General features: G+C 71.7%; 59 protein-coding genes. 36 read left to right on the top strand and 23 right to left on the bottom strand.

Going from position 1 to position 55,595, the window contains the following annotated elements; translation table 11 throughout:
* Positions 1-713: 713 nt before the first annotated feature.
* The 4 genes from IE118_RS29195 (at position 714) to IE118_RS29180 (ending at position 4,003) form a co-directional block, all read left to right on the top strand.
* Positions 714-1,661, top strand: a complete 948-nt coding sequence (locus IE118_RS29195; protein WP_373298426.1) for a C40 family peptidase — start codon at positions 714-716, stop codon at positions 1,659-1,661.
* Between the two features lie 212 nt (positions 1,662-1,873).
* Positions 1,874-2,566, top strand: a complete 693-nt coding sequence (locus IE118_RS29190) for a phosphatase PAP2 family protein (RefSeq protein ID WP_189561079.1) — start codon at positions 1,874-1,876, stop codon at positions 2,564-2,566.
* 309 nt (positions 2,567-2,875) lie between these two features.
* Entirely contained in the window at positions 2,876-3,727 is an 852-nt protein-coding gene (locus IE118_RS29185) for an SCO4651 family lipoprotein (protein WP_189561078.1), read from the top strand.
* Positions 3,728-3,823: 96 nt separating this feature from the next.
* On the top strand, positions 3,824-4,003 hold the full coding sequence (locus IE118_RS29180) for a hypothetical protein (protein WP_189561077.1): 180 nt from the start codon (positions 3,824-3,826) through the stop codon (positions 4,001-4,003).
* Between the two features lie 28 nt (positions 4,004-4,031).
* Here the strand turns inward: IE118_RS29180 and IE118_RS29175 are convergent, their stop codons facing one another.
* Positions 4,032-4,382: a metal-sensitive transcriptional regulator gene (locus IE118_RS29175; protein WP_229846977.1), complete on the bottom strand. Its 351-nt coding sequence runs from the start codon at positions 4,380-4,382 to the stop codon at positions 4,032-4,034.
* A gap of 239 nt (positions 4,383-4,621) precedes the next feature.
* Here IE118_RS29175 and IE118_RS29170 point away from each other — a divergent pair, with 239 nt between their 5' ends.
* Positions 4,622-5,242, top strand: coding sequence for a DUF47 domain-containing protein (locus tag IE118_RS29170; protein WP_037930976.1), 621 nt, complete (start codon positions 4,622-4,624; stop codon positions 5,240-5,242).
* Positions 5,243-5,249: 7 nt separating this feature from the next.
* Complete coding sequence (locus IE118_RS29165) at positions 5,250-6,248, top strand: inorganic phosphate transporter (protein WP_189561076.1); 999 nt, start codon at positions 5,250-5,252, stop codon at positions 6,246-6,248.
* Between the two features lie 118 nt (positions 6,249-6,366).
* Here the strand turns inward: IE118_RS29165 and pstB are convergent, their stop codons facing one another.
* The 10 genes from pstB to IE118_RS29115 all read right to left on the bottom strand — a co-directional run bounded on the left by pstB (position 6,367) and on the right by IE118_RS29115 (position 17,210).
* Entirely contained in the window at positions 6,367-7,143 is a 777-nt protein-coding gene (gene pstB, locus IE118_RS29160) for a phosphate ABC transporter ATP-binding protein PstB (protein WP_189561075.1), read from the bottom strand.
* A 34-nt stretch (positions 7,144-7,177) separates the two neighbouring features.
* Positions 7,178-8,239, bottom strand: coding sequence for a phosphate ABC transporter permease PstA (gene pstA, locus IE118_RS29155; RefSeq protein WP_189561074.1), 1,062 nt, complete (start codon positions 8,237-8,239; stop codon positions 7,178-7,180).
* Positions 8,236-9,243 (bottom strand): phosphate ABC transporter permease subunit PstC, encoded by a 1,008-nt coding sequence (pstC, locus tag IE118_RS29150; RefSeq protein ID WP_189561073.1) that lies wholly within the window; start codon positions 9,241-9,243, stop codon positions 8,236-8,238. Before pstC ends, pstA begins: the two co-directional genes overlap by 4 nt.
* A gap of 133 nt (positions 9,244-9,376) precedes the next feature.
* Positions 9,377-10,507, bottom strand: a complete 1,131-nt coding sequence (gene pstS, locus IE118_RS29145; protein WP_189561072.1) for a phosphate ABC transporter substrate-binding protein PstS — start codon at positions 10,505-10,507, stop codon at positions 9,377-9,379.
* A 224-nt stretch (positions 10,508-10,731) separates the two neighbouring features.
* Positions 10,732-11,166, bottom strand: a complete 435-nt coding sequence (locus IE118_RS29140; RefSeq protein WP_189561071.1) for an NUDIX hydrolase — start codon at positions 11,164-11,166, stop codon at positions 10,732-10,734.
* Positions 11,167-11,177: 11 nt separating this feature from the next.
* Positions 11,178-12,368, bottom strand: coding sequence for a CHAD domain-containing protein (locus tag IE118_RS29135; RefSeq protein ID WP_189561070.1), 1,191 nt, complete (start codon positions 12,366-12,368; stop codon positions 11,178-11,180).
* Positions 12,349-14,715 carry an RNA degradosome polyphosphate kinase gene (locus IE118_RS29130; RefSeq protein WP_189561069.1) on the bottom strand — a complete coding sequence of 789 codons (2,367 nt, stop codon included), beginning with the start codon at positions 14,713-14,715 and terminating at the stop codon, positions 12,349-12,351. Before IE118_RS29130 ends, IE118_RS29135 begins: the two co-directional genes overlap by 20 nt.
* Before the next feature lie 187 nt (positions 14,716-14,902).
* Positions 14,903-15,901 carry an ABC-2 membrane transporter-related protein gene (locus tag IE118_RS29125; RefSeq protein ID WP_229846976.1) on the bottom strand — a complete coding sequence of 333 codons (999 nt, stop codon included), beginning with the start codon at positions 15,899-15,901 and terminating at the stop codon, positions 14,903-14,905.
* Positions 15,898-16,788 (bottom strand): ABC transporter ATP-binding protein, encoded by an 891-nt coding sequence (locus IE118_RS29120; protein WP_189561068.1) that lies wholly within the window; start codon positions 16,786-16,788, stop codon positions 15,898-15,900. The genes IE118_RS29125 and IE118_RS29120 overlap by 4 nt, the downstream gene beginning before the upstream one ends.
* On the bottom strand, positions 16,785-17,210 hold the full coding sequence (locus IE118_RS29115; protein WP_189561067.1) for a GntR family transcriptional regulator: 426 nt from the start codon (positions 17,208-17,210) through the stop codon (positions 16,785-16,787). The genes IE118_RS29120 and IE118_RS29115 overlap by 4 nt, the downstream gene beginning before the upstream one ends.
* 120 nt (positions 17,211-17,330) lie before the next feature.
* Between IE118_RS29115 and IE118_RS29110 the strand changes: the two genes are divergently transcribed.
* The 5 genes from IE118_RS29110 to IE118_RS29090 all read left to right on the top strand — a co-directional run bounded on the left by IE118_RS29110 (position 17,331) and on the right by IE118_RS29090 (position 22,090).
* A complete protein-coding gene (locus IE118_RS29110) occupies positions 17,331-17,882 on the top strand; it encodes an RNA polymerase sigma factor (RefSeq protein ID WP_189561066.1) in 552 nt (183 codons plus the stop codon).
* Entirely contained in the window at positions 17,879-18,733 is an 855-nt protein-coding gene (locus tag IE118_RS29105; protein ID WP_189561065.1) for a cupin domain-containing protein, read from the top strand. The genes IE118_RS29110 and IE118_RS29105 overlap by 4 nt, the downstream gene beginning before the upstream one ends.
* A gap of 264 nt (positions 18,734-18,997) precedes the next feature.
* The gene (locus IE118_RS29100; RefSeq protein ID WP_189561064.1) at positions 18,998-19,858 is read left to right on the top strand and encodes an ABC transporter ATP-binding protein; all 861 of its coding nucleotides are present in this window, start codon (positions 18,998-19,000) and stop codon (positions 19,856-19,858) included.
* The gene (locus tag IE118_RS29095) at positions 19,855-21,378 is read left to right on the top strand and encodes an ABC transporter permease (RefSeq protein ID WP_189561063.1); all 1,524 of its coding nucleotides are present in this window, start codon (positions 19,855-19,857) and stop codon (positions 21,376-21,378) included. The genes IE118_RS29100 and IE118_RS29095 overlap by 4 nt, the downstream gene beginning before the upstream one ends.
* 28 nt (positions 21,379-21,406) lie before the next feature.
* Positions 21,407-22,090: an ABC transporter gene (locus IE118_RS29090; protein WP_308431853.1), complete on the top strand. Its 684-nt coding sequence runs from the start codon at positions 21,407-21,409 to the stop codon at positions 22,088-22,090.
* Here the strand turns inward: IE118_RS29090 and mshD are convergent.
* On the bottom strand, positions 22,068-23,027 hold the full coding sequence (mshD, locus tag IE118_RS29085; protein ID WP_189561062.1) for a mycothiol synthase: 960 nt from the start codon (positions 23,025-23,027) through the stop codon (positions 22,068-22,070). The genes IE118_RS29090 and mshD overlap by 23 nt on opposite strands.
* 158 nt (positions 23,028-23,185) lie before the next feature.
* On the opposite strand from mshD, the gene IE118_RS29080 reads away from it, so the two are divergent.
* On the top strand, positions 23,186-25,012 hold the full coding sequence (locus IE118_RS29080; protein ID WP_189561061.1) for a bifunctional metallophosphatase/5'-nucleotidase: 1,827 nt from the start codon (positions 23,186-23,188) through the stop codon (positions 25,010-25,012).
* A gap of 70 nt (positions 25,013-25,082) precedes the next feature.
* Here the strand turns inward: IE118_RS29080 and IE118_RS29075 are convergent, their stop codons facing one another.
* Positions 25,083-25,262, bottom strand: coding sequence for a DUF1737 domain-containing protein (locus IE118_RS29075; protein WP_189561060.1), 180 nt, complete (start codon positions 25,260-25,262; stop codon positions 25,083-25,085).
* 432 nt (positions 25,263-25,694) lie between these two features.
* Between IE118_RS29075 and IE118_RS29070 the strand changes: the two genes are divergently transcribed.
* The 4 genes from IE118_RS29070 (at position 25,695) to IE118_RS29055 (ending at position 30,937) form a co-directional block, all read left to right on the top strand.
* Complete coding sequence (locus tag IE118_RS29070; protein WP_189561059.1) at positions 25,695-26,081, top strand: DUF6507 family protein; 387 nt, start codon at positions 25,695-25,697, stop codon at positions 26,079-26,081.
* Positions 26,078-28,636, top strand: coding sequence for a hypothetical protein (locus tag IE118_RS29065; protein WP_189561058.1), 2,559 nt, complete (start codon positions 26,078-26,080; stop codon positions 28,634-28,636). Before IE118_RS29070 ends, IE118_RS29065 begins: the two co-directional genes overlap by 4 nt.
* Positions 28,637-28,746: 110 nt before the next feature.
* Complete coding sequence (locus IE118_RS29060; RefSeq protein WP_189561057.1) at positions 28,747-29,493, top strand: immunity 49 family protein; 747 nt, start codon at positions 28,747-28,749, stop codon at positions 29,491-29,493.
* A 64-nt stretch (positions 29,494-29,557) separates the two neighbouring features.
* Positions 29,558-30,937, top strand: a complete 1,380-nt coding sequence (locus IE118_RS29055; RefSeq protein ID WP_189561056.1) for a DUF6177 family protein — start codon at positions 29,558-29,560, stop codon at positions 30,935-30,937.
* Here the strand turns inward: IE118_RS29055 and IE118_RS29050 are convergent.
* The 6 genes from IE118_RS29050 to IE118_RS29025 form a co-directional block, all read right to left on the bottom strand.
* A complete protein-coding gene (locus tag IE118_RS29050) occupies positions 30,897-32,960 on the bottom strand; it encodes a pectinesterase family protein (RefSeq protein ID WP_189561055.1) in 2,064 nt (687 codons plus the stop codon). The genes IE118_RS29055 and IE118_RS29050 overlap by 41 nt on opposite strands.
* Positions 32,961-33,035: 75 nt before the next feature.
* A complete protein-coding gene (locus tag IE118_RS29045) occupies positions 33,036-34,493 on the bottom strand; it encodes a sensor histidine kinase (protein ID WP_189561054.1) in 1,458 nt (485 codons plus the stop codon).
* A complete protein-coding gene (locus IE118_RS29040) occupies positions 34,490-35,218 on the bottom strand; it encodes a response regulator transcription factor (RefSeq protein WP_189561053.1) in 729 nt (242 codons plus the stop codon). The genes IE118_RS29045 and IE118_RS29040 overlap by 4 nt, the downstream gene beginning before the upstream one ends.
* Positions 35,219-35,308: 90 nt before the next feature.
* Entirely contained in the window at positions 35,309-36,322 is a 1,014-nt protein-coding gene (locus tag IE118_RS29035) for a S1C family serine protease (RefSeq protein ID WP_189561052.1), read from the bottom strand.
* Between the two features lie 112 nt (positions 36,323-36,434).
* Entirely contained in the window at positions 36,435-37,457 is a 1,023-nt protein-coding gene (locus IE118_RS29030; protein ID WP_189561051.1) for a LacI family DNA-binding transcriptional regulator, read from the bottom strand.
* A gap of 107 nt (positions 37,458-37,564) precedes the next feature.
* Positions 37,565-38,344 (bottom strand): winged helix-turn-helix transcriptional regulator, encoded by a 780-nt coding sequence (locus tag IE118_RS29025; protein ID WP_189561050.1) that lies wholly within the window; start codon positions 38,342-38,344, stop codon positions 37,565-37,567.
* A 248-nt stretch (positions 38,345-38,592) separates the two neighbouring features.
* Here IE118_RS29025 and IE118_RS29020 point away from each other — a divergent pair, with 248 nt between their 5' ends.
* The 9 genes from IE118_RS29020 (at position 38,593) to IE118_RS28985 (ending at position 44,206) form a co-directional block, all read left to right on the top strand.
* Positions 38,593-39,438: an alpha/beta hydrolase gene (locus IE118_RS29020; RefSeq protein ID WP_189561049.1), complete on the top strand. Its 846-nt coding sequence runs from the start codon at positions 38,593-38,595 to the stop codon at positions 39,436-39,438.
* A 48-nt stretch (positions 39,439-39,486) separates the two neighbouring features.
* Complete coding sequence (locus IE118_RS29015; protein WP_189561048.1) at positions 39,487-39,747, top strand: MoaD/ThiS family protein; 261 nt, start codon at positions 39,487-39,489, stop codon at positions 39,745-39,747.
* A complete protein-coding gene (locus tag IE118_RS29010; protein ID WP_189561047.1) occupies positions 39,744-40,925 on the top strand; it encodes a hypothetical protein in 1,182 nt (393 codons plus the stop codon). The genes IE118_RS29015 and IE118_RS29010 overlap by 4 nt, the downstream gene beginning before the upstream one ends.
* 177 nt (positions 40,926-41,102) lie before the next feature.
* The gene (locus IE118_RS29005) at positions 41,103-41,843 is read left to right on the top strand and encodes an LmeA family phospholipid-binding protein (RefSeq protein ID WP_189561046.1); all 741 of its coding nucleotides are present in this window, start codon (positions 41,103-41,105) and stop codon (positions 41,841-41,843) included.
* Between the two features lie 206 nt (positions 41,844-42,049).
* On the top strand, positions 42,050-42,157 hold the full coding sequence (locus tag IE118_RS34775; protein ID WP_351803474.1) for a putative leader peptide: 108 nt from the start codon (positions 42,050-42,052) through the stop codon (positions 42,155-42,157).
* Between the two features lie 121 nt (positions 42,158-42,278).
* The gene (locus IE118_RS29000; RefSeq protein ID WP_189561045.1) at positions 42,279-43,124 is read left to right on the top strand and encodes a sulfurtransferase; all 846 of its coding nucleotides are present in this window, start codon (positions 42,279-42,281) and stop codon (positions 43,122-43,124) included.
* A 41-nt stretch (positions 43,125-43,165) separates the two neighbouring features.
* A complete protein-coding gene (locus IE118_RS28995) occupies positions 43,166-43,453 on the top strand; it encodes a DUF1416 domain-containing protein (RefSeq protein WP_018527919.1) in 288 nt (95 codons plus the stop codon).
* 95 nt (positions 43,454-43,548) lie between these two features.
* Entirely contained in the window at positions 43,549-43,809 is a 261-nt protein-coding gene (locus IE118_RS28990; protein WP_189561044.1) for a DUF3099 domain-containing protein, read from the top strand.
* 10 nt (positions 43,810-43,819) lie between these two features.
* Positions 43,820-44,206 carry a VOC family protein gene (locus IE118_RS28985; protein WP_189561043.1) on the top strand — a complete coding sequence of 129 codons (387 nt, stop codon included), beginning with the start codon at positions 43,820-43,822 and terminating at the stop codon, positions 44,204-44,206.
* On the opposite strand, the gene IE118_RS28980 is transcribed toward IE118_RS28985, so the two are convergent.
* Positions 44,200-44,562 (bottom strand): DsrE family protein, encoded by a 363-nt coding sequence (locus IE118_RS28980; RefSeq protein ID WP_189561042.1) that lies wholly within the window; start codon positions 44,560-44,562, stop codon positions 44,200-44,202. The two genes, IE118_RS28985 and IE118_RS28980, sit on opposite strands and share 7 nt — an antisense overlap.
* Positions 44,563-44,661: 99 nt before the next feature.
* Here IE118_RS28980 and IE118_RS28975 point away from each other — a divergent pair, with 99 nt between their 5' ends.
* The 6 genes from IE118_RS28975 (at position 44,662) to ygfZ (ending at position 49,340) form a co-directional block, all read left to right on the top strand.
* Entirely contained in the window at positions 44,662-45,462 is an 801-nt protein-coding gene (locus IE118_RS28975) for a hypothetical protein (RefSeq protein WP_229846975.1), read from the top strand.
* Positions 45,459-46,253, top strand: a complete 795-nt coding sequence (locus IE118_RS28970; protein ID WP_189561040.1) for a hypothetical protein — start codon at positions 45,459-45,461, stop codon at positions 46,251-46,253. Before IE118_RS28975 ends, IE118_RS28970 begins: the two co-directional genes overlap by 4 nt.
* Positions 46,250-47,083 (top strand): hypothetical protein, encoded by an 834-nt coding sequence (locus tag IE118_RS28965; protein WP_189561039.1) that lies wholly within the window; start codon positions 46,250-46,252, stop codon positions 47,081-47,083. The genes IE118_RS28970 and IE118_RS28965 overlap by 4 nt, the downstream gene beginning before the upstream one ends.
* Positions 47,084-47,307: 224 nt before the next feature.
* The gene (locus tag IE118_RS28960) at positions 47,308-47,883 is read left to right on the top strand and encodes a heme-binding beta-barrel domain-containing protein (protein ID WP_189561038.1); all 576 of its coding nucleotides are present in this window, start codon (positions 47,308-47,310) and stop codon (positions 47,881-47,883) included.
* A gap of 44 nt (positions 47,884-47,927) precedes the next feature.
* Positions 47,928-48,365: a Fur family transcriptional regulator gene (locus IE118_RS28955; protein ID WP_189561037.1), complete on the top strand. Its 438-nt coding sequence runs from the start codon at positions 47,928-47,930 to the stop codon at positions 48,363-48,365.
* Between the two features lie 9 nt (positions 48,366-48,374).
* The gene (gene ygfZ, locus IE118_RS28950) at positions 48,375-49,340 is read left to right on the top strand and encodes a CAF17-like 4Fe-4S cluster assembly/insertion protein YgfZ (protein ID WP_189561036.1); all 966 of its coding nucleotides are present in this window, start codon (positions 48,375-48,377) and stop codon (positions 49,338-49,340) included.
* A gap of 57 nt (positions 49,341-49,397) precedes the next feature.
* On the opposite strand, the gene dtd is transcribed toward ygfZ, so the two are convergent.
* On the bottom strand, positions 49,398-49,823 hold the full coding sequence (gene dtd, locus IE118_RS28945) for a D-aminoacyl-tRNA deacylase (protein WP_189561035.1): 426 nt from the start codon (positions 49,821-49,823) through the stop codon (positions 49,398-49,400).
* 177 nt (positions 49,824-50,000) lie between these two features.
* Between dtd and IE118_RS28940 the strand changes: the two genes are divergently transcribed.
* The gene (locus tag IE118_RS28940; RefSeq protein ID WP_189561034.1) at positions 50,001-50,633 is read left to right on the top strand and encodes an RsiG family protein; all 633 of its coding nucleotides are present in this window, start codon (positions 50,001-50,003) and stop codon (positions 50,631-50,633) included.
* 70 nt (positions 50,634-50,703) lie between these two features.
* Positions 50,704-51,960 (top strand): GNAT family N-acetyltransferase, encoded by a 1,257-nt coding sequence (locus IE118_RS28935; protein ID WP_189561033.1) that lies wholly within the window; start codon positions 50,704-50,706, stop codon positions 51,958-51,960.
* A 170-nt stretch (positions 51,961-52,130) separates the two neighbouring features.
* Here the strand turns inward: IE118_RS28935 and IE118_RS28930 are convergent, their stop codons facing one another.
* The gene (locus tag IE118_RS28930; RefSeq protein ID WP_189561032.1) at positions 52,131-52,316 is read right to left on the bottom strand and encodes a hypothetical protein; all 186 of its coding nucleotides are present in this window, start codon (positions 52,314-52,316) and stop codon (positions 52,131-52,133) included.
* 178 nt (positions 52,317-52,494) lie between these two features.
* On the opposite strand from IE118_RS28930, the gene IE118_RS28925 reads away from it, so the two are divergent.
* Positions 52,495-53,403: a winged helix-turn-helix domain-containing protein gene (locus IE118_RS28925; protein ID WP_189561031.1), complete on the top strand. Its 909-nt coding sequence runs from the start codon at positions 52,495-52,497 to the stop codon at positions 53,401-53,403.
* Between the two features lie 36 nt (positions 53,404-53,439).
* Here the strand turns inward: IE118_RS28925 and IE118_RS28920 are convergent, their stop codons facing one another.
* Positions 53,440-53,628, bottom strand: coding sequence for a hypothetical protein (locus IE118_RS28920; RefSeq protein WP_189561030.1), 189 nt, complete (start codon positions 53,626-53,628; stop codon positions 53,440-53,442).
* A gap of 132 nt (positions 53,629-53,760) precedes the next feature.
* Here IE118_RS28920 and IE118_RS28915 point away from each other — a divergent pair, with 132 nt between their 5' ends.
* Together IE118_RS28915 and IE118_RS28910 are read left to right on the top strand one after the other, a co-directional pair.
* On the top strand, positions 53,761-54,639 hold the full coding sequence (locus IE118_RS28915; RefSeq protein ID WP_189561029.1) for a GntR family transcriptional regulator: 879 nt from the start codon (positions 53,761-53,763) through the stop codon (positions 54,637-54,639).
* Positions 54,639-55,412 carry an HAD family hydrolase gene (locus IE118_RS28910; protein ID WP_373303240.1) on the top strand — a complete coding sequence of 258 codons (774 nt, stop codon included), beginning with the start codon at positions 54,639-54,641 and terminating at the stop codon, positions 55,410-55,412. Before IE118_RS28915 ends, IE118_RS28910 begins: the two co-directional genes overlap by 1 nt.
* Positions 55,413-55,595: the final 183 nt, after the last annotated feature.

Raw genomic sequence — 55,595 nt, 5'->3', positions numbered from 1 at the left:
GTTCAGGCCTCATTGTCACCGACGATGGCGCCTTCGTATGTCGACTTGGCGTCATCAGTTGGCGGGTTTCGTAGGAATAGCTTGCCACCGGCGCGCGCCGGACCCCGGCAGGGGCGCGTTCCGGAGAGTGAAGAGTCGTATCGTCACTCTGTGTATCACGGTGTGTCACGCCGGGCAACGAGGCTGGTCACCGGGATTTCTGACAGGTGTTCGGGTGACTGTGCGCAGGGTTCTGGGCCACGAAGTGATCGAACTCACCGGCCCGGACTCCTCGTACGAAGGCGTCCGAGCGGGGGCGGTCGGTACTTCGCCAGTTGGGCCTCGGAGTCGAGGAAGGCGGGGCCGTGGGATTGGTCGAGATGGACGGTGCCGAGCGGCGGGACGGGGCCGGTGGAGTAGTGGAAGGACTGACCCGAGCCGGGCAGGACCCCGGCTCGAAGGTGAGCACTCGCACGGCGATGTGCTCCCGCTCGCTCATGTCCAGCGGAACGGGCGCGTCGCTGTTCGGGGGCCCGAGGGGGCTTCGGGCGGAAAGGTGCTGTGGGCGGAGTGCGGCTGACCGTGCATTTCGTCGTACGGGATCACCCCGCCGGACACCTGACGCCCTTACACTGTCGGGCGGCGGTGGACTGCCGGACGGTGAGGGGTGGTTGACGGTGCGTAAGGTCTGGGTCGGAGCGACCCTCGCCGTCAGCTCCGTGCTCGCCTTCGTGATGCTGCTGGTCGTCGGGGTGTACGTGATCGCCGGGAACGTCGTGAACGGCGTGGGCGGCGGGGCGGCCAAGACGCTCGCCAAGGGCAGCGTGCCGGCGGCGTACCAGCAGCTCGTCGCGACGTGGGGCAACCTCTGCCCCGCCATCAACCCGGCCCTGCTCGCCGCCCAGCTCTACCAGGAGAGCGGCTTCAACCCGAAGGCGCAGAGCCACGCGGCGGCGCAGGGCATCGCCCAGTTCATCCCCGGCACCTGGGCCACGCACGGCATCGACGGTGACGGTGACGGGGACCGGGACGTGTGGGACCCGAAGGACGCGATTCCCTCCGCGGCGACGTACGACTGCGCCCTCGCCGGCTACGTGAAGGACGTCGGCGGGGATCTGACCGAAAACATGCTCGCCTCGTACAACGCGGGGGCGTACGCGGTCATCAAGTACGGGGGCGTGCCGCCGTACAAGGAGACCCAGAACTACGTGAAGCGCATCCGGGCGCTGGAGCAGAGCTTCGCCGCGCCGGTCGGACGGGTCGACCCCTCGAAGCAGGCCGCCGGCGCCATCGCCTACGCGCAGAAGAAGCTCGGCACGCTCTACCTCTGGGGCGGGAACGGCACTCCTGAGCAGGGAGGACGTTTCGACTGCTCGGGGCTGACGAAGGCGGCGTACGAGAGTGTGGGGATCACGCTGCCGCGCGTGGCGAACGACCAGTACAACGCGGGTCCGCATCCCGAGCGGGACGAACTGCTCCCCGGTGATCTGGTGTTCTTCTCGGACGACCTCACCAATTCACGGGCCATCCGGCATGTGGGCATTTATGTCGGCGGCGGGTACATGATCGACGCACCCAGGACGGGTGCCGTGATCCGATTCGACCCGATCGACACTCCTGACTACTTTGGTGCCACCCGTGTCACCGAAGATGGCGCGAAAGCACTCCCCACAACGGTGTGAGCGCCGCGTTGACCCTCCCCCTGAGCTGCGGAGATGCATCTCTCTTCGATAACGTCTGCGTGATCATTCGGTGGAGCGTGGAACGTATCAGCGGGGGTCGTGCGTTCCTGTTGTCGTAGCCGAGCCGATGAGCGGGTCTACGGACCACGGGGGTGGTTTGGACGGCGTGCGCACCGCACGCCGGGAGATATGGACGAAGGGGCCGCAGCACCATGGCTGGACTCGCCGATTCCGGGTCGAACCCCGACGTCGACCTGCTCTATGACATCAACGGCCTCGCCAAGGACGCGCCGCCGTGGTTCGACCACGTGATGGAGTTCGTGGGCGAGTTCGGCATCCTGTTCGCCCTGCTGGGGATGCTGACGTGGTGCTGGTGGGGCGTCAGACGGCGGGGCGGCGAGGACGCGGCCGCCACCGTGGCGGCCCTGGTGTGGGCCCCGCTCGCGGCGGGCGTCGCGGTCCTGGTGAACGTGCCGATACGCGGGTTCGTCGAGCGGCCCAGACCCTTCAACGACCACGAGGGACTCGAGGTCCTGGTGGCCGGCAAGACCGACTACTCGTTCGTCAGCGACCACGCGACGCTCTGCATGGCCCTGGCGGTGGGACTGTTCCTGGCCAACCGGCGGCTCGGGATCTTCGCCCTGGTGCTCGGACTGATCGGCGGGTTCATCCGCGTCTACATGGGTGTGCACTACCCGACGGACGTCGTGGGCGGACTCGCGCTCGGCACGGCCGTCGCGCTGCTGCTCTCGCCGCTCGCCATGGCCCTGCTGACGCCGCTGATGCGGGCGATCGAGCGGTCGCCGCGCGGCGGATGGCTGATCAAGGCACGCGGGCCCGTGGCCCGGACGACCCAGGAGGAGAACCGGCCCTCCGAGCCCGGGCGGCGCGACCTGGCGGCCTGAGCCGGCGCCCGGGCCCGCCCATGGGCCGGGGGACGGCTCGCGGTCACTCGGGGGTGTGGTTCCTGGCGTCCGTGCGGGCCAGGCTCCTCGCTCTTCTCGCGGGGCCGCGCCAGCCGCAGGTGCAGGAGGCGACGCAGAAGGGCCCCCGCTCCGAGGTGGTTGTCCGGTGTTCCTCAACGGTTGCCGCGACGTCCTGCTCTTCCACCTGACCACCGTACCGCTCCGGATGTGTGCGCGTGACGGCCTCGACCACCGGTCGTTAACCGGGGGAAAGACGGCCCGTGTCGGACGGAGCGGGGGTAGGCGGCCATGGCAGGACGAGCACCGCGGCGCCGGTGGACCGGTGGTTCCGCCGTCGCTCTCGGAGCCGCCGGGTGCCTGGCGCTCGGTGCCCTCGCGGGGTGCGGCAGCAGCGGGGCCGCCACCGGCGGCCCGACCGGCGGCCCGGCGGCGGCGAAGGTCGTGCGGGAGGCGGCGGACGCGCTCGTCGCGGCGGGCAGCTCCAAGGCGCGCACCTCGCTGGAGATGGCGACCGGCGGTACCCGGGTCACCATCAGGGGCGAGGGGGTCTACGACTACCGCAACCGGCTCGGCCGGCTGAAAGTGCTGCTGCCGCAGGACCCGGCCGGCGACACCGTGCGGCGGCCGATCACCGAGCTGCTCGCCCCCGGGGCCCTGTTCATGAAGAACCGGGGAGCCGGAGTGCCCGCCGACAAGTGGGTGAGGGTGGACACCGGGACCCTGTCCGACGGGAACCTCGTCACCGGCGGCGCCACCGACCCGTTCACCGCCGCCGAGGTGCTGCGCGGCACGCGGTCCCTGACGTTCGTCGGGCGGACCGAGGTCGCCGGGACGAAGGTGCGCCACTTCCGGGGGACCGCCGATCTGGAGGAAGCCTCGCGGGTGGCCTCGCCGGCCAACCGGAGCCCGCTGGGCGCGGCGGCGAAAGGGTTCGCCACCGCGCGGGTGCCGTTCGACGTGTACCTCGACGACCAGGGGCGGATCCGCAAGGTCCGGCACCGGTTCAGCTTCGTCAACGGCCGCCGGGCCGAGCCCGTCGCCGTCGCCTCGACGACCCTGCTGTACGACTTCGGGGTCCCCGCCGACGTACGCCTCCCGGAAGCCGGTGACATCTACGCCGGCCGGATCGCCGAGCAGTGAACGGCCCGGAGTGACCGGCGGGAACTAGCCCTTCCGTGCCATGCGCGGTGCGTAGGGCGCTGCCTACCCTAGGAAGTCGGTGACGACGGAGAAGAGGTGAGGCGCGTGGCTCCGCTCGGGGGCGTGACGGTGCAGGACCACGTGGCGCTCGCCGAGATCGAACTGTGCGGGGAGCTGATCATCGCCGCCTCCGCCGCCGAGGACCGGCTCAGCCTGGAGAGCATCGACCAGGTGCTGCGGGTCGGCGAGACCCGCACCGAGCCGGGCGACGGCTGACGACGGCTGAGGACCGCTGAGGACGGGGTCAGGTCCGCAGCATGCGGGCGATGGCCTGAGTGGCCTCCTTGACCTTCGCGTCGATCTCGTCCCCGCCCTTGACGGCCGCGTCCGCGACGCAGTGGCGCAGGTGCTCCTCCAGCAGCTGCAGCGCGAACGACTGCAGGGCCTTGGTGGAGGCGGACACCTGGGTGAGTATGTCGATGCAGTAGACGTCCTCGTCGACCATGCGCTGGAGCCCGCGGATCTGGCCCTCGATACGGCGCAGCCGCTTCAGGTGTTCCTGCTTCTGCTCGTGATAGCCGTGAATGCCCCGGTCGTGATCGGTCACGATCCCGGGAGTGGAGGCCGCGTCCGCGCCGGTTTCAGTGGTCGTCATCGCGTCCTCCTGAAATGATGATGGCCGAGATATACCCCTGGTGGGTATATGGTACCGAACTTTGCTGGGTATAGGCCTGATGGCCAATGACAAGCGCTGCGGCCGGGTACGGGCCTCGGACCGCCCCCGTGCTCATCACTGTGCCTGATGGGCGACACTGGAGGGCGGCCCGTTACACGTGGCCGGATGATGCGCCTAGCATCAGCCTGACCGAAACCGATGCATACCGAGGACCCCACGTGCGCTTTCGTCTGACCCCCAGGGAGACGAGCTTCTACGACATGTTTGCCGCGTCCGCGGACAACATCGTCACGGGCTCCAAGCTCCTGATGGAACTGCTCGGGGCGGACACCTCCGCCCGGGCCGAGATCGCAGAGCGTATGCGGGCCGCGGAACACGCCGGTGACGACGCCACACACGCGATCTTCCACCAGTTGAACTCCTCGTTCATCACGCCCTTCGACCGCGAGGACATCTACGCCCTCGCGTCGTCCCTCGACGACATCATGGACTTCATGGAGGAGGCCGTCGACCTCGTCGTCCTCTACAACGTCGAGGAACTGCCGAAAGGCGTCGAGCAGCAGATCGAGGTGCTGGCGCGGGCCGCGGAGCTCACCGCGGAGGCCATGCCGCACCTGCGCACCATGGAGAACCTCACCGAGTACTGGATCGAGGTCAACCGTCTGGAGAACCAGGCCGACCAGATCCACCGCAAGCTGCTGGCCCACCTCTTCAACGGCAAGTACGACGCCATCGAGGTGCTGAAGCTCAAGCAGATCGTGGACGTACTGGAGGAGGCGGCGGACGCCTTCGAGCACGTGGCGAACACGGTGGAGACCATCGCCGTCAAGGAGTCCTGAGCTCTTCATGGACACCTTCGCACTGGTCGTGACCATCGGGGTCGCGCTCTTCTTCACGTACACGAACGGATTCCACGACTCGGCGAACGCGATCGCCACGTCCGTCTCCACGCGCGCGCTGACACCTCGGGTCGCGCTCGCGATGGCGGCCGTGATGAACCTCGCCGGCGCCTTCATGGGGTCGGGGGTCGCCAAGACCGTCAGCGAGGGGGTGATCCAGACACCCGAGGGGTCCACCGGGATGGGGATCCTCTTCGCCGCGCTGGTCGGGGCGATCGTCTGGAACCTCATCACCTGGTACTTCGGGCTGCCCTCGTCCTCCTCCCACGCGCTGTTCGGCGGCATGGTGGGCGCGGCGCTCGCCGGTGGCACGACGGTGTACTGGAGCGGAGTGCTCGACAAGATCGTCATTCCGATGTTCGTGTCGCCGGTCGTGGGACTGCTCGCCGGTTACCTGGTGATGACCGCGATCATGTGGATCTTCCGGCGGGCGAACCCGCACAAGGCGAAGCGGGGCTTCCGTATCGCGCAGACGGTGTCCGCGGCGGGTATGGCGCTCGGGCACGGTCTGCAGGACGCGCAGAAGACGATGGGCATCGTGGTGATGGCGCTGGTCATCGCGGATGTCGAGGACTACGGCGATCCGATCCCGGTGTGGGTGAAGATCGCTTGCGCGGTGATGCTGTCCGCCGGCACGTACGCGGGTGGCTGGCGCATCATGCGGACGCTGGGGCGGAAGATCATCGAGCTGGATCCGCCGCAGGGGTTCGCGGCGGAGACGACGGGTGCGTCGATCATGTTCGGGTCGGCGTTCCTGTTCCACGCGCCGATCTCCACCACGCATGTGATCACTTCGGCGATCATGGGGGTGGGGGCGACGAAGCGGGTCAACGCCGTGCGGTGGGGGGTGGCCAAGAACATCGTTCTCGGCTGGTTCATCACCATGCCTGCGGCGGGGGCGGTCGCCGCGTTGTCCTACGGGGTCGTGTACCTGGTGTTCCTGTAGCGGGGCCGCCCCGGCTGACTGCCCGCGGAGAGCGAGAGACGTGGAAGGGCCCGCCCCCCTCGGGGGGCGGGCCCTTTGCCTCGCGGTGGCACCGCCATGCAGCACCGCGAGGGGACTGTCAGCCGAAGCGGCCGGAGATGTAGTCCTCCGTGGCCTGCACCGACGGGTTGGAGAAGATGCGCTCCGTGTCGTCGATCTCGATCAGCTTGCCGGGCTGGCCGACCGCCGCGAGGTTGAAGAACGCGGTGCGGTCGGAGACGCGGGCCGCCTGCTGCATGTTGTGTGTCACGATGACGATCGTGAACTGCTCCTTCAGCTCACCGATCAGGTCCTCGATGGCGAGGGTGGAGATCGGGTCCAGGGCGGAGCAGGGCTCGTCCATCAGCAGCACGTTCGGCTCGACGGCGATGGCGCGGGCGATGCACAGCCGCTGCTGCTGACCGCCGGAGAGGCCCGAGCCGGGCTTGTTGAGGCGGTCCTTCACCTCGTTCCAGAGGTTGGCGCCGCGCAGCGACTTCTCCACGACGTCGTCCAGCTCGGACTTCTTGTACTTGCCGTTCAGCCGCAGGCCCGCCGCCACGTTGTCGTACACCGACATGGTGGGGAAGGGGTTCGGGCGCTGGAAGACCATGCCGACCTCGCGCCGCACGGCCACCGGGTCGATGCCGGCGCCGTACAAGTTCTCGTCGTCGAGCATGACCTTGCCGTCGACCCGGCCGCCGGGGGTCACCTCGTGCATGCGGTTGAGGGTGCGCAGGAAGGTGGACTTGCCGCAGCCGGAGGGGCCGATGAAGGCCGTCACGGAGCGGGGCTCCACGGTCATCGAGATGTCCTCGATGGCGAGGAAGGAGCCGTAGTAGGCGTTGAGACCGCTGACGTCGATGCGCTTGGCCATGGGTATCACTTCTTCTTTCGGTTCGGGGGAGGCCTCAGCGACCGGTCTTCGGGGCCTTCCAGCGGGCGATGCCGCGGGCCACCAGGTTGAGGATCATGATGAACGCGATCAGCGTCAGGGCCGCCGCCCAGGCACGGTCGTAGGCCGCGCCGGAGCCGCCGCTGTTGGCGTACTGGAGGTAGATGTACATCGGCAGCGACGCCTGCGGGTCCTGGAACGGGTTGGTGTTGATGAAGTTCGTGACCCAGACCAGCAGCAGGACGGGGGCGGTCTCACCGGTGATGCGGGCGATCGCGAGCATCACGCCGGTGGTGATGCCGCCGATGGAGGTCGGCAGGACCACCTTCAGGATGGTGCGCCACTTCGGCACGCCGAGGGCGAGGGACGCCTCGCGCAGCTCGTTCGGGACGAGCTTGAGCATCTCCTCCGTGGAGCGGACGACCACCGGGATCATCAGGATGGACAGGGCCATCGAGCCGGCGAAGCCGGACGGGCCCATGTCCAGCATCAGGATCCACACACTGAGGACGAACAGACCGGCGACGATGGACGGGATGCCCGTCATGACGTCGACGAAGAAGGTGACGGCCTTGGCGAGCCGGCCGCGGCCGTACTCGACGAGGTAGATGGCGGTGAGCACACCGATCGGCACGGAGATCAGGGTGGCGAGGCCGACCTGCTCCAGGGTGCCGACGATGGCGTGGTAGATGCCGCCGCCCGGCTCGGTGTCGGCGACCACGCCCATCGAGTGGGTGAGGAAGTAGCCGTCGAGGACCTTCACGCCGCGCTTGACCGTCTCCCAGATGAGGGAGATCAGCGGGACGAGGGCCATCAGGAAGGCGACCCACACCAGGCTGGTCGCGGTGCGGTCCTTGGCCTGACGGCGGCCCTCGACCTTCGCCGAGACCGCGTACGAGCCGACGACGAAGAGCACGGCCGCGATGAGCGCCCACTGGATGTCGCTGTCCAGGCCGGCCGCGGTGCTGATGCCGAGGCCCAGGACGACCGAGCCCGCGGCGACCGCCCAGCCGAACCACTTCGGCAGCGTCGCGCCGCGCAGCGAACTCGGCTTCGGGGTGAGGGTTGCGTGGCTCATGCGTTGGCCCCCGAGTACTCCTTGCGGCGGGCGATGATCAGCCGGGCCGCGCCGTTGACCAGCAGCGTGATGACGAACAGGACGAGACCGGAGGCGATCAGGGCGTCCCGGCCCATCTCGGTGGCCTCGTTGAACTTGCTGGCGATGTTCTGGGCGAAGGTGCCGCCGCCGGTGTCGAGCAGGCTGGCGTTGATGTCGAAGCTGGAGGAGAGCACCATGGCCACGGCCATCGTCTCGCCGAGCGCGCGGCCGAGGCCCAGCATCGAGGCGGAGATGACACCGGAGCGGCCGAAGGGCAGCACCGACATGCGGATGACCTCCCAGCGCGTCGCGCCGAGCGCCAGGGCCGCCTCCTCGTGCATCCGCGGAACCTGCCGGAAGACCTCGCGGCTCACGTTGGTGATGATCGGCAGGATCATGATGGCGAGCAGGATGCCGACGGTGAACAGCGAGCGCGGGGCGCCGTCGTTCCACTCGAAGATCCCGGTCCAGCCGAGGTAGTCGTCCAGCCAGCCGTAGAGGCCCTCCAGGTGCGGGACGAGGAAGAGGGCGCCCCACAGGCCGTAGACGATGGAGGGAACGGCGGCGAGCAGATCGATCACGTACGCGATGAGGCCGCCGAGGCGGCGGGGCGCGTAGTGGGTGATGAACAGGGCGATGCCCACCGAGACCGGGACCGCGATGACCATGGCGATGATCGACGACACGACGGTGCCGAACGCCAGGACGGCGATGCCGAACTCCGGCGGGATGCCGCTGGGGTTCCAGTCGAACGAGGTGAAGAAGTTCGCCTCGTTCTCGCTGATGGCTATGGAGGCGCGGTAGGTCAGGAAGGCCGCGATGGCGGCCATGAGGACCAGGACGAAGATGCCGGACCCGCGGGAGAGCCCGAGGAAGATCCGGTCACCGGGGCGGGTGGCCCCGCGGGCGGCGCGCTTGTCCACGGGCGCGGCCGGCCCGGGCGCGGCGGGGGGTGCGGCTGGTTTCTGTGTCGTGATGTCCATCGGGTTCTCCGGTCTGCGGAGCCGCCGGGGCCGGCGGCTCGGTCGGAGCCGTCCGGGGTCCGGGGGCTCCTGATGGCGGTGCACCGGACGGTGCGGACCGGCTCCGTGGTCGGGGCCGGTCCGCACTCTCGGGTCAGGCGAGGCTCGAGATGGTCTCGCGGACCTTGGTGATGATCTCCTGGGGCATCGGGGCGTAGCCCGCGTCGGCCAGCAGCGACTGACCGTCCTCGGAGGCCATGTAGTTCAGGAAGGACTTGGTGGTGGGCAGGGTCTCCGCCTTGTTGCCCTTGTCGCAGACGATCTCGTACGTCACCAGGACGATCGGGTAGGCGCCCTCGGCGGAGGGGGTGTAGTCGAGCTCCAGCGCGAGGTCCTTGCCGGTGCCGACGACCTTCGCGGCGCCGATGGCGGCGGTCGCGTTCTCGACGGTGGCGGCGACCGGCTCGGCGGCCTCGGTCTTGACGGAGACGGTCTTCATGCCGTCCTTGGCGTAGGACAGCTCCATGTAGGAGATGGCGCCGGGGGTCTGCTTGACCTGCTGGGCGACACCGGAGGAGCCCTGCGCGGACTGGCCGCCCTTGGCCTCCCAGGACTTGCTGGGCTCGTACGTCCACTCCTTGGGCGCGGCGGCCTGGAGGTAGGTGGTGAAGTTGTCCGTGGTGCCGGACTCGTCCGAGCGGTGGAAGGCCTGGATCTTCAGGTCGGGGAGCTTGGCGTCGGGGTTGAGCTTGGCGATCGCCGCGTCGTTCCAGTTGGTGATCTTGCTGTCGAAGATCTTGGCGAGGGTCGGCGCGTCCAGGACGAGCTCGTCGACGCCCTCGACGTTGAAGCCGACGGCGATCGGACCGCCGACCATCGGCAGGTCGATGGCCTGGCCGTCCTTGCAGATCTTCTGGGACTGCTTGATCTCCTCGGCGTCCATCGCGGAGTCGGAGCCGGCGAACGCGGTCTGGCCCTGGAGGAACGCGGTGATGCCGGCGCCCGAACCGGTCGGGTTGTAGTTGACCTGCACGCCCTTGCAGGCCGCGGCGTACTGCTTCACCCAGGCGTCGATGGCGTTCTTCTGCGCGGAGGAGCCGGAGGCGGCGAGCTGGCCCTTGGCGTCACCGCAGTCGATGTTGCCGGCCTGCGTGGTGGCGGAGGCGCCGTCGCCGCTCGCGTTGCCACCGGTGTCGTCGGAGCCGCACGCCGTGAGGGCCAGGGCGCCGGAGACGGCGAGAGCACCGAGAGCGAGGGCCCGCCGGTTCTTGCGCTGAAGCTTCACTTGAGTTCCTTCCAGTGGCCGCCGTCCTGAATTCGGCGGCGTGCGAAGCGGGTGATGTGGTCGCCTCCGTGCTCCTCGGGCGATCCGCATCCGGTAAGGCCGAAATTAGGCAGAACAGGTGAAGCCGCCGATGGCCGTAAATGAACGAGGGGTGAACCCCTGAGGACGGTGCGGTGAGGTCACGGAACGCTCACGTCGAGGACACGGGGTGATATCCCGGACGGTCAGTCTCCCGGGCGGAGCGTGGCGAGGAGGGCGTCCACGAGGCCGGCGTCACCCGGGCGGGTGAGGCGGGCGCGGGCGGCGTCCGGCGGGAGCCAGAGCAGGCGGTCGACCTCGTCGTTCGGAGTGAGGGCGCCGGAGACGGCCTCGGCCGCCCAGTAGCGGACCTGCTTGGGGCGGCCGGCGGCGAGGTAGTGCGCGGTGGGCAGCTCGGCGGACGGCACGGCGGTGTGTCCCGTCTCCTCGGCGACCTCGCGCAGGGCGCCGGCCAGCGGGTCCTCGCCGCGCTTGAGCTTGCCCTTGGGCCAGGACCAGTCGTCGTACTTGGGCCGGTGGACGAGGCACAGTTCCAGGTCGCCGGTCACGGGCGAGCGGCGCCACAGGACGCAGCCGGCGGCGTGGACGGTGAGGGTGCGGTGCTTGCCGGGGGTGCCCACCGGGTGCCTCCCTAGGACGTGCCGAGGGCTTCCTTCTGCCAGGCGCGCTGGAACGCGTACCGCGCGGCCTCCACTTCATGCCGCTGGTCGGCGTGCAGGACGCCCAGCGCGTACGCGGTGGCGGGGGCGATGCGGGGGGTGCGGGCCGCCTGCGCCGCGGCGGCGGCCGCCTCGGAGGCGTCGCGGTGCCGGTCGAGCGCCTCACCGGCGGTGAGCAGACACGGGTGGGCGGCGGTGCGCAGCACCTCGCGCGCGTAGCGGTGCAGCCGCAGCAGGAGCCGCACCTGGTGCCAGGCGGCGTCCTGCGGGTGCGGGGAGGGGTCGGGGGAGAGGCCGTGGATCAGAGCCTCCGCGTTGTACGGGCTGCCCGCGGTGAGCAGGGGCAGCGCGGTGACGGCGTCGGTCAGCCGCTCGTGCGCGGCGTCGGCCATCGGGCGCAGGTCGGCGCCGTCCGCGGCGGGGGACAGCGGCACCTCGCTGGCGAGTAAGGCGACCTTGTCGGCGATCGCGTGGAACCGGGAGGAACCGAGCGCCTGGAGCGCGGTGGAGTGCGCCCGGGTCCGGGCCAGCGTCAGCTGCCGGTCCAGCAGGGCACCGGCCTTGGCGGCACCGACGGTGAGGTTCCCCCGGTCCGGGGCGGGCACGGCCCGTACGACGGCCCGGTCGGACGCGGCGGCGGGGGCGGTGGCGGGAGCCGGCTCCGGGACGGTGGTGGTCACGGTCGCGGTGACGGTCGCGGCGCGCCGCGCCGGGGCGGTCGTCCCGTCCACCGCCCGGTGCCTCCCGTCGGACGGCGGGCCGCAGGCGGCCGGGGAGCGGGTGGCCGTCGCCCGGGCGGGCGCCGGGAACGGGGCCGCTCCCGACAGGCGGTGCAGCGCCAGGAGGAGCTGGTTCAGGCGGGCGGTGCACGCGTGTTCCTGGGCCAGCGTGCCGGACACCCAGGCCAGTTCGGGGCGCAGCGCCTCCGCCCAGCCGGGGTCCAGGACCGGCTGGAAGGTGTGGAGACCGGCGCTGATGCGGCGGGCCGCGCGGCGCAGCGCGCGGGCCGCCTCGACGGAGTCCTCCGACGCGGCCGCGCCCGCACCGGTCTCCCGGTGCAGACGCAGCGCGCGCAGGAACTCGGTCGCCCGGTCCCGCAGATAGCCGGCCAGGGCGTCCGCCGGGACGGGACCGGCCGTCGGATCAGGGTGTCGCTGTGCCACGCCGGCGCCTCCGGGCGTCTATGAGCATCTCCTGGACGTTGCGCAGGGGCTGGCCCTCCGCGTCCGTCGCGTGCCGGGTCCACTCGCCGTCCGGGCCGAGGTGCCAGGACGCCGTGGTGTCGGACATGCCGGTCTCCAGCAGCCGGTTCAGCGCGGCCCGGTGGGCGGGGTCGGTGACCCGGACCAGCGCCTCTATCCGGCGGTCGAGGTTGCGGTGCATCATGTCCGCGCTGCCTATCCACACCTCGGGCTCCCCGCCGTTGCCGAAGGCGAAGACGCGGGAGTGCTCGAGGAAGCGGCCGAGGACGGACCGGACCCGCACGTTCTCCGACAGCCCTCCCACGCCCGGCCGGATCGCACAGATGCCGCGCACCCAGATGTCGACCGGCACGCCCGCCTGCGACGCCCGGTAGCAGGCGTCGATGACGGCCTCGTCGACCATCGAGTTGACCTTGATGCGCACGTACGCGGGCCGCCCGGCACGGTGGTGCTGCGCCTCCTTGTCGATCCGTGAGACCAGCCCGTCCCGCAGGGACTTGGGGGCGACGAGGAGGCGCCGGTAGGTCTCGCGGCGGGAGTAGCCGGAGAGGCGGTTGAACAGGTCGGAGAGGTCCGCGCCGACCTGCGGGTCGGCGGTGAGCACACCGAGGTCCTCGTACAGCCGGGCGGTCTTCGGGTGGTAGTTGCCGGTGCCGACGTGGCTGTAGCGGCGCAGCGTCTCGCCCTCCTGGCGGACCACCAGGGACAGCTTGCAGTGGGTCTTCAGACCGACCAGGCCGTAGACGACGTGGCAGCCCGACTCCTCCAGCTTGCGCGCCCACTTGATGTTGGCGTGCTCGTCGAAGCGGGCCTTGATCTCGACCAGGACGAGGACCTGCTTGCCGGACTCGGCGGCGTCGATGAGCGCGTCGACTATCGGGGAGTCGCCGGACGTGCGGTACAGGGTCTGCTTGATGGCGAGCACGTCCGGGTCGGCGGCCGCCTGCTCCAGGAACGCCTGCACGGAGGTGGAGAAGGAGTCGTACGGGTGGTGCAGCAGCACGTCCCGGCTGCGCAGCGCCGCGAAGATGTCCGGCGGGGACGCCGACTCCACCTCCGCCAGGTCGCGGTGGGTGCCCGCGACGAACTTCGGGTACTTCAGCTCGGGCCGGTCCAGGCTGTGGATGCGGAACAGCCCGGTGAGGTCGAGCGGGCCGGGCAGCGGGTACACCTCCGCCTCGCCGACCTTCAGCTCGCGCACCAGCAGGTCCAGCACCTCGCGGTCGATGGACTCCTCCACCTCCAGCCGCACCGGCGGCCCGAAGCGGCGCCGCATGAGCTCCTTCTCCAGCGCCTGGAGCAGGTTCTCCGCGTCGTCCTCCTCCACTTCGAGGTCCTCGTTGCGGGTGAGCCGGAAGGCGTGGTGCTGGAGCACCTCCATGCCCGGGAACAGCTCCTCCAGGTGGGCCGCGATCACGTCCTCGATGGGTACGTAGCGGCCGGGGGAGCTCTCCAGGAAGCGGGACAGCAGCGGCGGCACCTTCACCCGGGCGAAGTGCCGGTGGCCGGTGACCGGGTTGCGCACCACGACGGCCAGGTTCAGCGACAGGCCGGAGATGTACGGGAAGGGGTGCGCCGGGTCGACCGCGAGGGGGGTGAGGACGGGGAAGATCTGGTGCCGGAACAGCGTGAACAGCCGGGCCTGCTCCTTCTCCGTCAGCTCGTTCCAGCGGACCAGGTGGATGCCCTCCTCCGCGAGTGCGGGGGCGACGTCCTCGTGGTAGCAGGCGGCGTGCCGGGCCATCAGCTCGCGGGAGCGGGCCCAGATCATCTCCAGCACCTCGCGCGGCTGGAGGCCGGAGGCGGAGCGGGTGGCGACCCCGGTGGCGATGCGGCGCTTCAGGCCGGCCACGCGCACCATGAAGAACTCGTCCAGGTTGCTGGCGAAGATCGCGAGGAAGTTCGCCCGCTCCAGGAGCGGGGTGGCGGGGTCCTCGGCCAGTTCCAGCACGCGCTCGTTGAAGGCGAGCCAGCTGCGTTCCCGGTCGAGGAAGCGGCCCTGGGGGAGCGGGGCGCCGTCGGTCTGCGCCTCCTCGTAACCGTCGAGGTCCGCGTCGATGTCGGGTTCCAGGTCGGAGACCACTCCGGCCACGGTGTGCGGGCGGTGGGCGGCTATGGAGCCCACGGAGGGCTGCGGGTGCTGTACCTGTGCCTGGGCGTTGGGCTGGCTCATGCCCCCATTCTTCCGCGCCGGGGGCGTCACGGGCGCGTCGGAATGCGCGGGTGGGATCGGCGGTGGCCCTGAGGCGTCCCCGTTCCCCCCGTTCACCCGTCGGGGCGGTGCAGGCTCTGGCACGGCGGGATGCATTGGCCGAGCGTCGCAAGCCTGTCTGAATCAGCGGTTACGGAGACATGACGTGCGGGATGCCGGGCGGCGGCTCGCGGGGGTGTGGTGGGGTGCCGGTGGGTGCCGGTGAGGTGATTCCCGGCAGGGGCGTGAGGGCGGCCCCCGACCCGTGGGGCGGGTGGGGGCCGCGGCCGTGGTGGAGGGAAGGTCAGGGGGTGCGGTGGCGCAGGAGGCGGAAGGCCGCGAGGACCAGGAGGGCGGCCACGGCGAGGATGATGCCGGAGGCGACGAGCTGGAGCGGCCAGTAGTGCGCGGCGGGGTGGATGTCGCGGTAGAAGCTGACGGCGCCCATGTCGGACAGCGTCGTCTCGCATCCGGGCAGCATGCTGGTGAGGCAGGGAGCGTCCAGCCGGTCGCCGTCGGCGGTCAGCACGCCCTGCCCGGCCCAGATGCCCTCCCCGCGCGGGCCCTCCCGCAGGCCGGTCACCCTGGTGACCGCGGGCCACAGGTGCGGGAGGGCGGTGTGGACGGCCGCCCAGAGCGCCCCGAGCGCGGCCGTGGCCACGGCGAGCGCGGCGACGGCGCGGCGCAGCACCAGTCCCGCGAGGACGCCGATGGCCAGTCCGGCCAGGGCGAGGGCCACGGGGACCGTGCCGTTGGCGTAGAAGGTGGGGTAGTGGTCCCAGACGAGGGCGGTGTCGATCCGGTCCTCGCTCCCGGTCCAGGCCAGGCGGTGCAGCAGGGTGAGCAGACCGGTCGCCGCGAGGGCCGCCAGGGTGGGGAAGGCGAGCCGGGAGGCGAGCCAGCGGGCCGGGGAGACGCCCTGCGTCCAGGCGAGGCGGGCCGTGCCGGATTCCATCTCACGGCCGGTGAGCGAGCCGCCGGCCCACGCGGCGATCAGGAACGGCACGGCGAGCACGGCGTAGGTCGTGTAGTTGTACACGTCCTTGTAGCGGATGACGGCGTCCTGGTCGTACGAGCAGCGCTCGTCGAAGGCGCAGGCGTTGTACCGCTTCCAGGCCGCCGCCGAGGCGTCGGCGAGCGGACCGCCGAGCCACAGCAGCCCCGCACCGGTCAGCAGTACGAGCGCCGCGCCGGCGAGGAGGGCAGGGCGGTGCAGCCGGAGGAGCCAGCGCAGCTGGCGGGGCGCGTGGGCGGGGCCGGCGGGGGTGGTCGTGGCCGGGACGGTGGTCAGGGTGGTGTTCACGCGGCGGTCTCCGTGGTGTCGGGCGCCGGGGCGGGGGCGAGGGCGCCGGGGTTGCGCAGGTAGGACAGGACGAGTTCCTCCAGGGACGGCGTCCCGGTGCGCCAGTCGCCGGGCAGCGGTCCGGACGGGCGGAGCAGGGCGCTGAGCCGGCGGCCGGTGGTGCGGGCCTCCACGACCGCGTGCGGGGCCAGGTCGGTCTCCGCCGGGGCGGACACCCGGGTGTGGGCGGCCAGCAGGTCGTCGATCTCACCGGCGAGACGGACCCGGCCGCCGCCGATCAGCAGCAGGTGGTCGCAGGAGTCCTCCAGCTCGGCGACGACGTGCGAGGACATCACGATCGTCGTGCCGTGCTCGGCGGCCTGCCCCATCAGGACGCCCATCAGTTCGTGACGGGCGAGGGGGTCGAGGTCGGCCATCGGCTCGTCGAGGAGCAGCAGTTCGGGCCGTTTGCCCAGGGCCAGGGCGAGGGCGACCCGGGTGCGCTGGCCGCCGGAGAGCGAGCGGATCCGTGCCCGCGGGTCCAGGTCGCCGCCGGCCACGACCCGGTCGGCGGTGTCCGCGTCCCAGCGGCCCGGGTTGAGGTCGGCGCCCATGCGCAGCGTCTCGGCGACGCCGAGCTGCGGGTACAGCGGCTTGCCCTGGTCGACGAAGCCGACCCGGGGGCGGGCCGTCGCCGGGTCCGTGCCGAGGACGGTGACGGTGCCCTCGGTGGGGGCGAGCAGCCCGGCGGCGAGGGCGAGCAGCGTGGACTTGCCCGCGCCGTTGGGGCCGACGACGGCGCAGACGCGGCCCGCGGGCAGCCGGAAGGAACAGTCGCGCAGCGCCCAGGCGGCGCGTCGGCCGAAGCGCTTGCCGAGCGCGTCCGCCTCGATGGCCGGGACGGTCATGAAGGGTCTCCCTCAGAGGTCTTCGCGGGTGCGGGGTCCGGCGTGTGCGCCGGGTAGTGCGTGTCGAGTACGGCGGTGAAGAGCGCGGCCACGTCCTCCCGCTCCAGCCCGGCCTCGCGGGCCTGGGAGGCCCACTCCTCCAGTTCCGCGCGGAGTGGGGAGTCGGCGGGGGCGGCGCCCAGGGAGCGCCGTACGAAGGTGCCGAGGCCGCGCCGGGCCTCGACCAGCCCCTCGCGCTCCAGTTCGCGGTAGGCCTTCAGCACGGTGTTGGGGTTGACGGCGGTGGCTTCGACGACTTCGCGGGCCGTGGGCAGCTTGTCGCCCGGCTTCAGCAGGCCCAGGCGCAGGGCCTGTTTGGTCTGCTGCACGATCTGGACGTAGGTGGCCACACCGGTGTGCCGGTCGATGCGGTAGTCGATCACCCGACAACCACCCTTTCACTAATTGAGTAGTGAAAGGGTGGTGCAGGGGTGGCCGGAAAGTCAAGCGAAGTCCCCGGGCCCGGCGTGAACCGATCGGCGGGGCCGGACCGATGAGGAGACGTGAGCGGAACGAGAAGCGACGGGGAGCTGCTGCACGCCGTGGCGGCGAACGGCGACCGGCGCGCCTTCGAGGAGCTGTACCGGCGGTACGCGCCGTGGCTGACCGCCCGGATGCGCGGCCGGTGCGCCGACGCGGGCATCGTCGACGACGTCGTGCAGGAGACCTTCCTCGCGGTGTGGCGCGGCACGGCCCGCTACCGGGAGGAGACGGCCGGCGCGGACGCCGCCGGATGGCTGTGGCGGATCGCCTCGCGCCGGCTGGTCGACGCCCTGCGCGGAGCCGGCGCGCGCGGCCGGCTGCGGCAGGCGCTGGCGCGGCTGCGGCACCGGGACGAGGCGTCGGCGGAGGAGCGGGTGCTCGCGGGGGTGGAGCACGGCGACCTCGCCGGCGCCCTGGTCCGGCTCTCGCCGGAACTGCGCGCGGTGCTCCAGGCGACGGTCGTCGACGGGCTGTCCACCCGTGAGGCCGCCGTCCTGCTCGGCATCCCGCCGGGCACGGTCAAGACCCGGGCGATGCGCGCCCGCAGGCAACTCAGGGAGGCGCTGGCATGACGCACGCGACGACGGGCTGGCACGTCCCCGAGGACGACCTGCGGGCCTACGCCCGTGGCGATCTGGAGCCACCCGCGCTCTGGTCCGCCGACACCCACCTCACGGCCTGCGCCGCCTGCCGGGCCGTCCTCGCCGGGGCCTTCGACCCCGTCGCCCTGGACGCCGGCTGGGAGCGACTCGACGCCGAACTCGACGCGCCGCGGCCGGGGCTCCTGGAGTCGCTGCTCGTCCGGATCGGCTTCGCCGACCACACCGCACGGCTGCTGGCGGCCACGCCCGCGCTGCGCCGCTCCTGGCTGGGCGCTGTGCTCGCGGTGCTCCTGCTCACCGCGGCCGTCGCCGCCGACCGGGGCGGCGCGGGCTCGCCCACCCTCTTCCTCGCCCTCGCCCCGCTGCTGCCGCTCGCCGGGGTCGCCCTGTCGTACGGGCCCGGCCCGGACCCGACGTACGAGATGGCCGTCGTCGCCCCGCTGCACGGCTTCCGGCTGCTGATGATCCGCACGGTCGCGGTGCTCGCCGCCGCGCTCGGCCTCAACGGGCTGGCCACCCTCGCCCTGCCCGGTTACGGGCTGCGCGCCCTGGCCTGGCTGCTGCCCGCCCTCGCCCTCACCGCGACCGCCCTCGCCCTCACCGCCCGGCTGGGCCCGGTGCTCGCGCCGTCCCTGGTCGGCGGCGGCTGGGTCGCGCTGCTGCTCGTCGCGCACACGGCACGGGCCGAGGACGCGGACGCCCCGCTCGCGCCGTTCACCGCGGCCGGACAGGGGGTGTCCGCGGCGGTCGCCGCGCTCGCCGCGGGACTCCTGGTCCTGCTCCGCGACCGCTTCGACGTCGACCGGAGCCGCGACGTGTGACCGCCCCGGCCTGATCGTCACCTGTCCTGTCGGGGGTTCCCCGGCCTGACCTCCACCTGCCCTGTCGGGGGTTCCCCGGCCTGATCGTCACCTGCCCCGTCGGGGGTCCCCCGGACTGATCGTCACCTGCCCCGGTCGAAGGCTTCCCGGCCTGATCGTCACCCGTCCCGTCGGGGGTCCCCCGCCCGGCCGGCCGTGGCCGGTTCCGCCGGAGGCCCCGGTGTCCGGCACCCCCGACCATCCACCACCTGTACGGAGTTGTGCATGACCCCCACCGTCTCCGCCTCCGGGCTGAGCCTCCACTTCGGGCGCACCCGTGCCCTCGACGACGTGTCGCTGCGGCTGTCCCCGGGTGTCACCGGGCTGCTCGGGCCCAACGGCGCCGGCAAGACCACGCTGCTGCGGGTGCTCGCCACCGCCGTACCGGCCGACCGGGGCGCCTTCACCGTGCTCGGCCACGACCCCGCCACCTCGGGCGGCCGGCAGGAGGTCCGCCGCCGGCTCGGCTACCTGCCGCAGACCCCCGGCTTCCACCCCGACTTCTCCGCCTTCGAGTTCGTCGACTACGTGGCGATCCTCAAGGAACTCACCGACCGCACCGCCCGGCACCGCGAGGTGCGCCGCGTGCTCGACGAGGTCGGTCTCGGCGACGTGCGCGGCAAGCGCGTCAAGAAGCTGTCGGGCGGGATGCGGCAGCGGGTGGCGCTGGCGGCCGCGCTCGTCGGCGACCCCGAGTTCGTCGTCCTGGACGAACCCACCGTGGGACTTGACCCCGAACAGCGCATGCGGTTCCGCGAGCTGATCGCCCGCGCCGGTGAGGGCCGCACCGTGCTGCTGTCCACGCACCAGACCGAGGACGTGGCGATGCTCTGCCACCGGGTGGTGGTCCTGGCCGACGGTGCCGTCCGCTTCGACGGCACCCCCGCCGAGCTGACCGCACGGGCCGCCGGGCGGGTGTGGAGCAGTGCGGAGCGGGACGCGGGCGCGAAGGCGGGCTGGCGCACCGGGACGGGCTCCTTCCGCAACGTCGGCGACCCGCCCGCCGGCGCCGACCTGCTGGAACCCACCCTGGAGGACGGCTACCTGCTCACCCTCGACGGCGCCGGTGCGGAGGTGACGGCGTGACCGCCACGACGACCGGAGTGCCGTCCCCGGCCGTGACGACGACCGCACCCCGACCCTCCTGGACGGCCGTGTTCGCCCTCGCCGCCTTCGAGGGCCGCAGACTCCTGCTCCGGGTGCCGGTCCTCGTCGCCTTCGCGGTCTACCTGGCCTGGACCGTGTGGCGCGCCCACCGCGTCGGCGACGGCCACCCGGCGCTCCAGGACGTCGACCGCGCCACCCAGGGCGCACCCGTCCTGGTCGGTCTCGCGGTGCTGCTGAGCGTCCACCAGGCCGTCCTGCGCTCCCGCCGGTACGACACCGAGCGGCACCTGTCGGTGCTCGTGGTCCCGCCGTGGCGCCGTACGGTCGCGCACCTGCTGTCCGTCGTGCCGGTGACGCTGCTCGTCGCGGTGTGCGTGGGCGTCCAGTTCACCTGGCAGGCGCTCAAGCCGACCGCCGTCGGGCACGGTTCGCCGGCCGAACTCCTCGTCGGACCGCTGTCCGTCCTCCTCTTCGGCGCGTTCGGTGTGCTGCTGGGGCGGCTGCTGCCCGTGCCGGCGGCGGGCCCGCTGCTGATCGTCTTCCTGTTCCTGTTCTCCGTGTTCGCCACGGCACCCACGAGCACGGGCTGGTCGCGGTGGCTGGTGCCGTCGGTCGGCGAGAACAGTTCCGCCACGCTCCCCTCCGACCTGATCGGCCGCCCCGCCGCCTGGCACGCGCTCTACCTCGCGGGCCTCGCGCTGAGCGTGGCCCTGGCGGCGCTGCTCCTCTCCGGCGGCGCCCGGCTGTGGAGCGTCCGGGCGGGGGCCGCCGCGGCGGTGGCGCTGACGCTGGCCGGCGCGTGGGGTCAGTCCCGGGGCGTGCCGGAGGAGACGGCCGAGGCGCGGGTCCGTGCCACGGTCGCCCCCGAGAAGACGCAGCGGTGCGTCGCACGGGACGCCACGACGTACTGCGCCTTCCCCGAGTGGGGGCCGCGCACCGGTGACTGGGCGGAGGTCGTGGACGACGTGCGCTCCCTCGCCGGAGGCGACGCCCACGAGCGCCCGCTGACCGTGCGTCAGCGGATCGAGGCGCGCTACGGCCTCGACGGTGACGCGGCGCTCGCCGCGTCCCCCCACCCGGGCGAGGTGACCGTGGGCACCTCCTGGGGCGGCAACCGGACCCCCGAGTTCGCCGTCGCCGTCGCCGTGGTCCTGGTCACGGGACGGGAGGAGGCGTCGGGCGCGGTGTGCGACGGCCGGATCGTCCCCGTGATGTGGACGGCGCTCGCCGGCCGGCCCGACCCGGTGGCGGACCTGCGGCGGGTGCGGCTGGACGACAGCGTCACGGGAGGGGCGATCGTCCTCTCCCAGACGGAGACGCTGCAGATGACGGCCGCCCACACGGAAGTGCTGCGTGCGTTGCTGGACCTGCCCCGGGACGAGGCCGCCGCCAGGGTGAAGGCCAACTGGGCCGAGCTGACCGCGCCGAAGGTGACGACGCAACGGGTGGCGCAGGTGCTGGGGCTGGACGCGCCGGAGGGGGAGGACGCGTGCCAGTGAGCGGCGCGACGGCCGGAAGAAGGGATGAGTGCCGGTGAACGGCGCGACGACACGAGGTGTGCCGGTGGCGCAGCTGCTGCGGCCGGTCGCGCGGACCCTGCCCTGGTGGACGCTCGCGGCGGGGGGCGGCCTCGGCCTGCTGCTCGCCGCGGCCCCGAGGCTGACGGGCGACGGTGCGAGCGGCGGGTCGGTGCCGACCGCGCTGCGCGCCGCTGCCCTCGCCTTCGCCCTCGGGGCGGCCTTCTGGCTGGACGACCCGGCCCGGCACACCACGGCCGCCGTCCCGGCCCGGCGCGCCCTCCGCCACGGCCTGCGCCTCGCCCTCCTGGCCCCGGTCGCCGCCCTGTGGTGGACCGCCGCCCTGCTCCTGGTGCCGCAGCCGGTACGCCCCCCGGTCGCCGGCATCACCGTGGAGGCGGCGACGGCCCTGGCGCTCGCCCTGACCGGGGCGGCGTGCGCCGTGCACCGCGGTGACGGCACCCGGCCGGGGCCGGCGGTCGCCGGGTTCCTGCTGGTCACCGCGGTGCTGTCCCCGCTGCTGTGCCCCGAGGACTGGGCCCTGTTCGTGGCCCCGGGGGACGAGCGGTGGCCGGCCGCCCACGACCGCTGGGCCGTGCTGCTGGGCGTCGTGCTCGTGGCGGGCGCGGCCTGTCTCACCGAGCCGCTGCGGCGCCACCGGCTGCGCCGGCTCAGGTCTCCGTCCGGTACATGAGGTCCGTCTCGTGGGTGACGAAGCCCAGCCGCTCGTAGACGGAGACGGCGGCCTTGTTGTCGGCGTCGACGTACAGCATGGCCGTGGGCAGTCCCCGGTCCGCCAGGTGCCGCAGTCCGATCGTGGTGAGGGACCTGCCGAGGCCGCCGCCCTGGGCGTCGGGGCTCACGCCGAGCACGTACACCTCGCCCAGTCCTTCCGCCTCGTGCACCTTGGTCCAGTGGAAGCCGACGAGCGTGCCGTCGCCGTCGGCGTCGGTGTCGGCGTCACCGTCCCGGCGTTCGGCGAGGAAGAACCCCTCCGGGTCGAACCACGGTTCCGCCTTGCGGTCGTCGAGGTCGCGCTGGGTGAGTGAACCCTGCTCGGGGTGGTGGGCGAAGGCGGCGGCGTTCAGCGCCAGCCAGGCGGAGTCATCCCGGCCGGGCTCGAACGTCCGGACCCGCACGCCGGGCGGCAGCACCGGGTCCGGCAGGTCGAGCCCGGTCAACGGCCGCCGCATCTGGCGGAGTTCGCGGAACAGGGTGAGCCCGAGTACCTGTGCCAGGTGCCGGGCGGCGGAATGACCGCCGTGCGCCCACACCCGCAGCCGCTTGCCGGAGGCGGCGAGCAGCGCGGACCCCAGGGCCCGTCCGTGCCCGCTGCCCCGGTGGGAGGGGTGCACGACCAGCTCGGCGGCCGGCGGCTCCACCGGATCGGTGTCCTCCAACTGGGCGTACCCGACGAGTTCGTCGCCCACGGACAGCAGCAGGTGTGCGATCCCCTCGCGCTCCCCGCCGCGCAGTTGCAGCCGCCCCTGTTCGGACACCGCCTGCTGACCGTCGGCCCGGGCGGCCTCCGCGAGCAGGGCGAGGACCGCCTCCGTCTGCCCGGGGGAGAGCGCGGCATACGTCTGGAGCGAGCGGGAGCGGCCGGGCCGTACGAAGTCGTCGCTGGTCATGCCTATGAGGGTAAGGGGACCGTGCGGAAGGGGGCCGCAAAACGGACGGCAACGGTGTCAGCCAAAGCTAAACCAGCTCGTAACCCTGAAGACCCTGTCGCGCTACGCGCGTTGACTCTAGGCTGCGCCGGTACCCACTCGGACCCTCAGGGGGGCGTATGCCAGCCACATCCCCGGCGCACCACCCGCGCCGAAGCCGCCGCACCAACCGTCTTCTCGCGTCCGCCGCCGGTGTGCTCACCGTCGGCGCGCTGGCCGCCGCCGCCCTGCCCGGGGCGGCCAACGCGGGCGAGAACCGGGGGAGTCAGGGCGAGCCGCACGGCCACCCCGGCCGTTACCAGGACGTCCAGCTCCTGTCCTTCAACGACCTGCACGGCAACCTGGAGCCCCCGACGGGTTCCTCCGGCCGGGTCACCGAGATCCAGCCGGACGGCACGACGAAGACCGTCGACGCGGGCGGCGTCGAGTACCTGGCCACGCACCTGCGCGAGGCCCGCAAGGGCAACCGGTACTCCGTCACCGCCGCCGGCGGCGACATGGTCGGCGCGTCCCCCCTCCTGTCGGGCCTCTTCCACGACGAGCCCACCATCGAGGCGCTCAACAAGCTCGACCTGGACGTCACCTCTGTGGGCAACCACGAGTTCGACGAGGGCGCGCGCGAGCTGGCCCGCCTCCAGAACGGCGGCTGCCACCCGGTCGACGGCTGCTACACGGACAAGAAGTTCAAGGGCGCCGACTTCCCGTACCTGGCGGCCAACGTCCTGGACGACCGCACCGGCAAGCCCCTCCTCAAGCCCTACTGGGTGTGGAGGAAGAACGGCGTCAAGGTCGGCTTCATCGGCGTGACCCTGGAAGGCACCCCGAACATCGTCTCCGCCGAGGGCGTCAAGGGCCTGTCCTTCAAGGACGAGGTCGAGACGATCAACAGGTACGCCAAGGAGCTCCAGCGCCAGGGCGTGAAGTCGATCGTGGCCCTCGTCCACGAGGGCGGCTTCCCCGCCTCGTCCGCCTACAACTACGACTGCGACTCCCCGGGCGCGGGCGACGGCATCTCCGGCCCGATCGCGGACATCGCCAAGAACGTCTCCCCGCAGGTGGACGCGCTGGTCACCGGCCACACCCACGCGGCGTACGCCTGCACCATCCCCGACCCGGCGGGCAAGCCCCGCACGGTCACCTCGGCCGCGTCCTTCGGCCGCCTCTACACGGACACCACGCTCACCTACGACCGGTGGACGGGCGACATCGCCCGTACGGCCGTGAAGTCCGCGAACCACGTCGTCACCCGGGACGTCCCCAAGGCGCCCGACATGACGCGTCTGATCGACCGGTGGAACACCCTCGCCGCGCCGATCGGCAACCGCCCGATCGGCTACATCTCCGGCGACATCGTGAAGGACGGCACGGAGTCCCCGCTGGGTGACCTCATCGCCGACGCCCAGCTCGCCTACGGCCGCACCCTGGACCCGGAGACCGACCTGGCCCTGATGAACCCCGGCGGCATCCGCGCCTCGCTCACCCACGCGGCGAGCGGCAAGGAGGGCGACGGCGTGGTCACCTTCGCCGAGGCCTTCACCGTCCAGCCGTTCGCCAACACGGTCAACCTTCAGGACTTCACCGGCGCCCAGCTGATCCAGGCCCTGAAGGAGCAGGTCAGCGGCGCGAACGCGGCGGCCCCGAAGATCCTCCAGATCTCCTCCGGGCTGACCTACACCCTGGACCTGACCAAGTCGGGCGCGGACCGCGTGGTCACGGACTCCATCAGGCTCGACGGATCGGCGATCGACCCGTCCGCCACCTACCGCGTCGCGACGAACAGCTTCCTCGCGGGCGGCGGCGACGGCTTCCCGACCCTGGGCGAAGGCACCGGCGACCTGGTCGGCGAGGACGACCTGACGGCCCTCGAGCAGTACCTGACGGCCAACTCCTCGGCCACCGCCCCGCTCGCCCCGCCGGCGGCGGACCGCATCACCATCGTGCAGTAACCCGCACCGCACACGGGGCCGGTGTCCACAGCCTGTGGACACCGGCCCCGCCGTGTGTCCCGAGCCGGCCCTAGTCGGTCCAGACGACGGCCTGCGCGACGATCACCCGCTCGCCGTCGAAGGTGACCGCGGGTCCTTCGTGCAACCGGTAGCCCAGCTCCAGCGCCTCACTCACCCGGCGGCAGAACGCCGCGTCGTCGGGACCGGTCAGTACGCGGTAGACGGGCAGCCCGTCCGGTGGTGTCGACATACGCCCACCGTGCCACAGGGGGCACTCGCACAGGACAGGGCAGTCCCGGCTTCCGGTTCCGCGCGAGCGAGCCTGCCGAGACCGCCGATGCCGCTTCGGCCACAGAGGCGAGGGCCCACCGGGGAGAGGGCCATGAAACCCCCTGTCGCGGAGGAAGCACACGCATCGCGCCAACTGCGCCTATCCGCATTGTGTTTGCAATAGCGGTGCGACAGGATGTTCGAGCGCGCGTGGCGCACGGGGTGGGTTTGATGCACAAACCAGAGGCCGACCGCCGCCGGACCGTGCGGTCGGGGTGCTTCGACGACGCCCGGTTCGGAGCGAGGCAGGCCACTCCGACCAGTGGTTCAAAGATCAACTTTGCTGTCGCTCAGGGGGAAATGAGTCATGGTGCGGAGTCCGGCCCGGCGCTCGGCGCAGGGGGTCTGAGACATGACGGGGTGGGACATATCGCCGTCCGGCGTCGAGTTCGTGACCTCGCTGGTCCAGGACGCCATGGACGACGTGGCCAAGGACGTCAAGGCGTACGGCACGGACATGGAGAGTGCGGCCACGTCTGCGGGAACCATCAGCGGTCCGTACTGCGGTGCCGCACCCACCGGTGCGATCGGGGCGGCGCTGGCGCTGTTCGTGGAGCGGACCGCCGCTGACGTGCTGTTCCTGGGAGCGCGAGCGGCCAAGTCGGTGAACGGCGCACACGAGGCGACGGCTCATTACGCGGTCGGCGACGAGGAGATGGCTGCCCGTGCCCAGCGCAGGGCTCTGGCAGCGCCCAAGATCGACCTGCCGGGCACGGGCGAGGGGGACGGCCAGAAGTGATCAGCCCGGGGGAGATACCGCAGTTCACGGGTGACCTCGACGAGCTGGACAAGGATGTCTCCGCACTGCGCAGTGACGCCATCGGCATCCGCAACGGCGGCGCGGACGTCCACTCGCGCTTCCAGATGCTCGGGGCGTTCTACACCGCGCCCGAGGCCGACGCCCTGTTCGCCACCACCCAGCCGGTGATGGACAAGGCGGACGTCTTCGCCGCGAAGCTCGAGACCGTGGCCGACGCCCTGGACACGTTCTCCGTCGAGGCCCGTCCGCTGGCCGAACGCCTGAAGCAGCTCAAGGCCGACGCCGTCGCCTTCACGGACAGTGTCGAGGGCGACGACGACTGGACCGACGACGAGAAGAAGGTCGATCGGAACAAGCAGCTCATCGACGACGTGTCCACCACGCAGTTCGCCTTCCAGGACGCGGAGCGCCGCGCCGCGAGCAGGATCTCCGCGATCGCGGGCGGGCCGGTGTTCGTGGCGGACGACGGCAGCGGGCTCGTCGAGCGGGGCACGGTGACGTACGGCTACGACGCCGCTCTGTTCGAGGACACGAAGGAACTGCCCTGGGGCAGCGTGGACGACCGGACGTACGAGGCGTGGAGCCTGGACTGGTTCGGCCACGGGGCGAAGAGCGTCTTCTGGGACGGCATCTACAAGGACGGCATCGAGGCCGCCGCCAAGGGGTTGTGGGCGCTGGGCACCGGGGACGGGGAAGCCTGGAGAGGGCTGAAAGAGGTCGTCACCGGCATCGGCCTCTACACCATGACCCCCTACGACGCCTTCATGGACTGGGCGGTGGGCCCGGACAAGGAGAGCGAGGACGAGGTCAGGGCGAAGAAGGCGGCGAAGGAGTTCGCCAAGGGGATCGTGGCCTGGGACCAGTGGGAGGAGAACCCGGCGCGGGCCACGGGAACGGTCATCTTCAACGTCCTGACGCTGGGCGCCGGGCCGCTGGCGGCCGCGTCCAAGGCGGGTAAGGGAGGCTTGGCCTCGAACGCCGCCGGCGCCGCCTCCAAGGCCGGGCTGTACATGGATCCCCTGTACGTGGGCTTGAAGGCCACGGGCGCGGCGGCCGGAAAACTGCCGAAACTGTCGGACCTGACATCGAGGATCACCGTGGGCGCGGGCGCCGCCGCAGACGCACAGCGCGTCCACAGCGTCATCGAATTGGAGGACGGCTCCCGGGTCGTTATCGGGAACGGCGAGTTCATCGCCTACAACCGGCACGGTGACGTGGTCTCCGACGTGCCCGCGCGGGAACGCTCGGACACCCCCGACACCGTGTCGGTGACGCCGGATCGGGAACTCACCGCGGTAGCAGCCCATGCCCGCGGATCAGATGCCTTCGGTCGTGGCGGAGACGGCATTCCTGCCGGTACCGGCCGCGATGCGCCCTCCGGGAACAGTGGCGATACGGCAGCCCGTGCCGACGCCGGACAAGCGCCCCACAGCAGTGGCGCGGTACACGCTGGCAGATCCGAAGGGCCCGGTTCAAGCAGCGGGGCAACAGGCTCCAGTCAAGGTGGCGCGGAGGCCGGCCGTCAGGGAAGTGGTCACCTGGACGACCCCGGCCGGACCGGGGACGACGGGCCGGGCAACGAACCCGGTGAAGCGCCTCCGGGGCAGGCCGGCGAGGCGCAACGCCCGAGCTTCATGCGTGAGGGAAGCAACCCTTACGGACCTCGTGGGTCACTGACACGGGAGCAGATCGAAGAGATCCAGGTATACCGCGCCAACCAGGAGCCGGGGTACTTCGAGCGGTATTACAAGGACAACGGCTGGCGTAAGCGACTAAAACTTCGGGACGAGAGCGGACTTACTCCTCCTCAGTTGGCCCGTGGATCGGAACGTGTTTCGTGGATCAGGGCCAAGGACACTCCAGAAGCGCCCGAGCCGTACTTCCTGGATGACGATTACATCCGCGTGGGAGCAGACACCGTCACCAGCAAGGCCAGGCTCCGTATTCTGGATGTGGCTGCGGATAGGCGTCACTTCGCTGTCCAGTGGGACAACACCGTCAAGAGGTGGAAGGAAGAGGCGGTACTGGTGGACGACATCCACCGCACTGTCGATTCGGCTGCGGAGCGAGTGGAAGCCGGGGCAACTTACAAAGAGTCCCACACCGCCATGGGGGATGCGGCCGAAGAGTTCGGTGAGAAGGCTGCTGAGTACCACTACATTGCAGAACGTCATCCGAATCACGAGAAGCAATCACTTCTTGGCCCGAAGAACGGCAATGATCAATTTGATCAGGTGTGGCTCCGTGAAGATGGTCACGCTGTTGTCGTCGAGGCCAAGAGCAATACGCTGACGGAGCTCGGGACCCGGACCCTGCCCAATGGTAAAAAAGTTGCCCAAGGGAGCAGGGAGTACTTCTTTGACATACTGAGATTTATGAATAAGCGAGGTGAGGTGGAACTTGTGCGGACTCTGAGAAGGGCGCTGACGGACGGCAAGCTGGAATATGTTGTCGTCAAGGGTGAGCGGAACTCGGGCACGTACACTGGTTACCAGTATCGACGGTTCGACATCAGCAGGGGGACCCTTCCGTGACCGTGACTGTTGCCCGGCATGGTGTAGTGACACCGGACGTCGATGGGTTCGTGGAGCGACTGGATGAAGGTGTCGCTCGGGACATCGATGAACTCGAAGATTCCACCGACATGGTCGATTTCGCGTTCACCAACGCTGTCATGGCACTGCACGCACGGTGCGTCGGCGACCCGGAAGCGGAGGAGGTGGAGACGTGGGAGTCGGCGGTCAATGCGATGCAGTTGGGGTCCGCGCTGTTTGCTGTGGCGGGGACGAGCCAGGGATCCGTCGAATGTCGCATCAGCCACAAGATGCGTCGCATCCCAGCTATGGGTGCTATGTCCTCCGCCGATGCCGGGAACTGGCTCACCGCCTTCTGGCTGGCTGTCATCTGCCGTGAGCCCGGGCGGATGACGCAGTTGTGCGAGGTGCCGTTGGAGCGGCTGCGGGCGCCGGAGGGGCAGTACGACGAGTACATCTACCACTGGGTCGACACGCTGCAGACCTACTGGCTGCGGCGCCCGGGACTGGTCGAGAAGCTGACCGCGACTCTGGAGATGTCGGATCCGGCCGTTGCCCGCATCGCTCCCCGGGACCTGTTGCAGGGCGTCCTCTATCCGCCGATCAACCTCTTCTACCACTTCGTACGCAGGGACGTGGAAGGGTTCAGTCCCGCCCTCGAAGAGGCGCTGAGACTGCACCGTGCCTACTGGACGCTCACCGAGGAACGGCAGACGGACATCGACGGTGCCATCGCCCTCGCTCCCCTCGCCATCGCGTGCTGGGCGTACGACGGGCAGCTTCCCGTCGAGGTCGAGTCGGAGTACCTGCCCAAGCACCTCCTCCAGCACGACTGGCTCGGCGAGTTTCCCACGTGAGCGACCATGTGGCCGTCCTGCGGCGGCTGCGCAAGGACGACCCGGCGGACGTGGAAGAGACACCGTGACCAAGGACGTCATCGCCCTCACCCCGAAGATGCCCGACCTGCCCACGCTGCTCGCGGGCCTGTACGCGGGCGGACCGGACCTGGGGGTGAACACCCTGGCCGGCGGCGCCGTCGTGCAGCTCTGCGCGCCTGGCGGGCGTCCGCTGGTGTCGGTGGAGACGCCCGTGTTCGTGCAGGTGCCGGGTGAGACCGCCCGGCTGCTCGGCAGCGAGGGTGGCGCACACGAAGGGCCGGTGTGGTGGACGGAGGCGCGGGCCTCCACGGCCGTCGCCGAGGCCGGGCGGCTCGCGGGCTCCTTCGCCGGCCGGCTGGTCACCGTGCTCGGTGGTACCGTCTGGCCGCCCGACGCCGCCACCACCGACGTCGTACCGCTCACGACCGACATCTCCGCCGTCCCGGTCCCCGCCACCGCGATGCCCGCCGTGGACGTCCTCACCCCGAGCACCGCCGTGGTGATCCAGGAACGCCCGCTGGTCCCCATGACGAGCTGGCTGTCCGACGCCCTGCGCACGGCCGCCGGGCACGAGCGTGCGGTGCAGATCGTCACCCCACCGGGTTCCCGCCTCACCCTCGCCACCCGCACCGCCCTGCGCGGGCTCCCCAACCGCTGGGTCGTCCAGGACCCCGAGGACGGCTATTACGACGGCCTGTCCGGTGCCGTGCTGCACTGGAAGGGGGGCACGTTCACCCCGGTTCGCGACGCACATGGGGCCGCCCGCCCCGCCGGAGCCTTCGCGGCCCCGGCGGCTGCCCACGGGCGCCAGTTGCTTCTCACGCTGCGTACCCGGCACCGGGCGGACGCGGATCTGGTGCTCGGGCGGGCCCTGGAGACCGTCTGCACGCGGCTGACCGGCGCGCCTCCGGCCGGGTGGAGCACCGCCGAACCGGTCAACCTCCCCTGGTCCACACGTCAGGTGACGGATCTCGCCCGCTCCCGTGCGCCCCGGCCCACCTGGCTGATCGCGGTCGGGGAACCCGGCCGGCCCATGCTCGCCACCGTGCGCGTGCTGCGCACCCCGGGCGGAGTCGAAGAGGACATCGCGCTTGCCTTCGGATATGGCCACGACGAGTCCCCGCCGCTGGACGCCATCGAGGGTCTCGCCGCCGAACTCGCCGCCGGGCAAGGGTTCGTCACCCTGCTCACCGCGGTGCGGGGCGGACGCCGCGACCTGAGCGTGCCCGCCCACGCGGAGCCCTTGCCGACGCCGGTCGGCTTCACCGTCGCGCAGGGGGAGGCCGAGCGGTCCGGCCGGCCGCCCGCGAGGGCCCCCGAGCCGGTGCGTCTCGGCGCCCGGGGCCGGGGCGCCCTGCACTACCGGCTGGGGGAGGCGAGCGTCACGATGCCGTCGGGGTCCAGCCGGACAGCCAGTCGGTGATCTCCTGGTCGGCCGCCTGGGTGTCGGTCAGGTGGGGGCGGTTGCTGCTCGCCGGGCCGGAGCCGGGGCCGGTGTTGCGGTACTCGGCGAAGCGGTCGTCCTTCCAGGAGAAGCCGCTCATGTCGGTCCACGGTGTGGTGCGGATCGCGGCGCTGAGGGTGGTGTTGCGGACGGTGGTCTGCGGGTCCAGGGAGGCGTCGCCGCCGGCGTGCCAGGGGCGGCCGAGGTAGAAGCTGCGGTCGGAGACGGCGCCGTTGACGGTCGAGTCGGCGATGAGGAAGCCCTTGCGGTTCGCCGCCGTGCTCGGGGCGGTGACGTAGCCGGCGGAGGTGCCGTCCCAGCGCTTCTTCAGGGTGATGACCGAACGGTCGATGACGGCGGTGGCCCGGCCGAAGACGAAGTCGACGTTTCCGACGATGTAGGAGCCGGTGACGCGGACCCGGCCCAGTTTGTCCTTGGCGGCCGTGTCGAGGAGGAGGGTGTCCTGGTCGCCCTCGACGATGACGCCGTCGAGGAGGATCCTGTCGGCCGCCGTGCGCAGGGCGACCGCCTGGTGGCCGGAGAGCGACTGGTTGGCCCTCTCGTCGAAGTCGTTGGAGATCGTCAGGTTGCGGGCCTGGAAGTCGTCGGCCTCGACGGCGACCGTGGCGCTGCCGGAGGTGCCGTAGGTGCCGGAGCCGTCCGGCTTCCGGGTGCCCGCCGCGTTGTCGTAGACGATGACGGTGTCCTTGCGGCTGCCGCCGGTGCCCTGGAAGGTGACGTGCGGCTTGTCGGAGGGGACCTTGACCGTCTCGCGGTACGTGCCCGGCTTGATGGAGACGACGACGCGGGAAGGGTTGTTCGCGGGGATCGCGTTCACCGCCGCCTGGACCGTGCGGTACTGGCCGGTGCCGTCCTTGGCGACGGTGAGCGTCGTGGCGGCCGCGGCCTTCGTGGACGCCGCGGTCGCGGTGGTGCCGATGGTGGCGCGCGGGCCGGTGCCCGACTTGAGCAGCGACGGCACGTCCGCCGCCTTGTCGAGGGTGTAGGGGTAGTACGCCTTCGGGTCGAACGCCGTACCGCCGCTCTCGTTGCGGCCCGACGTGCCGGAGAAGACGTTCCCGCGCTGCACGATCGTCGCGGTCGCGTCCTTGATGACCGGGTTCCGTATGCCCTGGAAGGAGCTGTTCTCCAGGACCATCCGGGTGCCGCCGCGCGCGTAGTTGCCGTAGGAGGAGGTGATGCCCGTGTTCGCGACGTCCTCGAGGAAGTTGTTGTAGAGGTGCGCGTGGGCGGCGTTGTCCGTGGAGGGGTTGCGCTGCTCGGTCTCGCGGATCCAGTTGTGGTGGATCGTGATGTCCGTGGTGACGTTCTCGGTCCAGCCGATCCCGAACGTCTTGTTGTTCTGACTGAGCCTGTTCCAGGACACCGTCACGTAGGTGCTGTCCTTGCGGACGTCGATCAGGCCGTCCGCCATGTTCCGCAGGTCGTTGTGGTCGATCCAGACGTGGTGGGCGCCGTCCATCTGGATCGCGTCGAAGTCGTGCTCCTTGTCGTTCCAGATGCCCTGGTAGGCGTCCCGGATCGTCAGGTTGCGGATGATCACGTTGTGCACGCCCGGGCCGAGGAAGAAGCCCCCGCCGACGATGTGGCCGGAGGTGCCGGAGCCCACGATCGTCTTGTCGGAGGCGACCTTGATCTCCTTGCCGACCGGGTTCATGGTGATCGTCCCGGCGACGACGATGACGTACGGCTCGGCGGCGGTGGCGTATCTCTCCAGGTCCGCCTGCGTCCGTACGGTGACGGTCCGCCCGTCCCGCCCGCCGTAGGTGCCGTTCTGGCCGAGCGCGTCGACGGAGGCGAAGCCGTCGGCGGTGGCGGTGGCCCAGGCGGGGGCCGCCGCGGCGGTCGCGGCGGTCGCCCGCGGGGAGACGAAGTCGGTGCCGTACATCGTGACTCCGGCGCCGGCCAGGGCCAGGGGCAGGCCGGCGGCCAGGAGTGTGGCGGGCCTGCGGTGCCGGGCCCTGCTGCGGTGCTCGCTCATGCGGTGATCCGTTCCGTGTGGGGGAGGGGACGACGTTCGGTCGCCGCCCGGCACGGAAAGGTTGCCGTCCGGTCGCTACGGCACGTCCGGGGGTGGGGTGGGGGCGCCCGGGAGGCGGATGGTGGCCGTGGTGCCGCCGTCCTCGGCCTGGGTCAGCGTCACCTCGCCGCCCGCCTGCTGGACCGTGCGGGCGACGATCGACAGGCCGAGGCCGGAGCCGGGCAGGGCGCGGGCGGTGGGGGAGCGCCAGAACCGGTCGAAGACGTGCGGGAGTTCGTCGGCGGGGATGCCGGGGCCGTGGTCGCGGACGGTGAGGACGCCGTCGGTGAGGCGGACGTCGACGGTGCCGCCGGGCGGACTGAACTTCACCGCGTTGTCGAGGACGTTGACCACCGCCCGCTCCAGCGCGGCCGGTTCGGCCCGTACGTACCAGGGGTGGAGGTCCGCCGTGACGGTCAGCTCCGGACCGCGCAGCCGGGCGCGGCGCAGGGCCGACTCGACGGTGTCCTGCCAGGCCACGATCTGGGTGCGGCCGGCGTGCGGGTCGGTGTCCGGGCGGGACAGTTCCTGGAGGTCGCCGATGAGCGCGGCGAGTTCCTTCATCTGCGCCTTGACCGAGGTGAGCAGGGCCTTGCGGTCCTCGGCGGGCAGCGGGCGGCCCGTGTCCTCGCTGCGGGTGAGGAGTTCGATGTTGGTGCGCAGCGAGGTGAGCGGGGTGCGCAGTTCGTGGCCGGCGTCCGCGATGAGCTGTTGCTGGAGGTCGCGGGAGCCGGCGAGGGCGGACGTCATGGAGTTGAAGGAGCGGGAGAGGCGGGCGATCTCGTCCTCGGAGTCGTCCTCCACGGGGATGCGGACGCCCAGGTCCTCGGTGCGGGCCACGTGCTCGACGGCCTCGGTGAGCCGGTCGACCGGGCGCAGGCCCGTGCGGGCGACGGCGAGTCCCGCTGCGGCGGAGCCGAGGACGCCCACCCCGGAGACGAGGAGCAGCAGCAGGGCCAGTTCGTTGAGCGTGGACTGGGTGTTGCCGAGCGGCAGGGCGACGACGAAGGCGTAGTCCTGCACCACGGCCCGGCTGAGCGGGCCGGTCTTGACGACGACGGCCGTCGTCAGCACGCGCACCCGTTCGCCGTCGCTGTCGGTGCCGTCGCGGACGGTGCCCTTCTCGGGGTCGGGGTGCGCGGCGACCGCCTTGTCGGCGCCGGTGACGCCGACCGCGGCCGCGGAGTAGGGCAGCACGCACACGCGTCCGTCGGCGCGGACCAGCTGGGCGTACTGGTTGCTGCGCGGGGTGATGGTGCCGGTGTCGGACGGTTCCGGCACACAGGCGTCGGTGAGCTGCTCGAACTCCTCCCGCTGGAGGGTGAGCACCGACGAGCGCAGATCGTCGTCGAGTTCGTCGTACAGCTTGCCCCGCACGATGAACCAGCAGGTCACCGACACCGCCGCCACGGCGAACGCCACCGCCGCCGCGACCAGCAGGGCCAGCCGCGCCCGGATGGGCAGCGCGCGGAAGCGGGGCACCGGCCCGGTCACTCCGCGCCGCCCTGCCGCAGCACGTACCCCACCCCCCGCACCGTGTGCACCAGGCGCGGCTCCCCGCCGGCCTCGGTCTTGCGGCGCAGGTACATGACGTACACGTCCAGCGAGTTGGAGGAGGGCTCGAAGTCGAAGCCCCACACCGCCTTCAGGATCTGCTCCCGGGTGAGCACCTGGCGCGGGTGCGCCATGAACATCTCCAGCAGGGTGAACTCGGTGCGGGTCAGCTCCACGTGCCGGCCGCCGCGCCGGACCTCCCGGGTGGCCAGGTTCATGCGCAGGTCGGCGAAGGTGAGGACGTCGTCGGACTCGGCGGAGGCGGCCACCGCCGCCGCGTAGGAGCTGCGGCGCAGCAGCGCGCGGATGCGGGCGAACAGCTCGTCCAGCTCGAACGGTTTGACCAGGTAGTCGTCCGCCCCGGCGTCCAGCCCCGTGACCCGGTCGCCGACGGTGTCGCGGGCCGTCAGCATCAGGATGGGGGTGGTGTCGCCGGTGGCGCGGATGCGGCGGGCGGCGGTGAGGCCGTCCATGCGGGGCATCTGGATGTCGAGGACCAGCAGGTCCGGCCGGTAGGCCGCCGTCTTCTCCAGGGCGTCCGCGCCGTCGACGGCGACCTCGGTGCCGTACCCCTCGAAGGCCAGGCTGCGCTGGAGCGCTTCGCGCACGGCCGGTTCGTCGTCGACGATCAGGATGCGCTGGGGGGAGCCGTCTGCGGAGGTCATGGGGTGTCGGGTCCTTCGTCTGCGCCGGGAATGCGGCGGGCGGGGCCGGTCTCGCGGGTCTTCAGCCTCGCACGGTTCCCGGGCGGCGCGTCAGCCGGTCGCGCCGGAGCGCAGGGCCGGCAGGTCCGCCTTGAGCGTGTCGACCGGGATGGCGAAGCCCAGGCCCACGCTGCCCGCCGCGGAGGAGTCCGCGCCGCTCGGCGCGTACATCGCGGAGTTGATGCCGATGATGTCGCCGTTCATGTCGATCAGCGCGCCGCCGGAGTTGCCGGGGTTCAGGGAGGCGTCGGTCTGGATCGCCTTGTACGTGGTGGTCGAGCCGCCGGTGTCGCCGTTGAACTGCCGGCCGCCGTACTCGAACGGCCAGCCGCCCTGCTGCTCCTGCTGCCGGCCCTGGCTCTGGTCGGTGGAGACGGTCACGTCCCGGTCGAGGGCGGAGACGATGCCGCTGGTCACGGTGCCGGTCAGGCCCTCGGGGGAGCCGATCGCCACGACCTGGTCGCCGACGCTCACCCCGCCGGAGTCGCCGAGGGTGGCCGCCCGCAGACCGGAGGCGTCCTCCAGCTTGATCAGCGCCAGGTCCTTGGAGCTGTCGGTGCCGACGACCTTGGCGGAGTAGGTGGTGCCGTCGTCGGTGCGCACCTCGATCGAGGAGGCCCCGGCGATGACGTGGTTGTTGGTGACGATCTCGCCGTCCTCGGTGATGATCACGCCGGAACCGGTGGACGAGCCGCTGCCCGAGGCCGCGCTGATCTCCACGATGCTCGGGCTGACCGCCCGGGCGACGCCGGAGACCGTGCCCTTCTGGCTCGACGGCACGACGGGGGTGCCGGCCGGGCTCGACGAGGCGACCGTGTCGGTGCCGGCCAGCTCCTGGATGCCGTAGGCGGTGCCGCCGCCGACGGCCGCCGCGACGATCGCCACGGCGGCGAGCAGACCGGCGGGTCCGCGGGCCCGCCTCCGCCTCCGCGCGGGGGCCGCTGCCGGGTCCGGGTCCACGGGGTGGGCGGGCGCCGGCGCGTACGCCGGCGGGGGCGGCCACTCGGGGTTCACCTGGTGGGGGCTGCTGTCGTGCGCGCCGCTCGGGCGGGGGCTGTCGGTCATGCTCATGAGCCTCGCGCCGGACGATGAGAGCTTCCTGAGGGACCGCTGAGAAGTCCGACAGAACCGCGTATGCCCGATATAAAGGGCAGGCGCCGGGGTGCCGGCGGGCCGGCTACGCGCAGCCGCAGGACTGGCGTACCACCAGGCGGGACGGGAACACCTTCAGGCGCTCGCGGCGGGAGCCCGCCACCCGCAGGCCGTCGTCGAGGACGAGGTCGACCGCGGCATGGGCCATCGCGGAGCGGTCGGAGGCGACCGTGGTCAGCGGCGGGTCGGCGAGCGCCGCCTCCTTGATGTCGTCGAACCCGGCGACCGCCAGCTCCCCGGGCACGTCGATGCGCAGCTCGCGCGCCGCGCGCAGGATGCCGATGGCCTGGTCGTCGGTGGAGCAGAAGACGGCCGGCGGGCGGTCGGGGCCGGAGAGGATCTCCAGGCCGATGCGGTAGGCGTCGTAGCGGTTGTACGGGGCCTCGAAGAGGCGGCCCCCGGTCGGTATGCCGGCCTCGTCCATCGCGCGCCGCCAGCCCTCGACGTGGTCGGAGACCGGGTCGCCGACGGCGGGGGTGTCCGCGGTGCCGCCGACACAGGCGACATAGGCGTTCCCGTGCTCCAGCAGGTGGCGTACCGCGAGCTGGGCGCCGCCGAGGTCGTCCGTGACCACGGCCACGTCGTCGATCGCCTCCGGGCGCTCGTGCAGCAGCACGACCCGGGCGTCCCACGCCTCGATCTCCGCGGCGGCCAGGTCGTTCAGCGCGTGGCTGACCAGGATCAGTCCGGAGACGCGCATCCCGAGGAACGCGCGCAGATAGTGGACCTCGCGCTCGCCGATGTAGTCGGAGTTCCCGACCAGCACCATTTTCCCGCGCTCGGAAGCGGCCTGTTCGACCGCGTGCGCCATTTCCCCGAAGAAGGGCTGCCGCGCGTCGGGCACGATCAGACCTATGAGATCCGTGCGCCGCGACGCCATTGCCTGGGCGACGCGGTCGGGCCGGTACCCCAGCTCCTTGATCGCGGCGAGAACGCGCTCGCGCGTGGCCGGGGCGACCGGCCGGGGTCCGTTGTTGATGACATAGCTGACGACGGCGGTCGACGTGCCCGCCAGCCGCGCCACATCATCCCTGGTTACCTTGGCCACGCGCGGAGTCTACGCGGATATATTCCGTCCGGGCAGGGAGTGAAGACGGTTCCGAACAGCACGGAAACGGCTCGTCTGTGCGAACGCAACGCTCATGCGTGCGCCGGTCAGACCCGCGACGAGGCGTCCGCCGGGTCCCTGGTGGCCGTCTCGTCCGCATCCGCCGGGTTTTGCCGGTCGGCCCTGGCCTTGGTCTCGTCGGCCGCGCGTTCCGGCTTCTCCGGGGTAACGAATCGATAACCGACGTTCCGTACGGTGCCGATCAGCGACTCGTGCTCGGGGCCGAGCTTGGCGCGCAGACGCCGTACGTGCACGTCGACGGTGCGGGTGCCGCCGAAGTAGTCGTACCCCCACACCTCCTGGAGCAGCTGGGCGCGGGTGAACACCCGGCCGGGGTGCTGCGCGAGGTATTTGAGGAGTTCGAATTCCTTGAAGGTCAGGTCGAGGACCCGGCCCTTGAGTTTCGCCGAGTAGGTCGCCTCGTCGACGGACAGGTCGCCGTTGCGGATCTCCATCGGGGAGTCGTCGTTGACGATCTGCTGGCGGCCCATGGCCAGGCGCAGCCGTGCCTCGACCTCGGCGGGGCCCGCGGTGTCGAGCAGCACGTCGTCGATGCCCCAGTCGGCGGTGACGGCCGCGAGGCCGCCCTCCGTCACGACCAGGACCAGCGGACAGCCGGGGCCGGTGGAACGCAGCAGCTGGCACAGGCTGCGGACCTGCGGGAGGTCGCGGCGGCCGTCGACGAGGATGACGTCCGCCCCGGGGGTGTCGACCAGGGCGGGGCCCTCCGCGGGGGCCACGCGCACGTTGTGCAGGAGCAGGCCGAGAGCGGGCAGCACCTCCGTCGACGGCTGGAGCGCGTTGGTCAGGAGCAGCAGTGAACTCATCGTGTCTCCTCACCTGCCGGGATCGTCCGGGGTGCCCGGTGCGGGGCCGTCCTGCTGTCGTGCACGGTTCGCTCGCCCATAACGTCTGGTTCCTCCTCGGTCCCTGCGAGGACGTTTACGGCATTGCCACGTGCGTTCGACGGCCCGTACACGGCACGGTTTCCCGCGTTCGTATACAACGCTTCCGAAAGCACAAAAGGACCCGGGGGCTTCGCTGCCCGAGTCCTCTTCGCAGCAGAATAGCCGACATGAGCACCGGTGCGGCAGGTCATGTGGCGCGATCCACCGTTCCATCCGCCATTCGTCCATATCCCGAGACGGATGACGTAACACGGCGCGGGGCGCCTTTGCGGACGTTCCTGCGCACGGCGGACGGCGTGGCCATCGATTCCGTATACGAACCGGGAGCCGACGATTCCCGCGATCTCGTTCTCGTGATCGCGCACGGGTTCACCGGCGACGCGGACCGGCCTCACGTGCGGCGGGCGGCACGGGCCCTCTCCCGACACGGGAGCGTCATCACCTTCTCCTTCCGGGGACACGGGGCGTCGGGCGGACGGTCGACCGTGGGCGACCGGGAGGTGTACGACCTCGCGGCGGTCGTCGGGTGGGCGCGCGACCTGGGGCACGGGCGGGTGGCCACCGTCGGGTTCTCCATGGGCGGTTCCGTGGTGCTGCGGCAGGCCGCGATCAGCCGCGAGGCACGTGTGGACGCCGTGGTGTCGGTGAGTGCGCCCGCGCGCTGGTTCTACCGGGGCACCGCCCCCATGCGGCGCCTGCACTGGCTGGTGACCCGGCCGTCCGGGAGGCTGCTGGGCCGGTACGGACTGCGCACGCGGATCCACCACCGGCAGTGGGACCCGGTGCCGCTGTCGCCGGTCGAGGCGGTGCCGCGGATCGCGCCCACGCCGCTGCTCATCGTGCACGGGGACCAGGACGGGTACTTCCCGCTCGACCACCCGCGGATGCTGGCGGCCGCCGCCGGGGAGCACGGGGAGCTGTGGGTCGAGGCCGGCATGGGGCACGCGGAGAACGCGGCACCGGAGCCGCTGCTCGGGCGGATAGGGGACTGGGTGGTCGCCCGGGCGGGCTAGCCTGACGGTGTCCACCGTCAAACCGATCTCCGATTGAGGAACCAGCACATGGCAAAGGTCACGGTGCGGTACTGGGCCGCCGCCAAGGCCGCGGCCGGGGTGGCCGAGGAGGCGTACGAGGCGGCCACGCTCGCCGACGCGCTCGCCTCCGTGCGCGAGCGGCACCCCGGCGAACTGACGCGCGTGCTGCTGCGGTGCTCGTTCCTCGTCGACGGTGATCCCGTGGGCAAGCGCGCGCACGACGCGGTACGGCTGGCCGACGGCGGCACGGTCGAGGTGCTTCCGCCGTTCGCAGGAGGATGTCGATGACGAACCAGCCGTACGGGGGGTACGACCCGTACCAGCAGCAGCCGGAACAGCCGCGGCAACAGCCGTATCAGCAGCAGCCGCAGCACCAGCAGCCGCAGCACCAGCAGTCGCCGTCCTGGCCCGGGCAGCAGCAGGGGTACGACGATCCGTACGCCGACCAGCAGTACACGCAGCAGTGGCAGGGGCAGACGTGGGAGACGCAGATGCAGCCGCCGGTGACGGCGGCCGCTGAGGAGACCTCGTACCTGCCCCCGCAGCAGCCGGTGTCGCAGCCGCAACCGCAACCCCGGCCGGTGTACCAGCCGCAGCCGCAGCCGCACGCACAGCCCCAGCCGGTGTCGCAACCGCAGCCGCAACAGCAGCCCGTCGCGCGGTCCGTGGCGCAGCAGGAGGCCGGCCCCGAGTACGGGCCCGCCACGCTGGGCGGGAACTCCCGGGTCACCGACGCGCAGCGGGCGCGGGCCGAGGGGCGTTCGCCGATCATCGACCCCGGCATGCAGCCCGCGGTGCTCACCGCGGTGCTGGGACTGCTCCTCGCGGGCGGGGCGGCGCTCGGGACGTACGCGCTGCTCGTGCCGCTGGTGGTCCTCCAGGCCGTCACGGCGGCCGGCTGGTTCCGGCTGAACGGGATGTGGCCCGCCCGGCAGGGGATCGCGCTGGGCTTCCTCGGCGCGCTGGCCGCCGACGCGGCGCTGCTGGCGTCGGACCGGTCGCCCGCGGCGATCATCGGGACGCTGGGGGTGTGGGTGCTGCTGTCCCTGGTGCTGCAGCTGCGGTCGCACGCGGATCCCGACGAGCGGATGTACGGGCTGATGGCGACGGTCGCCGCGGCGGCGCTGGCGATCGCGGCGGGCGGCTACCTGGCGGCGGACGCCGACGCGGTCACCGCGGGCGCGGTCGCCGTGGCGGCGGCGATCGTGGCGCGGGCGCTGCCGCTGCCGACCGCGGCGTCCGTGGTGGCCGCGCTGGCGGCCGCGGCGGCGGCCGGGTTCGCGGTCGGCGGGATGGACGCCTCCGGCGCGGCGACGGGCGCCGGTGCGGCCGTCTGCGCGCTGATCGGCCACCGGGTCGCCGCCTACGACTACCCGTCGCGGTTCGTGCACTTCACGGCGGGTGTCGCGCTGCCGCTGGCGGCGGCGGGACCCGCGGTGCACGTGCTGGGCCGCGTGTTCGCCTGACCGGACCGCTCCGGCTCCGCCCTCCCGCGGACACGTTCGCGCGGGAGGCGGCCGGGCACCTGTCACAAGTGATCGACAATAATCCGGTCCCGCCACACCCGCGCGTTACCCTCGCGCTGGACGGCCGGCCGGTCGTCGGCAACGCCGTCGGACCAGCACAGGTGGGGGAAACACCGCATGCGCGCACTGCGAATACTGCTCGTCGTCCTCGTGATACTGGGCGGGATCTTCGTGATCGTGGACCGCGTCGCGGTCAACCTCGCCGAGGGCGAGGCGGCGGACCGCCTGAAGGCGAACGAGAACCTCGCGTCCACCCCCGACGTGTCCATCAAGGGCTTCCCCTTCCTGACCCAGGTCGCCGGCGGCACCCTCGACGAGGTGCAGGTCGGCATCGAGGGCTACGAGGCCGGCACCGGTGACGGCGGCCGGAAGATCCGGATCGGCGACCTGCGCGCCGACATGAGGGGCGTCGACTTCTCCAGCGACTTCAGCTCCGCCGTCGCCGACAGCGCCACCGGCACCGCGACCGTCGCCTACGACGAACTGCTGCAGCAGGCCAAGTCCGAGGCGACCCAGGTGGCTCCCGGTGTCACCGCCGAGGTCGTCGGTCTTTCCGACGGCGGCAACGGGAAGATCAAGGTGGCGGTGGAGGCCACCGTGCTCGGCACCAAGCTGCCCGAGCCGGTCTCCGTGCTCAGCTCGGTGACCGTCGTGGACGGTGACACCGTGCGGGTGAAGGCCGACGCGCTGCCCGAGTTCGGCGGGGTCGCGCTCGCCGAGTCGCGGGTGCGGCGGATCACCGACTTCGAGCAGAAGATCGACGGCCTCCCGGGCGGCATCCGCCTGGACCGGGTCGAGGCGGCCCGCAACGGTGTGGACATCGTGGTGAAGGGTTCCGACGTCCGACTGGTCGGGTGACACCCGGGGGGACCCGGCGGAGACGGCCGGTGTCCGTCAGGCGAGACGGGGGCGTCCGCACTGCAGATGTGAGGACCGGGGGCCCGGGGTCCGGGGCCGGGCGGGGGGTGACTCCGGGGCCCATCGGTCTCGGTGGTCGGACGATCTCGTCTCAGCATGCGACATGCCGGTGACATGTCCGCCCTGTCCTCCTTACGATCGACCCCATGCGGTGTCAGACAAGCGTCCCCCAGTCGCGGGGACGGGCGGATCTCACGAAGCGGCGGGCAGTGGACCTGTGCCGCGTCGCCGCCATGCTCTGTCGCACTTTCTGAGCGGACGCGTCGGCGTCCGCATCCTCACCCCGCCCGTCGAGGGCACCCGTGCGCCGGCCCGCCCTGGCCGCCGCGCACCTCTCGTTCGTACCCCCCGCCAACTGCCCCGGAGGAGAAAAGCATGAGCCGCAGCGACGTACTGGTCGACGCCGACTGGGTCCAGGAGCACCTGGACGACCCGACCATCGCCATCGTCGAGGTGGACGAGGACACCACCGCCTACGAGAAGAACCACATCAAGAACGCCATCCGGATCGACTGGACCAAGGACCTCCAGGACCCGGTCCGCCGTGACTTCGTCGACCAGGAGGGCTTCGAGAAGCTCCTGTCGGACAAGGGCATCGGCAACGACCACACGGTCGTCCTCTACGGCGGCAACAACAACTGGTTCGCCTCGTACGCCTACTGGTACTTCAAGCTGTACGGCCACGAGAACGTCAAGCTCCTCGACGGCGGCCGCAAGAAGTGGGAGCTCGACGCCCGCGAGCTGGTCCCCGGCGACGAGGTGCCGGAGCGCCCGAAGACCGACTACAAGGCCAAGCCGCAGGACGCGTCCATCCGCGCCTTCCGCGACGACGTCGTGGCCGCGATCGGCAACCAGAACATCGTCGACGTGCGCTCGCCCGACGAGTTCTCCGGCAAGCTGCTCGCCCCGGCCCACCTGCCGCAGGAGCAGTCGCAGCGCCCCGGCCACGTGCCGACCTCCCGCAACATCCCGTGGTCCAAGAACGCCAACGACGACGGCACCTTCAAGTCCGACGAGGAGCTCAAGGCGCTCTACGAGGACGAGCAGGTCGACCTGTCCAAGGACACCATCGCCCTGTGCCGCATCGGTGAGCGCTCCGCGCTGACCTGGTTCGTGCTGCACGAGCTGCTCGGCGTGGAGAACGTCAAGAACTACGACGGCTCCTGGACCGAGTACGGCTCCCTCGTCGGCGTGCCGATCGAGCTCGGCCCCGCCAAGTAACCCTCCCGACCGACCTTTCCAGACCACTTCAGGAGTACGACATGTGCGGTGCGAAGGCCGGCGGCCCGGACGCCTCGACGATCAAGCCCGGTGAGACCACCATCCAGGGCCAGGTGACCCGCGACGGCGAGCCGGTGACGGGCTACGTCCGTCTGCTGGACTCGACCGGCGAGTTCACCGCGGAGGTTCCGACCTCCGCCACCGGACAGTTCCGCTTCTACGCGGCGGAGGGCACCTGGACCGTCCGCGCCCTGGTGCCCGGCGGCACCGCCGACCGCACGGTCGTCGCCCGGACGGGCGGCCTGGCCGAGGTCGCGATCGCGGTCTGAGGACACGATGACGGCCGGAGGGCCGCATCCCACGGGTTGGACGCCCGGGATGCGGCCCTCCGGCACGTCCGGACCCGCGGACCTACGCTGGAGACATGTACGCGCGCAGGCGGCACACCTACTTCGTCATGATGGGCACCTGCATCGGGTTGTTCGTCCTGGCGTGGGGCGTCGTACGGCTCTGGTCGGTGCCGGCCGCCGTCGCGATGTGCCTGGTCGCCATGGTCATCCCGCCGCTCGCCGCGATCGTCGCGAACCGGCGCGGACCCGACGACCGCTGGTGGGACGACCCCACCGGCGACCCGAAGTCCGACGAATGGTGGGACGAGCTGGACGGCAGGAAGGGCCCCCGGTAGGAAGGGGGCCATGTGCGCTGCCAGGCTCTCCACCGTCGTGCTCGACGCGCGTGACGCGCACGAGCTGGCCCGCTTCTACACGCGGCTCCTCGGCTACGAGATGCGCGCCGAGGAACCCCACTGGGTGCTGATCGGACCGCCGGACGGCGCCGCGGGCACGGCGCTCGCCTTCGAGACCGAGCCGGAGTACGTCCCGCCGGTCTGGCCGGCGCGGAACCCCGGCGACCAGCAGATGATGCTGCACCTCGACGTCGAGGTCGACGACCTGGAAGCCGAGACCGCCCGCGCGGTGGCGGAGGGGGCGACGCTCGCCGGGGAGCAGCCGCAGGACGACGTGCGGGTGCTGTTCGACCCCTCCGGGCATCCGTTCTGCCTGTGGGTGCGGGCCGCTCAGTAGACGAGCGCCTGGGCGCCGTCCGCCATCGCCTCCTGCACGAAGACCTGCGCGCCGGCGATGCGCACGCCCTCCAGGACGTCCTTCTCCGTGATGTCCCGGCGGGCCGCGCACTGCGTGCACAGGGTGACCCGGCCGCCCGCCAGGATCGAGTCCAGCAGGTCCGGCAGCGGCGCGGAGTGCGGCAGTTCGAAATCGGCGGCACGGTCCGGCAGGGCGAACCACGCGGACTCCCCGGTGAGCCACAGGGAGACCTCGACACCACTGGCCGCGGCCACCGCCGCCACCGTGAACGCCTGTGAGCAGCGTTCGGGGGCGTCGGTACCGGCGGTCACCTTGATCACGAGCTTTTTCGCCATGACCGAATCGTAATCACGAACGCCACAACTCAGGCCGACGGCCGGGGGTCTCCTGTGCGCGCGTCCTCCGAACGCGCTTCACCTTCTGTGGGGGATGTTGTGGAACAACCCGATAAAGCCAACGATGCGCCGGACGCGCCGAGTTCGGCCGGCGAGCCGGAGGCGGGCCCGTCCGCGGACGCGTCCGGGGGACACGGGCGGCGACCCGGGCGGACGGCCGCGCTGATCGGTACGGCCCTGGTGCTGGGCCTGTTCGCCGGCACGTGCACCGGCTACCTCGTCCAGGCCGGCCGTGAGCCCACCCCGCTGCCGCCGCTGTCGCAGCCGGTGCTCCCCCAGGCGACGGGCAAGGCACCCGCGCCCCTGCCGGCCGCCCAGGACCGGCGCGTGAGGACCGACGGCGACCTGCGCGCGCTGCTGCTCGAGAAGCCGCCGGGGGCCGGGAAGGCCGACCGGCCGATGGGCGACGACGGCTGGAGGGACCTCGCCGACTACGCCGGCGACTACGACCGTCCGGAACTGGCTTTCGGGCGGTACGGCATGGACGAGTTCCGCCGGGCGGCCGTCACCGGCTGGGTGGACGACGGATACCGCGTGGAGATCCAGCTGGTCCAGTTCCGGCAGGAGAAGGCCCTGGGGGCCGACCTGAGCGTCGACCACCTCCAGGGCGGGGCGGAAGCGGAGCGGGACACGGACAGCTGGGCCGTACCGGGCACCGGGAACGGCCGGGCGTACGTCCACAACCGCGCCGAGACCGAGTCCGGCTACGAGCCCCTGTACAGCGCGGAGGCGTACGGGTGGCGGGGGGACGTCGTGATGGAGATCCGGGTGTACGGGAGCGAGCGCGTCAGCAGGAAGACGATCCTGGACCTGGCCGAGCGGCAGATGGAGCGACTGTGAGCGGGACGGAGAAGCGGACGCCCGAGCCCGCCACCACCGGGAAGCGGACCGCGCGGCGGACGCGCGCCGCCGCCGTCGCCGGCTCGGTGCTGCTGGCCGGAGCCGTCGTCGCCACAGGCGGCTACACGGTCGTGACCGTGCAGAACGCGGACCGGGACGCGGGAACCCCCCGCTGGGGGACCCCCTCGGCGGCCGCGGCCGAAGGGACGGCGGCGGAGACGCGGGGGCCGGCCGCGATGCTCGTCCCGTACGGGCACGACGGCTGGCTGCGCGGGCCGGACCTCGCCGAGTTCGGTTCGGACACGCGGCTCGGGGGAGCCGCGGCGGTGGAACTGCTCAAGAAGGCGTCGGGGGATCTACCGCGCGCCCAGCGCGATCGGTGGGAGAAGGAAATCGACAGCCACCGCGTCGAGGAAACCGCGATGCGCAGCTATTTCAGCGGATCGCTCAGCGTCTACAGCGAGAGCGAGATCTCCACCGTGAGCATCGTGCTCACCCGGATGAAGGACCGGGATTCCGCGCGGGACCTGGCGACGTCCCGGACCGAGCTGCTCGGCGCCGCCGACACCTCGCGCGAGGGTCCCGCGGTCGAGGGCCACGACAGCGCCACCTGCTTCGTGGCGTCCGGGAACCGGGCGTCCCGGCTCGCGTCGATGCGCTGCACGGCTCACGCCGCAGACGTCCTCGTCACCCTCACCGCGGACGGTGGGAAGCCGCTCGACACCCGGAGCGTCGCCGTGCTCCTCGGGCAGCAGCTCGACCGTATCCACGAACCCGGGAAGGCCGCATGACCGAACAGCAGCAGGGCCTCGCCGTCGACACGACGCGGGACCCGGCACAGCAACCGCCCGCGCCCGGGGACCGGCGGGTGCCGCGCGGCGCCCTGCGCTGGACGGCCGCCGCCATGGTCTTCGCCCTGGCGGGCGCGGGGACGGCGTACGGCATCAGCCGGATGGAACGCACCGACGTGCCCGGCCTCGCGACGACGTCCGACGGGCGGTGGGACTACCCGCCGCTGACCAAGCCGCCCCTGCCGTCCGGCAGCCCGGGCCCCCGTGCGGAGTCCAACCCGGCCGGCACCCACCACGCCGACCTGCGCGCGCTCCTGCTGCCGCTCCCGCAGGGGGCGCAGGAGGACGAGGCGCTGCGCGGCACGGACGGCTGGCTGCCGACCCGGGAGTTCCTGAAGGAGTACGCGCAGGAGGGCCGGGAGGCCTTCGGGCAGCAGCTCACCGACAGCGGCCTGCGGCACATCGCGGCCCGCGGCTGGACGACTGGGGACGGCACCCGCACCCGGATCTACCTGCTGCACTTCGACAGCTCGGCCGTGGTGGAGACCAGCCTCTTCCTGCCGTACTTCTCGTACGAGGAGCCCGCCCACCCCCTGCGGGGCACCGGGCGGGCCGAGCCCGACGCCTCCCTCCCGGAGGAGAAGGCGGCCGTGCCGGGGGTGCAGCGCTCGGTCTACGACGAGTCCGCGCCCCGCGGCGCCGAGCACGACCGGCAGGCCTACCTCGCCGCGGGAGACGTGCTCGCGGTGGTGCTGCAGTCCCGGAAGGGCACCGCGCACGCCGTGCCGTTCCAGCAGACGGTGGTGCTGCAGAGCCGGCTGCTGGGCTGAGGCGCGGCGAGGCGGACCTCGCACGACGGGGGCCGGCCCCGGCCGCGTAAGCTGGGGTCCGGTCCCGTGCACACCGCACCCCCCGCTCAAGGAGCACCCCGTGGTTATCTTCTTCGAAGCCCTGCTGGTCCTGGTCGCCGTCGGCGTTCTCGCCTTCGCCGGGCTGACCGTGAAGAAGCTGTACCAGGGTCAGCGCTGACCACCGACGCCAGGAAGTTCCGCTCATGATCGAGATCCCGTCCGACCTGCACAAGGACCTCGTCCCGCTCGCCTTCCTGCTCGGCAACTGGGCGGGCGCGGGCGTGCACGACTTCCCCGGTTCGGAGAAGTGCAACTTCGGCCAGGAGGTCACCTTCGCCCACGACGGCCGGGACTTCCTGGAGTACAGCTCCCACACCTGGGTGCTGGACGGCGAGGGCAACAAGGTGCGGCCGCTGGAGTCCGAGCACGGCTTCTGGCGGATCGACGCCGGCCGCAAGGTCGAGGTGACGATGACCCGCGACGACGGCGTCATCGAGATCTGGTACGGCGAGATGGCCGAGGGCAAGCCGCAGATCGACCTGGTCACCGACGCGGTGGCGCGCACCGCCGCCTCGGGCCCCTACAGCGGCGGCAAGCGGCTCTACGGCTACGTCAAGAGCGACCTGATGTGGGTCGGCGAGAAGCAGACCCCCGAGGTCGAGCTCCGCCCCTACATGTCGGCGCACCTGAAGAAGGTCGTCACCCCGGAGGAGGTCGAGCGCTGGGCCAAGGCCCTGCCCGACGACATGCCGGACGACGGGATCGCCTTCTTCAAGTAGGCCGACTCCGGCCCGGTCCCGGCCGCACCCCCTAGACTCGTGGTGTGGTGAGCACCGACTGGAAGAGCGACCTCAGGCAGCGCGGCTACCGGCTGACGCCGCAGCGCCAACTCGTGCTCGAAGCCGTGGACACCCTGGAGCACGCGACCCCCGACGACATCCTCTCCGAAGTACGGAAGACGGCGTCGGGGGTCAACATCTCCACCGTGTACCGCACGCTGGAGCTGCTGGAGGAGCTGGGCCTGGTGAGCCACGCCCACCTCGGGCACGGCGCCCCGACCTACCACCTCGCGGACCGGCACCACCACCTGCACCTGGTTTGCCGTGACTGCACCGACGTCATCGAGGCGGACGTGGAGGTGGCCGCCGAGTTCACCGCGAAACTGCGGGACGCCTTCGGTTTCGACACCGACATGAAGCACTTCGCGATCTTCGGCCGGTGCGAGGACTGCGCCCGGAAGGCACCGTCCGCCGAGTCGTAGGCTTGGCATATGAAGAGCCCCCTGCTGACCCTGCCCGGCGCCGTCCCCGCCGAGGGCGTGGACGAAGGCGTGGCCGCCCACTACGGCGACCTGTTCCGCGAGCAGCGCGCCCTCGCCGACGGCACCGGTTTCGTCGACCTGTCCCACCGCGGGGTCGTCACCGTCACCGGACCCGAGCGGCTCGGCTGGCTGCACCTGCTGCTCACCCAGCACGTCAGCGACCTGCCGCCGCACCAGGCCACCGAGGCCCTGATCCTCTCCGCGAACGGCCACATCGAGCACGCGCTGTACCTCGTCGACGACGGCGAGACGGTCTGGGCGCACGTCGAGCCCGGCACCCAGGAGGCGCTGATCGCCTACCTGGAGTCGATGAAGTTCTTCTACCGGGTCGAGGTCGCCGACCGCACCGCCGACACCGCGGTGGTGCACCTGCCGGCCGGTTCCATCACGGAGGTGCCCGAGGGGGTCGTCGTCCGGGAGACGCCGCACGGAAGGGACCTGTTCCTGCCGCGGGGCGAGCTGGAGGCGTACGCGGAGCAGGCGGGGCCGCCCGCCGGGCTCCTCGCGTACGAGGCGCTGCGGGTCGAGCAGCAGCGGCCGCGGCTCGGGTTCGAGACCGACCACCGCACCATCCCGCACGAGCTGGGCTGGATCGGCGGCGCCGTGCACCTGCAGAAGGGCTGCTACCGCGGGCAGGAGACGGTCGCCCGGGTGCAGAACCTCGGCAAGCCGCCGCGGCGGCTGGTGTTCCTGCACCTGGACGGCAGCGAGGTGCACCTGCCGGTGCCCGGGACCGAGCTCCGGCTGGCGGACGACGGCCCGGACGGGCGGAAGATCGGGTTCGTCACGACGTCCGTGCGCCACCACGAGCTGGGACCGGTCGCCCTGGCCCTGGTGAAGCGGAACGTGCCGGTGGACGCGCGGCTGGTCGCCGGGGACACAGCGGCCGCCCAGGAGACCGTCGTCGAGCCCTGAGCCCGGCCGGGTCCCGAGCAGGAGCCGGGGCTCCCGGGCGTCCTCTGCCGGCAGGGGTCAGATCTCCAGCAGGACGGTGAACGGGCCGTCGTTGGTCAGCGACACCCGCATCTTCGCGCCGAAGCGGCCCGTCGCCACCGTCGCGCCCAGCGCGCGCAGCTGCGCGACCACCTCGTCGACCAGCGGCTCGGCGACGTCACCCGGGGCGGCGGCGTTCCAGGTGGGGCGGCGGCCCTTGCGGGCGTCGCCGTAAAGAGTGAACTGGCTGATCACCAGGAGCGGGGCGTCGACGTCGCTGCACGACTTCTCGTCCTCGAGCATCCGCACCGACCACAGCTTGCGGGCGAGCCGGGCCGCGTCCTCCTTGGTGTCCTCGTGGGTGACGCCGACGAGGACGCACAGTCCCTCGCCCTCGATCGCGCCCACCGTCTCGCCGTCCACCACGACGCTCGCGCCGTCGACCCGCTGCACCACCGCTCGCATACGACCATCATGCCGGTCGGCGAACAGGCGGCCGACGGCGGCCCGCGCGAAGCCCCGGTCGGGCTATTTTTACTCCTTAGCGCCCATCTGGGGCGGATCGGGGACACTCGCTCACATAGCGTCCGGTTGGGGTGGCACGATGCTGGCACATGCCGGTCGAGGGGACGGTTGAGGCACATGAGCACACCGGGAAGCGGACGGCCGGTCACGGCCGTTCCGCCCGCCGAAGCGGGCATCGGGGAGCGGGAGTTCCACCGGCCGCCGACACAGCGCACCGACAGTCCGGTGCTGCCCGAGGAGGAGCGGGCGGCGGAGCTGCACCTGCTGGGCCTGCCGGAGCTGCGCGCGGTGCGCCGTGACGCACAGCGGGACGAGGCCGATCTCAGTTATGTGCGGCGGCTGCTCCAGGGCCGCATCGACATCCTGCGGGCGGAGCTGGCCCGGCGGGTTCCGGTGGGCGCGCGGTCGGTCGTCGCGGCGGAGGGCGCGTCGGTCGTGGAGCGGCTGTCGGAGATCCTGCGGGACGCCCCGGCCCGGCACCGGTCCTCCGCCCGTCACGTGACGCTGGGGACGCCGCACAGCGAGGAGTACCGGCGGCTGGCGGCCGAGATGCTCGGCGAGGTGGAGCTGTCCGACCTCGGTGCCCGCACCGACGGGGAGCTGACCACCGCGATGGGACGGCTCGTGCGCTACGAGCAGCAGGTGTCCCGGCGGCGGCAGCGGCTGCAGCGCACGGCCGACGAGTGCAGCGCGGAGATCGCGCGCCGGTACCGGGAGGGAGAGGCGCAGGTGGACGACCTGCTCGTGTGAGCGCCGGCGGGGCGGGGCGACGGGGGAAACCTCGTCGACACCCGGCGCACGGCCGACCTACCGTGTGCCCATGACCTCCCGCCCCGCCCTCGACGTCCGCACCGTCGCCGAGTCCGAGTTCGCCGACTGGCAACGGGCCATGAACATCGGGTTCCTGCGTGAACCCACCCTGCCCGAGGACGTCCTGGACGCGCGCCGGGCGCAGTTCACGGCCGGCCGGTCGACCGGGGCCTTCGACGGCGGGCGCTGTGTGGCGACGTTCCGCTCCTTCGCCCAGGAGCTCACCGTGGTCGGCGGGGCGACCGTCCCCGCCGACGCCGTCACCAACGTCACCGTCTCCCCCACCCACCGGCGGCGCGGGCTGCTCAGCCGCATGATGGAGCAGGACCTCGCCGCGGCGAAGGAGCGCGGGGACGTCGTCGCCACGCTCATCGCCGCCGAGTACCCCATCTACGGGCGCTACGGCTTCGGTCCGGCCACCTCGGCGACCGAGTGGACGATCGACGTGCCGCGCACCGGTCTGGACCCGCGCCGGTCCGGGCCGGAGGACGGCGGGCGGATCGATCTGGTGGACGGGGAGGACGTCCGCAAGCTGGGCCCGGACCTGCACGAGCGGCTCCGCCGGCGGCAGCCGGGCGCGGTGGACCGGGACGAACTGTGGTGGCGGACGGCCACCGGGGAGGTGCGTTTCCACCCGACGTTCCGCGAGCCGTTCCACGCGGTCTACCGCTCGGCGGGCGGCGAGGTCGAGGGCATGGTCGCCTACACGGCCGACGACCACTGGGGCGACGCGAAGCAGCCGTTGAACACGGCCCGGGTGAAGTGGCTGATCGCGGTCACCCCGGCCGCGGAGCGGGCGCTGTGGCACTACCTGTGCTCGGTCGACTGGGTGGTGGCGGTGCGCACCGGCTGGCGGGCCCCCGACGACCTGCTCCCGCACTTCCTGCCGGACCCGCGCGCCGCGGCGGTCACCACCCAGGCGGACTGGCTGTGGGTGCGGATCCTGGACGTCGTACGGGCGCTGGAGGCGCGGACGTACCAGGCGGCGGGGTCGCTGGTGCTGGAGGTGGCCGACGGCGCCGGACTGACCGGCGGACGCTTCCGGCTGGAGGCGTCGGCGGACGGGGCCGGGTCCTGTGTGCCGACCGCCGAGGGCGCCGATCTGACGCTGAGCGTGGCCGAGTTGGCGACGCTCTGGCTGGGCGACGAGTCCGCGGTGCGGCTGGCGGCGCTGGGCCGGGTGCGGGAAGAACGAGCGGGCGCCGCCCGTCAGGCCGACGCCCTGCTGCGTACGTCCAGGCGACCGTGGTGCCCGGACATCTTCTGAGCGCGGTGTCCCTGCGCGCTCCTGGTGCCGTCTCCTTCCTCCGGCGACGGGTGCGTGCTCATCCGTAGCGAGCTGTTCAGTTGTGGTTGTGGTCGTGCGGGTGGTGCTCCGCCGGCGGGCTCCCGGCTCCCCTCCGGAAGGGAACCCGGCCGGCGGTCCGTACGGTGCCGTCAGCCCGACTGGGCGAACAGCATCACGAGGATGACCGCGCCGATGCCGCTGATCACGGTGTTCCTCGCCTTGATGCCCACGGTGAGGGCGACGAAGGCGATGATCCCCATCGGCCCGTACTTCCACTGGACGAGCTGCTCGAATCCAATGGCCAGGGCGGCGAGGACGATGGCGATGAGCGGCATGACGGTCCCCCTGTGTCCGAGGTCCCCACTCGTCACCCTGGTGGCCAACCTCCGTGTCCAGCGACCAGGTTGCGCAAGTTGGTGACCAACTTGTCTTCAGTTATCTCCACTTGGACGAGGCTTATAACCACCCTCCGCTGAACTGCCGTAAGATGGCGCGAAGTTGTAGTGTTCGGCTGTGGACCCGGAACATGCCCCCGTCAATGGTCGGGAGACGTCGGAGCTGCCGCGGCGGACGCATCGCGAGGTGGCCGACGAGCTGCGCGCCCGGATCCGGACCGGTGCGCTGCGGCCCGGCGAACGCATGCCCACCCAGGCCCGGCTCGCCGCGGAGTTCGGTGTGGAACGCCCCGCGATACGCCGGGCGCTGCGCATTCTCCAGTCCGAGCAGTTGCTCACCAACGTCTCCAAGGGCGCCCCGGCGACCGTCGCGGACCGGCCCGGCGGCGCACCGGCCGGGCCCGCCGCGCCGCCGCTGCCCACCACGGTGGGCCTCGCGCCGAGGATCGCGGCCGCTTTCGAGTCCGAGCACGTCCGGATCGACGCCGTCTGCCTGACCTCCATCTCCCTCACGCTCGCCATGGGGGAGCCGCTGCGCCAGATCCACGCGGGACGAGTGAAACCGGCCAAGGTCGACGTCCGGGTCCTGCTGCCCAGCCACGACATCGACCTCGCCTTCCCGGTGCCGGTCGAGGGGCGCGGAGGCGCGCGGGACCCGGTGCACGAGCGGTGGCTGTCGATGCGCAACGCCCAGGGGCAGGTGCTGCGCCACAATCTCCTCGCCCTGCGCGCCACGCACGGCATCGACGTGAGCGTCTCGTTCCGGGCGCTGCCCTTCACGCCGCCGGTGAAGCTGTACCTGCTCAATCGCGTGGAGGCACTGTTCGCCTACTACACGGTGGCCCGCAGCCGGGCGCAGATCGACCAGGAGAGCCTGGAGACCTACGACGCGCAGGGCATACGGTCCATGCTCTTCGCCTTCGAACAGGGGCCCGGACCGCGGGACGCCACGTTCGTGGAGCAGTCGCACCTGTGGTTCGACGCACTGTGGGAGACGATCAGTTCGGAGCTGGTGCTCACGCGCTGACGTCCCCCACGCCGAACGGTTCCGGGACGGCCCCCCTCACAGGGCGGGCCGCGACACGAGCAGCGCGAGCAGCACCGCCCCGGCGGAGCTGATGCCCGGCCGGTTGGCCCGGATGCCTATGGTGAGCAGCAGCAGACCGACGAGGCCGGCCATGCCGAACTTCCACTCGACGAGCTGCTGGACGGAGATGACGAGGACGGCGGAGAGCAGAGCGAGCAACTGCATGGTGGTTTCCCCCTGGCGGTGATGCCAACTTCAAGGAGTTGGCAACCAACTCTTAGTTGGTTGTCCCCACTTGGTCGCCATCCGTAAACAACTTACAAACAACTCCCCGCAGATGGATCAAGGTTGTAGCGTTTGGTCGTGACCCAGGAGGACGCGGCAGTGAACGGCAGCAGCAGGCTCTCGCCCCAGGAGATCGCCGACATCCTGCGGGAACGCATCCGGGCCGGCGAGCTCAAGGCCGGCGACCGGCTGCCCACCCAGGCCGAGCTCGCCGAGGAGTTCGGCGTGGAGCGCGGCACCGTCCGCCAGGCGCTGCGCGCGCTCCAGGACGACGGCCTGCTCAGCAACGTCAGCAAGGGCAGCCCACCGCGGATCGCCGCCCCCGCTCCCGCCCGGGAGGAGCCGCAGCCGACGATGGTGGGACTGGCGCCCCGCCTGACGGGAGCCTTCGAGGAGGAGCAGGTACGGATCGACGCGGTCTGCCTGACCTCCGAGAGCCTCATGCTCGCCCTCGGGGAACCGCTCCGCCACATCCACGAGGGCCGCATCCGCCCGCAGTCGGTCGAGGTGCGCCTCCTGCTGCCCTCCCGGAACATCAACCTGGCCTTCCCGGTCCCCGTCGAGGAGGACGGCCGCGACAGCCCGGTCCACGAGCGCTGGCTGGCCATCCGCAACGCCCAGGCCCGCGTGCTCCAGCACAACCTCCTCGCCCTGCGCGCCACGCACGGCATCGACGTGCACGTCTCGTTCCGGGCGCTGCCCTTCACCCCGCCGGTCAAGCTGTACCTGCTCAACGGCCGCGAGGCCCTGCTCGGCTACTACATGCTGACCCGGCGCGAGGAGGAGTGGGAGAGCCACAACCTCCAGATGTACGACGTCCTCGGATCGGCGTCCCTGCTCTTCTCCTTCGTCCGGCAGGCGGGCCGGCGGGACCAGGCGTTCGTGGAGCAGTCGCAGAAGTGGTTCGACGCCCTCTGGGAAACCATCACGACGGACCTGACACTCTCCTAGTGACTTCTGAGACGACACGGACCGATGCGGTGACGGCGGCGACCGAGACGGAACCAGGAGACGAGACGGAACCCGGACGACTGCGTGACCTGATCGAAGGTGCCCGGGTCGTGCTGTGGGACTTCGACGGGCCCATATGCCGCCTCTTCGCCGGCCACTCGGCGGAACGGGTGGCGAACGACCTGGCCTCCTGGCTGGAGGGGCGGGGGCTGCACGGCCTGCTCTCGGAGGCCGAACGCGACTTGCTGGACCCGCACGTCGTGCTGCGCGCCGTCGACCGCCGCCACCCCGGCAGCGACCTGGTGGCGGAGCTGGAGGAACGCCTCACCCAGGAGGAGCTGAAGGCCACCGCCTCCGCCATGCCCACCCCCTACGCCGATCCGCTGATCCGCACCTGGACCGCGGTGGGCGCCCGGCTGGCCGTCACCACCAACAACTCGCCCCGGGTGGCGCGCGAGTACCTCGCCTCCCGCGGCCTGGTCCGCTGCTTCGCCCCCCACCTCTACGGCCGCACCCAGCGGCTGGACCACCTGAAACCCGACCCCCACTGCATCCACCGCGCCCTGAACGCGACGGGCGCCGCCCCCGCGACCGCCCTGATGATCGGCGACACCCCCTCCGACCTGTTCGCCGCCCGCGCGGCCGGCGTCCCGTTCCTGGGCTACGCCCGCAACGACCACAAGCGCAAGCTGCTGCGCGACGCCGGCGCCGCGGTGGTCGTGGAGTCCCTGGAGCCGGTGCTCCGGACGGTCGGGGGCCGGCGTCAGGCCTGACCGCCGACGGCCGCGTCCGCCGCGAACACCGCCTCAGGCGGGGGCGCCGTGCGGTAGATTTCGCGCACCGCATGAGTACGCGCTCGTCTCCGGTCGTGTCCAGGGGCACCTCACCCGAGCCGAACGGCCTTCCGCACTTCGGCGGACGGGTGACGTCGCGCCCGACGCGGTCCCGCACGCAGT

It is taken from the genome of Streptomyces pilosus (assembly GCF_014649835.1).
GTDB classification, from domain to species: Bacteria; Actinomycetota; Actinomycetes; order Streptomycetales; family Streptomycetaceae; genus Streptomyces; species Streptomyces pilosus.
The sequence above is the reverse complement of the archived record's forward strand: the minus strand, read 5'-3'. Positions and strand labels throughout refer to the sequence as shown.

Excerpts from the sequence above, each read along its gene's own strand:
- IE118_RS29120 (WP_189561068.1), bottom strand. The coding sequence starts at position 16,788 with ATGACCGTCCCGGCCATCGAGGCGGACGCGCTCGGCAAGCGCTTCGGC.
- IE118_RS29040 (WP_189561053.1), bottom strand. The coding sequence starts at position 35,218 with ATGACCTCCGCAGACGGCTCCCCCCAGCGCATCCTGATCGTCGACGAC.
- IE118_RS29190 (WP_189561079.1), top strand. The coding sequence starts at position 1,874 with ATGGCTGGACTCGCCGATTCCGGGTCGAACCCCGACGTCGACCTGCTC.
- IE118_RS29100 (WP_189561064.1), top strand. The coding sequence starts at position 18,998 with ATGACCCCCACCGTCTCCGCCTCCGGGCTGAGCCTCCACTTCGGGCGC.
- IE118_RS29010 (WP_189561047.1), top strand. The coding sequence starts at position 39,744 with ATGACGAACCAGCCGTACGGGGGGTACGACCCGTACCAGCAGCAGCCG.
- dtd (WP_189561035.1), bottom strand. The coding sequence starts at position 49,823 with ATGCGAGCGGTGGTGCAGCGGGTCGACGGCGCGAGCGTCGTGGTGGAC.
- IE118_RS29130 (WP_189561069.1), bottom strand. The coding sequence starts at position 14,715 with ATGCATCCCGCCGTGCCAGAGCCTGCACCGCCCCGACGGGTGAACGGG.
- IE118_RS29195 (WP_373298426.1), top strand. The coding sequence starts at position 714 with ATGCTGCTGGTCGTCGGGGTGTACGTGATCGCCGGGAACGTCGTGAAC.
- IE118_RS28935 (WP_189561033.1), top strand. The coding sequence starts at position 50,704 with ATGACCTCCCGCCCCGCCCTCGACGTCCGCACCGTCGCCGAGTCCGAG.
- IE118_RS28940 (WP_189561034.1), top strand. The coding sequence starts at position 50,001 with ATGAGCACACCGGGAAGCGGACGGCCGGTCACGGCCGTTCCGCCCGCC.
- pstC (WP_189561073.1), bottom strand. The coding sequence starts at position 9,243 with ATGGACATCACGACACAGAAACCAGCCGCACCCCCCGCCGCGCCCGGG.
- IE118_RS28980 (WP_189561042.1), bottom strand. The coding sequence starts at position 44,562 with ATGGCGAAAAAGCTCGTGATCAAGGTGACCGCCGGTACCGACGCCCCC.
- IE118_RS29025 (WP_189561050.1), bottom strand. The coding sequence starts at position 38,344 with ATGAGTTCACTGCTGCTCCTGACCAACGCGCTCCAGCCGTCGACGGAG.
- IE118_RS29075 (WP_189561060.1), bottom strand. The coding sequence starts at position 25,262 with ATGTCGACACCACCGGACGGGCTGCCCGTCTACCGCGTACTGACCGGT.
- IE118_RS28965 (WP_189561039.1), top strand. The coding sequence starts at position 46,250 with ATGACCGAACAGCAGCAGGGCCTCGCCGTCGACACGACGCGGGACCCG.
- IE118_RS28995 (WP_018527919.1), top strand. The coding sequence starts at position 43,166 with ATGTGCGGTGCGAAGGCCGGCGGCCCGGACGCCTCGACGATCAAGCCC.
- IE118_RS29185 (WP_189561078.1), top strand. The coding sequence starts at position 2,876 with ATGGCAGGACGAGCACCGCGGCGCCGGTGGACCGGTGGTTCCGCCGTC.
- IE118_RS29020 (WP_189561049.1), top strand. The coding sequence starts at position 38,593 with ATGAGCACCGGTGCGGCAGGTCATGTGGCGCGATCCACCGTTCCATCC.
- IE118_RS29035 (WP_189561052.1), bottom strand. The coding sequence starts at position 36,322 with ATGACCGACAGCCCCCGCCCGAGCGGCGCGCACGACAGCAGCCCCCAC.
- IE118_RS29060 (WP_189561057.1), top strand. The coding sequence starts at position 28,747 with ATGGTCGATTTCGCGTTCACCAACGCTGTCATGGCACTGCACGCACGG.
- IE118_RS29005 (WP_189561046.1), top strand. The coding sequence starts at position 41,103 with ATGCGCGCACTGCGAATACTGCTCGTCGTCCTCGTGATACTGGGCGGG.
- IE118_RS29175 (WP_229846977.1), bottom strand. The coding sequence starts at position 4,382 with ATGACGACCACTGAAACCGGCGCGGACGCGGCCTCCACTCCCGGGATC.
- IE118_RS28985 (WP_189561043.1), top strand. The coding sequence starts at position 43,820 with ATGTGCGCTGCCAGGCTCTCCACCGTCGTGCTCGACGCGCGTGACGCG.
- IE118_RS29015 (WP_189561048.1), top strand. The coding sequence starts at position 39,487 with ATGGCAAAGGTCACGGTGCGGTACTGGGCCGCCGCCAAGGCCGCGGCC.
- IE118_RS28960 (WP_189561038.1), top strand. The coding sequence starts at position 47,308 with ATGATCGAGATCCCGTCCGACCTGCACAAGGACCTCGTCCCGCTCGCC.
- IE118_RS28920 (WP_189561030.1), bottom strand. The coding sequence starts at position 53,628 with ATGCAGTTGCTCGCTCTGCTCTCCGCCGTCCTCGTCATCTCCGTCCAG.
- pstA (WP_189561074.1), bottom strand. The coding sequence starts at position 8,239 with ATGAGCCACGCAACCCTCACCCCGAAGCCGAGTTCGCTGCGCGGCGCG.
- IE118_RS29165 (WP_189561076.1), top strand. The coding sequence starts at position 5,250 with ATGGACACCTTCGCACTGGTCGTGACCATCGGGGTCGCGCTCTTCTTC.
- IE118_RS29070 (WP_189561059.1), top strand. The coding sequence starts at position 25,695 with ATGACGGGGTGGGACATATCGCCGTCCGGCGTCGAGTTCGTGACCTCG.
- IE118_RS29050 (WP_189561055.1), bottom strand. The coding sequence starts at position 32,960 with ATGAGCGAGCACCGCAGCAGGGCCCGGCACCGCAGGCCCGCCACACTC.
- IE118_RS28930 (WP_189561032.1), bottom strand. The coding sequence starts at position 52,316 with ATGCCGCTCATCGCCATCGTCCTCGCCGCCCTGGCCATTGGATTCGAG.
- mshD (WP_189561062.1), bottom strand. The coding sequence starts at position 23,027 with ATGACCAGCGACGACTTCGTACGGCCCGGCCGCTCCCGCTCGCTCCAG.
- pstB (WP_189561075.1), bottom strand. The coding sequence starts at position 7,143 with ATGGCCAAGCGCATCGACGTCAGCGGTCTCAACGCCTACTACGGCTCC.
- ygfZ (WP_189561036.1), top strand. The coding sequence starts at position 48,375 with ATGAAGAGCCCCCTGCTGACCCTGCCCGGCGCCGTCCCCGCCGAGGGC.
- IE118_RS28990 (WP_189561044.1), top strand. The coding sequence starts at position 43,549 with ATGTACGCGCGCAGGCGGCACACCTACTTCGTCATGATGGGCACCTGC.
- IE118_RS29000 (WP_189561045.1), top strand. The coding sequence starts at position 42,279 with ATGAGCCGCAGCGACGTACTGGTCGACGCCGACTGGGTCCAGGAGCAC.
- IE118_RS34775 (WP_351803474.1), top strand. The coding sequence starts at position 42,050 with ATGCGGTGTCAGACAAGCGTCCCCCAGTCGCGGGGACGGGCGGATCTC.
- IE118_RS29105 (WP_189561065.1), top strand. The coding sequence starts at position 17,879 with ATGACGCACGCGACGACGGGCTGGCACGTCCCCGAGGACGACCTGCGG.
- IE118_RS29080 (WP_189561061.1), top strand. The coding sequence starts at position 23,186 with ATGCCAGCCACATCCCCGGCGCACCACCCGCGCCGAAGCCGCCGCACC.